The organism is Pseudomonas sp. Lb2C2, from assembly GCF_052112205.1.
Lineage (GTDB): Bacteria > Pseudomonadota > Gammaproteobacteria > Pseudomonadales > Pseudomonadaceae > Aquipseudomonas > Aquipseudomonas kilonensis.
This window is the reverse complement of record NZ_JAUTYW010000007.1, coordinates 1-57,671: the sequence shown is the minus strand read 5'-3', so window position 1 is coordinate 57,671 and position 57,671 is coordinate 1. Positions and strand designations below refer to the sequence as shown.

The following is a 57,671-nucleotide window of genomic DNA, read 5'->3' as shown; positions in this document are numbered from 1 at the left end:
CCCCGGCGCTGTTTCGCCGGCAACTGGAGGCCGGCGCCTGGGGCCTGACCCTCGCCAGCGCCGTGCAGACCCGTGCCGCTTACGCCCATGGCGTGCGCCGGGTGTTGATGGCCAACCAATTGGTGGGCACGCCGAACATGGCGCTGATTGCCGATTTGCTCGCCGACCCGGCGTTCGAATTCCACTGCCTGGTCGATCATCCGGACAACGTCGCTGACCTGGGCGCTTACTTCGCCTCTCGCGGCGTACGGCTCAATGTGATGATCGAGTACGGCGTGGTTGGCGGTCGTTGTGGCTGCCGGACCGAAGCCGAGGTGTTGACCCTGGCCGAGGCGATCCAGGCGCAACCGGCGCTGGCGTTGACCGGCATCGAAGGCTACGAAGGGGTGATCCACGGTGACCACGCCATCAGTGGCATTCGTGCGTTCGCGGCGTCCCTGGTGCGGTTGGCGGTGCAGTTGCAGGACAACGGCGCGTTCGCCATCGACAAACCGATCATCACCGCCTCGGGGTCGGCCTGGTATGACCTGATCGCCGAATCCTTCGAAGCCCAGAATGCCCACGGGCGTTTCCTCAGCGTGTTGCGCCCCGGCAGCTACGTGGCCCATGACCATGGCATCTACAGGGAAGCCCAGTGCTGCGTGCTGGAGCGTCGCAGCGATTTGCACGAAGGCCTGCGCCCGGCGCTGGAAGTCTGGGCCCATGTGCAATCGCTGCCGGAGCCGGGTTTCGCGGTGATCGCCCTGGGCAAGCGCGACGTGGCCTACGACGCCGGATTGCCGGTGCCGCTCAAGCGCTACCAGCCCGGATCGGACTCGCTGGCGGGTGACGATGTGGGTGGCTGCAAGGTGACGGCGGTGATGGACCAGCATGCGTTCATGACCGTGGCGGCGGGGGTTGAGTTGCGTGTGGGCGACATCATTTCGTTTGGTACTTCACACCCGTGCCTGACGTTCGACAAGTGGCGGGTGGGGTGCCTGGTGGATGAGCAGCTGCGGGTGGTCGAGAGCATGGAGACGTGTTTCTAGCCTTTAGACCGAGTCGCGGCTATCGCGGGCAAGCCTTGCTCCCACACTGATCGACTGTGAACACAAAATGGGTGTTTACCCAAGATCCCCTGTGGGAGCAAGGCTTGCCCGCGATAGCGACCTTCCAGACACCGCTGAATTATCAGGATCATCCATGAGCAACCCCAAACCCCGCATCGCCCTGATCGGCGAATGCATGATCGAACTGCAACAACGCGCCGACGGCAGCCTCCTGCAAAGCTTCGGCGGCGACACCCTGAACACGGCGGTGTACCTGGCCCGCGCCTTGGGCGACAGGGGCGCGGTGGATTACGTCACCGCCCTGGGCGACGACAGCTTCAGTGATGCCATGTGCGCAAGCTGGGCCGCGGAGAATATCGGGCTGCAACGGGTCCAGCGCTTGCCTGGACGTTTGCCGGGCTTGTATTGCATCCAGACCGATGCGGCGGGTGAGCGGCGCTTCCTCTACTGGCGCAACGAGGCGGCGGTGCGCGATTGTTTTACCACCCCGGCCGCCGGGCCGATCCTGGCCGCGTTGCTGGATTACGATGTGCTGTATTTCAGCGGCGTGACCCTGGCGGTGCTCGGCGAGCAGGGGCGTGGAAAACTCATCGAAACCCTGGTCGAAGCCCGTCGACGCGGGGCGCTGGTGGTGTTCGACAATAACTTCCGGTCCAGGCTCTGGGCCTCGATCGGAGCGGCGCGGGCGGCGTATCGCAGCGTCTTGCCCTATGTTGAGCTGGCGCTGCTGACCGTAGAGGATGAGCAGGCATTGTTCGGTCATGCCGACAGCGAAGCGGTGTTCGCCGCCTATGCGCAGCTCGGCACGCCCGAGGTGGTGCTCAAGCGCGGTGCCGAGGCCTGCCTGATTCGTTGCGATGGCCAGTCCTATGAGGTGCCGGCCCTGCGGGTCGAGCGCGTCGTGGACACCACGGCGGCGGGGGATTCCTTCAGCGCCGCGTACCTGGCGAGTCGTTTGCTGGGCGGCAGCCCGGTGGAAGCGGCCGAGGCAGGGCACCGGTTGGCGAGCCGGGTGATCCAGGTGCCGGGGGCGTTGATGCCCAAGGACTGACATCTCCTTGGAATCAGGTTATGCCTTTGTGGCGAGGGAGCTTGCTCCCGCTCGGCTGCGCAGCAGTCGCAAAAACGGGCCTGCTGCGCAGGCCAGCGGGAGCAAGCTCCCTCGCCACAAAGGCCGGCTCGCAGCCCTGAATCACTTCAATCCCGGTAGAACACCTGCACCAGGTGATAGCCGAACTTGCTCTTGATCGGCCCATGCACCACCCGCAGCGGCTTCTTGAATATCACCGCATCAATCACCCCGACCATCTGCCCCGGCCTTACTTCACCCAAATCGCCGCCGCGTTTGCCCGAAGGGCAGGTGGAGTATTTCTTGGCCAGCACGTCGAAAGCTTCGCCCTTGGCGATGCGTTGCTTGAGCTGTTCGGCTTCTTCGGCGGTTTTCACCAGGATATGGCGGGCTTGGGCTTTCATTGTTGCGGTGACCTGAACGGTGCGACGGGGCGGCGATTATGCCTCAAGTCAGCTGCCATGGTTGATCATCGTCCGAATCTTGTTGGCCAGCAGATCGAGGGAGAAGGGCTTGGCGACCATGTCCATGCCCTGGTCGAGGAACCCCTGGCGTTCGGCGGCTTTCTGCGCGTAACCGGTCATGAACAGCACTTTCAACCCCGGCCGGTGCTGGCGGGCGATTTCCGCCAGTTGCCGGCCATTCATGCCCGGCAGTCCGACATCGGTCACCAGCAGGTCAATGCGCTGGTCCGATTCCAGCACGGGAAGCGCGGTCACGGCGTCCCGGGCTTCCAGGGCGGTGTAGCCCAGGGCCTGCAACAGGTCGAGCACCAGCATACGCACGGCGGGTTCATCCTCCACCAGCAACACGGTTTCCCCGGCGATGGCCGGCGGTACGTCGACCGTCTCGGGCGTCTCGGGTGGTTGGGCCGACGAAACGTGCAAGCGCGGCAGGTACAACTGCACCCGCGTGCCTTGGCCCGGCACACTGTCGAGGTTGAGGTGCCCACCCGACTGCTGGGCAAAACCGTAGATCATCGACAAACCCAGGCCGGTGCCCTGGCCGATGGGCTTGGTGGTGAAGAACGGATCGAAGGCCTTGGCCAGTACGGCGGGGGTCATGCCGCTGCCGTTGTCGCTGACGGCGATCATCACGTAGTCCCCGGCCTTGACCGGCTCCAGGCTGTTGATGTCCGTACCGTCGAGATAGACATTGGCGGTTTCGACGATCAGTTCGCCGCCCTCGGGCATGGCATCGCGGGCGTTGATCACCAGGTTGAGCAGGGCGTTTTCCAACTGGCTGGCGTCGGTGTTGACGGGCCACAGTTCGCTGGCCAGTTGCAGCCGCAGTCCGATGTGATCGCCGGTGGTGCGGCTCAGCAGGTCTTCAAGCGAGTGCACCAGGTCATTGGCGTCCAGCGGTTTGCGGTCCAGGGACTGGCGTCGGGAAAAAGCCAGCAGCCGATGGGTCAGGGCCGCGGCGCGGTTGGCCGAGGACACCGCCGCTTCGGTGAAGCGCCCGATCTCTTCCGTGCGACCAGCGGCAATGTAGCGTTGCATCAGGTCGAGGCTGCCGAGGATGCCGGTGAGCATGTTGTTGAAGTCATGGGCAATGCCGCCGGTGAGCTGGCCCACGGCTTCCATTTTCTGCGCATGACGCAGGGCTTCTTCGGCGCGCTCGCGTTCGAACATCTCGCTTTGCAGCCGGTGATTGGCTTCGGCCAGTTGCTGGGTGCGGGCAATGACCCGTTCTTCCAGTGTTTCGTTGAGGTTGCGCAGGGCTTCCTCGGTTTTCCGGCTTTCGGTTTCGTCGATCACGAAGATGTAGAAACCGTTCACCGCACCGTCCGCCCCATGGCGAGGCAGGTAGTTGATCAGCGAATGGCGCGGGCGCCCGTCGCGATGGTCCATCTGCACGGTGAAGCTGCACGGCTTGCCGGCCAGGGCGTCGGCGATCTGTTGGGCGCGGGCGGCATAGGCCTCTTCGCCGAGCACTTCGCGGATGGTCTTGCCGTAGAGCTCCTGCGGGGTCAGGCCGTACCAGTCCAGGTAGGCGCTGTTGTTCAGCCGGAAACGCTCTTCGCGGTCCACGTAGCTGATGAGGATCGGCATGGCGTTGATGATCAGCTGCAGCTCGGTCTGGCTCTGGCGCAGGGCTTGCTCGGTGCGCTTGCGTTCGGTCAGGTCCAGGGCCGCGCCGAGAAAGCGCTTGGGTCGGCCGTGGCGATCCTTGTAGCAACGGCCGCGCACGTACACCCAGCGCAACTCATCGTCGGGCTGCAACAGCCGGTATTCCTCGGCGTATTCGGTGCCATGGGTGATGCAGTGCTTGATGCTGCGGGCAACCATCGCCCGGTCCTCGGGGTGCACGCCTTCGAGATAGGCGCTGATGGGCAACTGGCGCGACAGGCTGGGATCGACGCCATGCAAGAGGGCGAAATGGGCGTCGGCAATAAAGCGGTCTTCGCTGATGTCCCAGTCCCAGGTGCCCAGCCCATCGGCGGCGGCCAGGGCCAGTTGCAAGCGCTCCTCGCTTTCGTGCTGGGCCTTGAGGCTGGCCTCGGAGCGGCGTTCGAACTCCATGGCCAGGCGGCGTCGTTCGCTGGTTTCGATGGCGGTGACCAGCATGCCGGCGACGTCGCCGCTTTCGTCACGCACCGGGCTGTAGGTCAGGTCCAGCCAGACATCGCAGAGACGGCCGGCGAAGGGCACGCGCCATTGCTGGTCGCGGCAGGTGTGCGTCTGGCCTTGCAACACGCGGTGATAAAACCCCTCGGTCGCACTCTTGAGTTCAGGCCATGCTGTGTGGGTCGGTCGGCCGAACGCCCGGGGGTGCTTGTCACCGGCCAGTCGGCCGAAGGCATCGTTGTAGAGATGGGACAGTTGCGGTCCCCACAGCAAGGCCATCGCCATGGGCGAATGGAGCATGATGTCCACGGCGGTGCGCAGGCTCTGGGGCCAGTTTTGGGCAGCACCCAGCGGGGTCTGGGCCCAGTCCACCTGGCTGATCAGGCGTTGCGTATCGCTGCCGGTGGGTGTCGCGTTCATCACGGGATCCCTGGCTGTCGTGTCTGTGCCACGGCGTCGACTATCCTCAGAAGAGGGTACATGCGGGTGGGTCTGAAGGGTTTCATGTTCGGCTCAGCTTGTTTCATTGATGTCTCGCGGAAGTTTCAGTCCATGGAAATCGATCCGTTGTTGCGAATCCTGGCGAGCCAGAATGGTTCCGACCTTTACATGTCCACGGGGGCGCCACCGTGCGCGCGTTTCGAAGGCGTGATCAAGCCCTTGGGAAACGAGGCGTTCAAGGTCGGTGACATTGCCCGGCTCGCCGAGTCTCTGATGGACGCCGAACAGCGCCTTGAGTTCGATCGGGAGTTGGAAATGAACCTGGCGATCTCCCTGGCCGGCGTCGGGCGGTTCCGGGTCAATATCTTCAAGCAGCGCAATGACGTGTCCATGGTGATACGCAACGTCAAGCTGGACATCCCGCGCTTCGAAGACCTGAAACTGCCTCGGGTGCTGTTGGACACCATCATGCAGAAACAGGGGTTGATGCTGTTCGTCGGTGCCACCGGCTCGGGCAAGTCGACCTCCTTGGCGGCGCTGATCGATTACCGCAATCGCAACAGCAGCGGCCACATCATCACCATCGAAGACCCGGTGGAGTATATCCATCGGCACAAGAAATCCATCATCAATCAACGGGAAGTCGGTGTCGACACCCGCAGTTTTCATGCGGCGCTGAAAAACACCCTGCGCCAGGCGCCGGACGTGGTGCTGATCGGCGAAATCCGCGACCGGGAAACCATGGAGCATGCCTTGGCGTTTGCCGACACTGGGCACTTGGTGATTTCCACCTTGCATGCCCACAACGCCAACCAGGCCCTGGACCGGGTGATCAATTTCTTTCCGGAGGAGCGTCGGCCGCAGTTGCTCAATGACCTGGGCAACAACCTCAAGGCGTTCGTCTCCCAGCGCCTGGTGCGTACCCGCACCGGCCAGCGGCGAGCAGCGGTGGAGGTCATGCTGGGCTCGCCGACGGTGGCGGACCTGATCCGGCGCAACGAGCTCGGCGAGCTCAAGGGCATCATGGAGAAGTCAGAGGAGTCGGGGATGCAAACCTTTGATCACGCGCTGTTCAACCTGGTGGTCGAGGGCGCCATCGATGAGGAAGAAGCGCTGAAAAATGCCGACTCGGCGAACAACCTGCGGTTGCGTTTGAAGTTGCATAGCGAGTCGGGGGCGGCGGCGCCACCGGCCGATCCGGCGGCGGGTGAGTGGGGGCTTATGGATTGATTGGTTTATAGGGAAACCGCGTTATCGTTCATCGCGAGCAAGCTCGCTCCCACAGTGGATCTGCGGTGATTGGCAGACCCTGTGGGAGCGAGCTTGCTCGCGATGAGGCCCTGACGGTCAGCTCGCAAGCTCCGGCCGATCCCGAAACTGCTCCAAAGCCCCAGGGTTGGCCAGGGCATCGGTGTTCTTCACCGTCTCGCCATGCACCACATTGCGCACCGCCAGCTCCACCACCTTGCCGCTGATGGTTCGCGGAATATCATTGACCGCGAGGATCTTCGCCGGCACATGACGCGGTGTGGTGTTGGCCCGGATGACCTGGCGGATCCTTTGCTCCAGGGCTTCATCCAGCGTCACGCCATCGCGCAGGCGCACGAACAGCACCACCCGGACATCGCCCTGCCATTGCTGGCCGATGGCGACGCTGTCCAGCACCTGCTCGACTTTTTCCACCTGCCGATAGATTTCCGCCGTGCCGATGCGCACGCCGCCGGGGTTGAGCACGGCGTCGGAGCGTCCGTGGATCAGGAAACCGCCGTGGGGCAGCTCTTCGGCGTAGTCGCCTTGGGCCCACACGCCGGGAAACTGGGCGAAGTAGGAGGCGCGGAGTTTTTCCTGCCGAGGGTCGTTCCACAAACCAATGGGCATTACCGGGAAATGCCGGGTGCACACCAACTCACCTTTTTCACCAATGACCGGATTGCCGGCCTCGTTCCAGACCTGCACGGCCATGCCCAGGCTCTTGCCCTGCATCTCGCCCCGGCGCACCGGTGACAGCGGGTTGCCGTTGACGAAGCAGGACACAATGTCGGTGCCGCCGGACATCGAGGCCAGGCAGACATCGGCCTTGATGTCGCGGTACACGTAATCGTAGCTATGGGGCGCCAGTGCCGAACCGGTGGAGAGCAGGGTTTTCAGGCTGTCCAAACGGTGCGTCTGGCGGGGCTTGAGGCCCTCGCTTTCCAGGGCGGCGAGGAACTTGGGGCTGGTGCCGAAGACGCTGATGCGCTGCTGATCGATCAGGTCCAGCAAGCGCTCGGGGCCGGGGTGGAACGGCGAACCATCGTAGAGCACCACCGTGCTGCCCACAGCGAGGGCCGACACCAGCCAGTTCCACATCATCCAACCGCAGGTCGTGTAGTAGAACAGCCGATCCTCGGGCCCGAGGTCGACGTGCAGGCCATGTTCCTTGACGTGTTGCAGCAGCACGCCACCGGTGCCATGGACGATGCACTTCGGCACCCCGGTCGTGCCACTGGAATACAGGATGTACAGCGGGTGGTCGAAGGGCACGCTGACGAACGCCGGTTCGCCACCGCTTTGATAAAAGTCGTTCCACAGCGCGACAGCGGCCGAGGTCTTGAAGTCCTCGACGCGGGCGTCAGGCTGCGCATAAGGCAGCACGATCAGTTGCTGCAGCGACGGTAGCCGTTCGAGGATTTCATTGACCTTGGCCTGCTGGTCGATGACCTTGCCAGCGTAGCGATAACCGGCGCAGGTGATCAGCACCTTGGGTTCGATCTGGCCGAACCGGTCGATGACACCTTGGGTGCCGAAGTCCGGTGACGAGCACGACCAGATAGCGCCCAGGCTGGTGGTGGCGAGCATGCCGACCAGGGTCTGCCAGGTATTGGGCAGGCAAGCGGCGACTCGATCGCCCTGGGTGACGCCAGCGGCTTTCAGGCTTGTTTGCAGGCCAGCGACATGGGCGGCGAGTTCGGCCCAGGTCAGTTGTTCCTGGCCGCCGTTTTCGTCGAGCGCCACCACCGCGACGGCGTCATCGCGGCGGCGCAGCAGGTGCTCGGCGAAGTTCAGTGTGGCGCCAGGGAACCACTGGGCGCTGGGCATTTGCGAACCTTCCACCAATACCGCGTGGGGGGCTTGGTGAAAGCGAATCTCGAAGAAATCGACTATGGCCTGCCAGAAGGCTTCGCGCTGGTCGATGCTCCAGGCGTGCAGGGCCGGGTAGTCGTGCAGTTGCAGGTGATGTCGCGCGTTGACGAACTGGCGAAAGGCGTTCATGCGCGACTGGGCGATGCGTTCGGGGCTGGGTTGCCAGAGGATGTCGGACATGGGGTGCCTCTTGTTTTTTCGGGCTTATAAACATTGCAGCACAAGGCGCACTTTGTGGCGAGGGAGCAAGCGGTGAAACGGTGCTTCCTGTAGCCAGCTCGCTTCTGTGGCGAGGGAGCTTGCTCCCGCTGGACTGCGAAGCAGACCCAATAGGCGGCCGCTACGCAGCCGAGCGGGAGCAAGCTCCCTCGCCACAAAGAGCGCTTTCACCACACAAGGTTGCGAATTTACTGAGCCAACCACCCACCATCGATATTCCACGCCGCGCCGCGCACCTGGCTGCCGGCTTCGCTGCACAGGAACAGCACCAGTTCCCCCAGTTGCGGCGGGGTGACGAATTCCAGGGACGGCTGTTTCTCGGCCAACAGATCGTGCTGTGCCTGTTGCGGATCGACGCCGGTGGCAATGCGATCATCGATCTGTTTTTGCACCAGCGGCGTCAGCACCCAGCCCGGGCAGATGGCGTTGCAGGTCACGTTGCTGGTGGCGGTTTCCAGGCCGACCACCTTGGTCAGACCGATCACCCCATGCTTGGCCGCGACATACGCCGCCTTGCCCACCGAGCCGACCTGGCCGTGCACCGAGGCGACGTTGATAATCCGCCCCCAGCCCTTGGCACGCATACCCGGCAGGCTCAGGCGGGTGGCGTGGAACACCGAGGACAGGTTGATGGCAATGATCGAGTCCCAGCGCTCCACCGGGAAATCCTCCACGGCGGCCACGTGCTGGATTCCGGCGTTGTTCACCAGGATGTCCACGCCGCCGAATTCGCGCTCGGCGTAGGCGAGCATGTCGGCGATCTGCGCTGGGTCGCTGACATCGGCTGGATGATGACCGACCTTGCCGCCAAACTGTTTCACCTCGGCGATCACCGCCGAGGCATCGCCAAAGCCGTTGAGGATCAGGTTGGCCCCGGCCTTGGCCAGGCTCAGGGCAATGCCCAGGCCGATGCCGCTGGTAGAACCGGTGACCAGGGCGGTCTTGCCCGAAAGAGGGGTTGTCATGGGAACCTCACACAATGCCAGTGGCGTAGAACACACCGATCACGAAGAACACCGCGAGGGTCTTGATCAGCGTAATGCAGAAAATGTCTTTGTAGGCTTCGCGGTGGGTCAGCCCGGTCACCGCCAGCAGGGTAATCACCGCGCCGTTGTGGGGCAGGGTGTCCATGCCGCCGCTGGCCATGGCGGCCACCCGGTGCAACACCTCCAGAGGAATGTTGGCAGCGTGGGCGGCGCTGATAAAGGTTTCCGACATCGCCGCCAGGGCGATGCTCATGCCACCCGAGGCGGAACCGGTGATGCCCGCCAGCAGCGTGACGGTCACGGCTTCGTTGACCAGTGGGTTGGGAATGCTCTTGAGCCAATCGGCCAGTACCAGGAAGCCCGGCAAGGATGCGATGACCGCGCCGAAACCGTATTCCGACGCAGTGTTCATTGCCGCCAGCAACGCACCGCCCACGGCGCTCTTGCTGCCTTCGGCCAGTTTGCTGCGAATGGCCCGGAAACCGAATATCAGGACCATGATGATGCCCACCAGCAATGCCGCCTGCACCGCCCAGATCGCGGTGAGCTTGGCGATGTCGCTGGTCACTGGTGTGGCCATGCCCGGTAGCGCCAGGCTGTGGGTCTTGCCATACCACTGGGGAATCCACTGGGTGAACAACAGGTTCATGAGCCCAACCGCCAGCAGCGGCGAAACGGCGATCCAGGGGTTTGGCAGCTTGATGTCTTCGGCGGTTTCCGGCTCGTTGCGCAACTCGGTGCCGTAGCCTTCGCCCACGCGCTGGGCCTTGTTGCGCTGGCGTTGCAGGAACAGCATGCCGAGGCTGAACACGAAGATCGTACCGATCACGCCCAGCCACGGTGCGGCCCAGGCGGTGGTGTTGAAGAACGTGCTGGGGATGATGTTCTGGATCTGCGGCGTGCCGGGCAGGGCGTCCATGGTGAACGAGAACGCGCCGAGGGCGATGGTGGCCGGAATCAGGCGCTTGGGGATATTGCTCTGGCGGAACATCTCGGCGGCGAACGGGTACACCGCGAACACCACGACGAACAGCGACACACCGCCATAGGTCAGCAAGGCACAGACCAGCACGATCACCAGCATGGCCTGGCGCGTCCCCAGCAAGCGAATCGCCGCGGCGACGATGGAGCGGGAGAACCCCGACAGCTCGATCAGCTTGCCGAACACCGCGCCGAGCAGGAACACCGGGAAATACAGTTTGATGAAGCCGACCATTTTTTCCATGAACACCCCGGTAAAGGCAGGGGCGACGGCGGACGGGTCGGTGAGCAGGACGGCGCCGAGGGCGGCGATGGGGGCAAAGAGGATAACGCTGTAGCCACGGTAGGCGGCGACCATCAGCAGCGTGAGGGCTGCCAAGGCAATGATCACACTCATGGTGTGTCTCCTGGATTGTTATTGTTGTGGTAAAGCTGTGGGGAGGGCTTTAGCGAGTTTTGTGCCATGTGTGTAACTGGTTGAAATATAAGGAAATTGTTTGGGGTTGTAGGGCGGGGATGAGAGGTTTGTCTCTGTTTTGAGATTTGTGTGGGGTGTGCAGGCCTCATCGCGAGCAAGCTCGCTCCCACAGTTGACCGCGTACTTCAGAGGAACCCCACTCCCCTGTGGGAGCGAGCTTGCTCGCGATGAGCGCAAAGCGCTCCAGAAGTGAAAGTCTATATTTTGAGAATAAAGTCTCTCTATTGAGACTCGGCAATCCCCAACGCCACCATTTTCTTGTACAGCGTCGACCGTCCCAACCCCAACCGCTCGGCCGCTTCAACCACTTTGCCCCCGCATTGCACGAGGGTGGTTTCGATCAACTGCCGGTCGAAGCGTGCCCGGGCTTCGCTGAAAGTTTCTTGCGGCAGCGGTTCCAGGCTCGGGCTTGCCGTGTGGGTTACCGGTATGAACGTGCCGATGGCGGCGCGGATGTCCGCCGCTGTGAGCACCAGGTCATCACTGAGCAGCGCGGCCCGTTCCAGCACATTGCGCAGTTCGCGGATGTTGCCCGGCCAGGCGTGTTGCCGCAGCAGGTCGAGGGCGGCGTGGTTCAGTTCGTGCTGGCTGCGCAGTTCTTCAAGGATCGCTTCACTCAGGGCCGGCAAATCATCCAGGCGTTCGCGCAACGGCGGGACCTGGATCGGCAGCACGTTGAGGCGGTAATACAGGTCGGCGCGGAACTCTCCGCGCTTGATCGCTGCTTCCAGATCCATGGAGGTGGCGGCGATTATTCGCACGTCGCTTTGCAGCACCTCATTGGAGCCCACCGGTTCGTATTCCTTTTCCTGGAGCACGCGCAGCAGTTTGCTTTGCAGCGGCAGCGGCATGTCGCCAATCTCGTCGAGGAACAGCGTGCCGCCCTGGGCAATCTGCAGTTTGCCGGCGCGGCCCTTGCGGTCGGCCCCGGTAAACGCCCCGGGGGCGGTGCCGAAGAATTCGGCTTCCAGCAGCGACTCGGGAATTGCCGCGCTGTTGATGCTGACGAACGCCTTGTGCGCCCGCGGCGAAGCACTGTGGATGGCCTGGGCCAGCAGTTCCTTGCCGGTGCCGGTTTCGCCGAGCAGCAGCACCGGCGAATCGGCGCTGGCGCTGCGCCGGGCACGGCGCTTGACCTCAAGGCCGGCGTTGCTGGTGCCAATGAAATGGGCAAAGTTGTACTTGGTCTGGCGCGCCCGCAGCAGCGAGCGGGTGGAGGCCAGTTCTTCCTGCATGCTCAGGTAGCGCTTGAGCATCGGGGACAGGCTGCGCAATTCATCGAACAAGGCAAAGCCGATGGCACCGATTACCGCACCTGCGCTGTCGTGGATCGGCAGGCGCATCACCACCAGGGGCTCCTTGGGCGTGTCCTGCATGTCCAGCAGAATCGGGCGCCCGGTGCGCACCACTTCACGCAACAGGCTGCCGGGAATCACGCTTTCGCACGCCCGGCCAATCGCCTCCTGCGCCGAGTTCAGGCCGAAGCGGCGGGCGTAGCGTTCGTTCATCCAGACGATATTCGCATCACGGTCGACAATCACCGTGCCTTCGCTGGACTGCTCGATGATCTCGAACAACGAACGGATCGCCAGCGTGCGGACGCGCTTGTAATCCTTGAGGCTTTCGGTGGGGTTCATGGTCGGGTCCGGATTGTGTGTTGCCTGTCAGGTCCTCATCGCGAGCAAGCTCGCTCCCACAGTTGATCTTCAGTGCGACGCAGACCACTGTGGGAGCGAGCTTGCTCGCGATGAGGGCGACACGAAGCTACGTCATGCGCCGCATTATGCCCACCCCGGATGCGCTGCCGCCAACAACTCCTTGGTATAGGGATGCTGGGGCGAGTCGAACACGTCATGGCTGGCGCCTTGCTCGACCACTTTGCCGTCCTTGATCACGATCATGTCGTGGGCCAAGGCACGGACCACCGCCAGGTCGTGGCTGATGAACAGGTAGGTCAAGTCGTACTTCTCCTGGAGCTGGCGGAGCAGGGCGACGACTTGTTTCTGTACGGTGCGATCCAGTGCCGAGGTGGGTTCGTCCAGCAAAATCAACGCTGGCTTGAGCACCAAGGCCCGGGCGATGGCGATGCGCTGGCGCTGGCCGCCGGAGAATTCGTGGGGGTAGCGATGACGGGTCGAAGGGTCGAGGCCGACCTCCTTGAGGGCCTGGATCACCCGGGCTTCACATTGTTCGGCGCTGGAAGGCTGGTGGACCTCGAGACCTTCGCTGATGATCTGCTGTACCGACATGCGCGGGCTGAGGCTGCCGAACGGGTCCTGGAACACCACCTGCATCTGCTTGCGCCATGGCCGCAGTGCCTTGTGCGACAGCTGATCGAGGGCCTGGCCCTGGAAGCGGATGCTGCCTTCGGAGTCGATCAGGCGCAGGATCGCCTGGCCGAGCGTGGACTTGCCGGAACCGGATTCGCCGACGATGCCCAGGGTCTTGCCGCGCTGGATGCTCAGGCTGATGCCGTCCACGGCGCGCAAGTATTCCTTGCGCCGGAACAGCCCGCCGCCCAAGGGAAAACTCACGCGCAGGTCCTGCACTTGCAACACATTTTCGCGCTCGTCCCGGGCCAGGGCTTCGCCTTCCGGTTCGGCGTGCAGCAGCTCGCAGCTGTAGGGATGTTTCGGTGCGCTGAACAGGGTTTCGCAAGGTGCCTGTTCGACGATTTCCCCCGCCTTCATCACGCACACCCGTTGGGCGATGCTGCGCACCAGGTTGAGGTCGTGGCTGATCAGCAGCAAGGACATGCCGAGCCGTTGCTGCAAGGACTTGAGCAGCAGCAGGATCTTGCGCTGCACGGTCACGTCCAGCGCGGTGGTCGGTTCGTCGGCAATCAACAGCTCCGGCTCACAGGCCAGGGCCATGGCGATCATCACCCGTTGGCGCTGGCCGCCGGACAGTTGATGGGGATAGGCCTTGAGGCGTTCGGCAGGTTTCTGGATGCCCACCAGGGCCAGCAGTTCCAGGATGCGCTGGCGCGCGGCTTTGCCGCCCAGGCCCCGGTGCAGCATCAGGGTTTCACCAATCTGCTTCTCGACGCTGTGCAGCGGGTTCAGCGAGGTCATCGGCTCCTGGAAGATCATCGCGATCCGGTTACCGCGCAACTCCCGCAGGGCCGTGGGATCGGCACCCAGCAGTTCCTGGCCGCGGTAGCGAATGCTGCCGGTGGTGCGGGCTTCGGTCTCGGGCAGCAATTGCAGGATCGAGTGGGCCGTCACCGACTTGCCGGAGCCGGACTCGCCCACCAGGGCCAGGCATTCGCCGGGGCGGATGTCCAGGCACAGGTTGCGCACCACCGTCTGGTCGTTGAAGGCCACGCTCAGGTCGCGGATTTCGATCAGGTTGTCGCTCATCTCAAGGTTCTGCTTCATGGCCGTTTCATGATCGTGGGTCGAACGCGTCTCGCAACGCCTCGCCGATAAACACCAGTAGAGAAAGAATCAGCGCCAGGGTGAAAAACGCCGTCAATCCCAGCCACGGCGCTTGCAGGTTCTGCTTGCCCTGGGCGATCAATTCGCCCAGCGATGCACTGCCGGCCGGCATGCCGAAACCGAGGAAGTCCAGGGCTGTGAGGGTGGAGATCGCCCCGGTGAGGATGAAGGGCAGGTAGCTCAGTGTGGCGTTCATCGCGTTGGGCAGGATATGCCGCACGATCACCTTGCGGTCCGACAAGCCCAGGGCCCGGGCGGCTTTCACGTATTCCAGGTTGCGTCCGCGCAGGAACTCGGCGCGAACCACGTCCACCAGGGCCAGCCAGGAAAACAGCGCCATGATCCCCAGCAGCCACCAGAAGTTCGGCTCCACGAAGCCGGACAGGATGATCAGCAAGTAGAGCACCGGCAGCCCGGACCAGACTTCCAGCAAGCGTTGCCCGAGCAAATCCACCCAGCCACCGTAGTACCCCTGCAATGCCCCGGCGGCGATGCCGATCAGCGCGCTGATGGCGGTCAGGGCCAGGGCGAACAGGATCGACACCCGCGCGCCGAAGATCACCCGGGCCAGCACGTCCCGGGACTGGTCATCGGTGCCCAGCCAGTTCACTGTCGAGGGTGGGCTCGGGGCCGGCTGGTTGAGGTCGTAATTGGGTGTGTCGTCGCTGAACGGGATCGGTGGAAACCACAGCCAGCCGCCGTTCTTGTGGATCAGGTTCTGCACGTAGCTGCTGCGGTAGTCGGCCTGGAACGGCAGTTGCCCACCAAATTCCTGTTCGGTATGGCGCTTGAACACCGGGAAATACAGCGAACCCTGGTAGCTGACCACCAGCGGCTTGTCATTGGCGATCAGCTCGCCGCCCAGGCTCAGGATGAACAGGCCGATGAACAGCCACAGCGACCACCAGCCCCGACGGTTTTTCCTGAAACGTTCGAAGCGCCGGCGGCCCAAGGGGGAAAACTTGAACATCAGGCGTTCCTCGCGGCGAAGTCGATGCGCGGGTCCACCAGGGTGTAGCAGAGGTCGCCGACGAGTTTGATCAGCAGGCCGAACAGCGTAAAGATGAACAACGAGCCGAACACCACCGGATAATCCCGGGACACCGCGGCCTCGTAGCTCATGCGTCCGAGGCCGTCGAGGGAAAAGATCACCTCGATCAGCAAGGAGCCGGCGAAGAACACGCTGATGAACGCCTGGGGAATACCCGATACCACCAGCAGCATCGCGTTGCGGAACACGTGGCCGTACAGCACCCGGCGTTCGCTCATGCCCTTGGCCCGCGCGGTGACCACGTACTGGCGGGTGATCTCATTGAGAAACGAGTTCTTGGTCAGGATCGTCAGGGTTGCGAAGCCGCCGATCACCAGCGACGTGACCGGCAGCACCAGGTGCCAGAAGTAGTCGGCGATCTTGCCCAGCGTCGACAGTGACTCGAAGTTATCCGATACCAGCCCGCGCACCGGAAACCAGTTCAGCGAGGTGCCGCCGGCGAACACCACGATCAGGAACATCGCGAAGAGGAACGCCGGCATCGCATAACCAATGATGATCGCCGTGCTGCTCCACACATCAAATGCCGAGCCGTGACGCACCGCCTTGCGGATGCCCAGGGGGATCGACACCAGGTACGTGATCAGCGTCGCCCAGAGCCCGAGGGAAATGGTCACCGGCATCTTTTCCAGGATCAGATCAGTGACCGTCGCGCCGCGGAAGAAACTCTTGCCGAAGTCGAGACGGGCGTAACTGCTGAGCATCAGCCACAGGCGTTCGTGGGCCGGTTTATCGAAGCCGTATTGTTTCTCGATGTCCTTGATCAGTTGCGGATCCAGGCCGCGACTGGCGCGGGAGGTGCCGGTCATGGCATTGCCCGAACCGCCGACACTGGTGCCGCCGATGCCTTGCAGGTGGGCGATGGCCTGTTCCACCGGCCCGCCGGGCGCGGCCTGCACGATGACGAAGTTCACCAACAGAATAATCACCAGGGTCGGAATGATCAGCAGCAGGCGCCGTGCGATATAAGCCCACATCAATGCCGCCCTCCGGGTGTGCCACGCCTGATGAGTTCGGCGCGCATCTGCTCGTTGGTCAACGGAGTGGTGCTCACTTCCCACCAGCTTTCGATGGCTTCGTCATTACTGGCCTGTACTTTCGGGATGCCGAAGCGGTTCCACCACACGGTCGAGCTGCCTGGCGGGTAATAGTTGGGGATCCAGTAGTAATTCCATTGCAGCACCCGGTCCAGGGCGTGGGCATGGCGCAGCATGTCGGCTTGGGTGGTGGCCTTGACCAGCCCGTCGATCAGCGTGTCCACCGCCGGGTTCTTCAAGGCCATGTAGTTGTTGGCCCCCGGATCGTTGGCGGCCGCCGAGCCAAAGTAATTGTAGAGTTCCATGCCCGGTGATGTGCTGACGGGGTAGCCGGTGATGATCATGTCGTAGTCGCGGCTCATCAGGCGATTGACGTACTGGGACGCGTCGATGCGGCGGATGCTCATGTCGATGCCGATTTGCGCCAAGGTTCGTTTATAGGGCAGCAGCAGGCGGTCGATACCGTTCTGGCTGTTCAGGAACGTGAAGCTCAGCGGCTCGCCCTCGGCATTCACCAAGCGGTCGCCGTCGGGTTTCCAGCCGGCCTGTTCCAGCAGCGCCAGGGCTTGCAGTTGCTTGTCGCGGATCACGCCGCTGCCGTCGGTTTTCGGAGCCTGGAAGACTTGGGTGAAGACTTCGTCGGGAATCTGCCCGCGCAAGGGCTCGAGAATCGCCAGTTCGCCAGTGTCGGGCAGTTGCCGGGCGGCAAGGTCAGTGTTGGAAAAGTAACTCTGCTGACGCACATAGACGTTGCGCATCATCTGGCGGTTGCTCCATTCGAAGTCCCAGAGCATGGCTAGGGCCTGGCGCACCCGCCGGTCCTGGAACTGCGGTTTTTGCAGGTTGAAGACGAAACCCTGGGCGCTCTGGGGGGCTTGGGTGGCCAGGTGGGCCTTTTGCAGGCGACCATCCTGCAGGGCCGGGCCGTCATAGCCGATGGAATAGCCGGTGGCGGAGAATTCGCGGTTGTAGTCATAGGCGCCGCCGCGCAGCACCTGGCGGGCGACGTCAGTGTCGCCAAAATACTCGATGCTGAAATGATCGAAATTGTAGAGCCCACGACTGACCGGCAAGTCCTTGCCCCACCAATCGGCATTGCGCTTGAAGGTAATGCTGCGCCCGGAATCGACCTTGCTCACCCGGTAGGGGCCACTGCCCAGTGGCGCTTCGTAGCCGCCGCCGTTGGCGAAGTCGCGGGTCTTCCACCAATGTTCGGGAAAGACCGGCAAGGTGGCGATGTCCAGGGGCAGGGTGCGGCTTTCGTTGTTCTTGAAATTGAAGCGCACGGTGCGCTCGTCCTCGACCACGACGTCCTTGACCGCCGCGAACTGGGTGCGATAACGCAGGCTGCCCTGGGTCATCAACAGCTCGAAACTGTAGCGCACATCCTGGGCGGTAATGGGCTTGCCATCGGCGAAGCGCGCCTTGGGGTTCAGGTAGAAACGCAGGGACAGGCCATCGTCGGCGCGCTCCATCTTCTGCGCCACCAGGCCGTAGACGGTATAGGGCTCATCCAGCGAGCGCTGGGCCAGTGGCGAATACAGCAGGCCATCGATCTGGCTGACGCCGATGCCTTTGTCGATATACGGCAGCACATGGTCGAAGTGGCCGATCTCGATGGCCGAGCGGCGCATGGTCCCGCCTTTGGGGGCCTGTGGATTGGTGTAGGTGAAGTGGCCGAAGCCTTCGGCGTATTTGGCCGGTTCGCCGTAGACAGTCAGGGCATGTTGCGGTGCTGCATCGACGCCGACGGCGCCTGTCAGCAGGACCGCGGCAGTCAATAGCAGGGAAGGGAACGCCAGTCGCATTGTCAGCCTTAAAGCCGGGTGATCGATGACACGATTTGTACGCGAGCGGCGCCTGGATCGCCAGTCCTTGTGGAGAAGGGATTTATCTGTGGGAGCAAGACCTGTGGGAGCAAGGCTTGCCCGCGATGGCCGCGCCACGGTCCAACAGCTAAGCCGCGTTATCGTTCATCGCGGGCAAGCCTTGCTCCCACAGCGGGGATAAATCCCCTCGCCACAATGAATCACATCACCCTTGAGTGAAGGGTATCTGTACCGGAATCAGTCCTGACGGCTGGTGACTTCCAGCAGGTGGTAGCCGAACTGGGTCTTGACCGGGCCCTGGACCACATTGATCGGTGCGCTGAACACCACGGTGTCGAATTCCTTGACCATCTGGCCCGGGCCGAACGAACCCAGGTCGCCGCCCTGACGGCTGGACGGGCAGGAGGAGTTGGCCTTGGCAACTTCGGCGAAATCGGCGCCGGCTTCGATCTGGGCCTTGAGTTCGTTGCACTTGTCTTCGGTGGAAACCAGGATGTGGCGGGCAGTGGCTTTGGCCATGGGGGAAATTCCTTTCGCTGTATTTAAAAGTATTGAGCCTACCGGATTCATTAACGGGTTGTTGTCAAAATTGCGTCAAAACCTTGGGCCCGGCGATCAAAGGCCGGCTTTGCGCAGGCGTTCGGCGTGGCGCAGGTAAAGCTCTGTGGGGTCTGTACCCTTGCGTAACGTGGCACCTCCTGGATTGATGGACTCCATGTGGTCCATGGGATAGTCGGAACGAATGACCTTGCCCAGGTGCGAACTGAAGCGTCCGACCAGGCCGTCGTTCTGTTCGGCTTCAGTGATGAAGTATCCGGAAAAGGCGCGGCAGAAAGCCTGCAAAGGCTCCGATGCTTCCCCCGTTGCCTCTGGCAACGTACCGCTCCATGAGTAGTAGCGCACGCCATTGACCCGGTCCGGGCCGTTCCCACCCCAGTGCTTCGGCAGGCCTTGGGGGTATTTGTCGTTGAAAGCACCCACGCCCTCAGTAGTCAACGTCGCCAGCGCGGCGACGGCGGTGGGCGATAGCTGCGCCTGCCCGTCAAGCAGCGAGATGAAATCGGCGAACAGTGTGGCGACGCCTCTTGCCACATGCCCTGGCAACCGTCCGGGGGTAAGGGCCTTGCGCAGGAAGTCGGCCAGTTCGGATCCATGGTTGGGGCCGCTGACCGACGTGACCGAGGCCACTTTTTCGGGGGCCAGCGCGGCGGCATACCGGGCGGCCAGCGCACCCTGGCTGTGGCCGATCAGGTTGACCCGGCCGGCACCGGTGCCGGCCAGGACCCGATCGATCTGCACCAGCAGTTGTTCGCCCCTGGCCTCGTTGCAATGGGTGGCCGACAGGTACGGGATGAACACCCGGGCACCGCCTGCGCGCAGGGCTTGTTTGATGCCATGGAAAAGTTCGAAGCCGCCGATCCTGTCAAACCCGAACAACCCATGGACCAACAGGATGGGAAATTGAGTGGTTGCATTCCGTTGCATGTTCGTACCTTTTTCGAAGAGGTTCACGATGAGTTTGCGACCTCACTCTAATCCAGGCCTGTAATGGGCGGTGTAGGAAGAAACCGCTCTGAACCGGGGAAACCGGAATAGAAAAAGTGGGAAGAATGGGAAATAGCCCGGCGCTGGCTAAAGGTGTAGGAGGTCTCCTATAACCCGAGTCGTTTGCAGCTACAGCTTTGAACGCCAGGGACCACGGTCGTTGTCGTCTTGTCCGGCTGTGGGTTTGGCGCGAGCGGGTTTTAATGGCTCCATCGAGCACCGTTATGCAAACGGTGCCTTCATCCAAGGACTGGAGCCTGTACATGATCACTTACCCCTCCCTTCAACGATCCCGTTCAACCTCAGGAGCAAGGCTGCCGCCGCCGGTCCTGGCAGCGGCCAGGGACGGGGTGATCGACCCCGCTTGGCGCAAGGCCGTCGTTACCGTCAAGCCTTATCCAATGATGGCGTGCGGGGATGAGGTGCTGCTGCGTTGGCATGGACTCAACAACGAGGGAGAGCCCTACCGACATGAAGTGGCCGGGTTCGTCACGGAGCGGCAAGTAGGGCGAGACGTCGTGTTCGTCGTGCGCGAACCGCATATCGCCGAGTTGGACGGTGGCTCGCTGGAGCTCTCCTACCAGGTGACGGGCAAACAGTTGCCGGCCACCCTGGTTTCGCAACACCTGCAACTGGACATCGGCGATGTATCACCGCAACTGCTGCCTGCCATTGCCAACGATGCGGTCGGTGGCAGCCTTGATCCGAGTCGGGTGCCCGACGGAACCTGGGTGACGATTCGGCCCTACGCCAGGATGGCGGTCGGCGATCGGTTGATCCTGACGGCCAGCAAGGACTCCAACGCGCTTTGGCGCGATGTGCTGGAGATAGAAGCCCATGCGGTTGGTCGTGAGGTGTCGCTCTGGGTCGATCATTCGCTGATCGCTCCCCATGTAGGGCACAACCTGGCCTTGGCCTATGTCGTCAGGCGCGGACATTCGGTGCGCCGCGCCGAGCCCTTGTCGTTGCACATCGGTCCTCTGCTGCGTCCTGCGTTGAAGGCACCCAGGATCCGGGAGATGAACGACGGGTGGCTGGATGTCGACGATTTGCAAGAGGGGGTGACAATTGTCATCGATGATCCCGGGCTTGAGGCGGGCGAGCTGGTCTGGTTGCAGTGCAACGGGAACTCGTCTTATGTCCGTGAGCGTGAAGTCACCGAGGCCACGGCAGGCCAACCGCTCGCTTTTTTGATTCCTGCGGCGTATTGGCAGGATCAAGGCGAAAGAGCGGTGAGCGTGTTCTATCAGGTCGAGCGCCTGGATGACGTCAGCCAGCGGTCCGAGTGGGTGACGGTCCAGGTTCGTTCCAGTACGCCTGGCTGAGCGAAGCCCAGCACAACCTCTGTGGGAGCGAGCTTGCTCGCGATGACAGTGTTTCAGGCAGCATTAATGCTGGCTGAACTGACGCTATCGCGAGCAAGCTCGCTCCCACAAAGGGCCCCACGCCGCCCCCAGGTTCCAGGGGAAGGTGGGTTCGGGACCTCAGGCTGGCAATTGCAGCTTGCGATGGGCTTCGCGCAACAGCTGTTCGGTGGACTCCCAGCCCAGGCAACCGTCGGTGACCGATACGCCGTAGCGCATCGACGGGCCCAGCGGCTGGCAGCCTTCGAACAGATGGCTTTCGAGCATCATGCCGATCAGGGCGCGGTTCCCTTGCAGCCGTTGTTCCAGCACGTCGTTGAACACCTGCGGTTGGCGCAGCGGGTCTTTGCCGCTGTTGGCGTGGCTGCAGTCCACCATGATCCGGGCCGGTATCTTGAGGCGGGTCAGGTCGTGGTGTATCTGCGAGACGCTCTGCTGGTCGTAGTTCGGCCCGCGATGGCCGCCGCGCAGCACCAGGTGGGTGTCGGGGTTGCCCGGCGTCTGGATGATCGCCGGATGCCCCTGGCTGTCCACGCCGAAATGCCGATGGGGATGGGCGGCAGAGCGCATGGCATCGCAGGCAATGCCAACCCCGCCGTCGGTGCCGTTCTTGAACCCCACGGGCATGCCCAGGCCGCTGGCCATTTCCCGATGGATCTGCGATTCGGTGGTGCGTGCACCGATGGCGACCCAACTGAGCAGGTCATCGAAGTAGCTGGCGGCCATGGGTTGCAACAGTTCGGTGGCGACGGGCAAGCCCAGTTGCAACATTTCGCGCATCAGTTCCCGGGACAAGGTCAGGCCGGCGGCCATGTCGTCGCTGCCATCCAGGCCAGGATCGTAGGCCAGGCCTTTCCAGCCTACGGTCGTGCGGGGCTTTTCCACGTAGGCGCGCATGACCAGCAGCATGCTGTCGCGCACTTCATGGGCCACGCGAGCCAGGTTGGCGGCGTATTCGAGGGCGGATTTCGGGTCGTGGATCGAGCAGGGACCGACGATGACCAGCAGGCGGGAGTCCTCACCGTCGAGGATCGCGCGGATGGCCTGGCGATGGGCACTCACTTGGTGGCTCAAGGCGGTGCTGAGCGGCAATTGGTGCTTGAGTTGCAACGAGCTCGGCAGACGCAGGGTCAGGGCTTCGTTGGCAGGGTTGAGCGTGGACAGCGGCAAAGCGGAGACGGACGAATTCATGATTTGGCTTCCTGGACGGGCAGCGGGTTCATTCCCGCGCGCCGGTCCTAGTGGGGTGTTCGACAATTGGCCGGATTGGCCCGCAATTGAGGCTTGCCACCGGTAGGTGACCGATCGGAGGCGGCAGGCTGTCCCGAGCGGTGGCTGGTAAATCGCCAGGCGGAAAAACTGTCGTAACGGTAATAAGTGGCGTAGTTCATGGCTCAATCCTCAAGTTGTCTGGTGCTGCAAATGTGTGGGGCCTGAAAAAACAAAACCCCCGGTCGGGAGGCCGACCGGGGGTTTGGAAAACTCTGGAAGGCGACCCGTTTAAATTGGGCGCCGGTTGGGTATCAGGCGCGCCAGTGGCTAAACCAATACCCAAAATAAAAGCTGACCGGAGTTTGAACACTGTTCGCCCAGGCAGCCGCAACCGAGCGCGGGGCGCTGGCGGTTTGAAGCGGTGAGAGGGCGTTGAACATGGTCTGTCTCCGATGAATGGCCCTGAGCTTACTTGAGGACGGTGCGCCGGTTCAATCAGAAAATTCTATCGAGGGCATGCAATTGTTCGCCCCGGCTTGAGTCCGCTGGGCTTTATGACAAACTTCAGGTTTGCAGTGCCTCCCAAGGATGACCCATGACCGCTCCAGCCTTCGCCGCCGCCCAGTCGATCTCCATCGCGGGGGATGTTCGCGCCAACCTCGTGCGTCATCAGCATTTCATGCAGGCGGCCGCTGAACAGGGCGTGCAGTTGCTAGTGTTTCCTGAGCTGTCACTCACCGGTTACGAACGCGGCCTGGCGGCGGATCTGGCCATCCTGCCGGAGGATGCCGTATTGCAACCGCTGCGCGACTTGGCCCGCGAGCTCGGCCTGACAGCGGTGGTGGGCATGCCGATTCGCTTGTCGGCGGACGCCCCGGTGTTGATCGGTGCGTTGGTCCTTGGCGCTGACGGTTCCCTCGGGGTGTACAGCAAGCAGCATCTGCACCCTGGGGAAGAAGTCGCCTTCGCCCCGGGGCATGGCGGCTCGATACTGGCGATGGGGCAGGATTGCATCGCCCTGGCGGTATGCGCCGATTTTTCCCACGCCAGCCATGCTGCCGCGGCAGCCGGGCAGGGCGCTACGCTATATGCGGCGGGGGTGTTGATCACCGAGGGTGGTTACGTGCCCGATACGGCATTGCTGCAAGGCTATGCCCGGCAGCATGCCATGACCGTGCTGATGGCCAATCATGGCGGCGCCACCGGAGGCTGGGAATCGGCTGGCCGCAGTGCGATCTGGGGCCCGGACGGTGCGCTGCTCGTGGCCGCTCCAGGCACGGGCGAGCTGTTGGTGATCGCCCGCCGCGATGTCAACGGCTGGGCTGGGCAGGTCGTGCCGGTGGCAACGCCCGTATGAGGTTTTCATGAGCTTCGAGTGGCGTGCCGCAACGGCCGGGGACATGGACTTCGCCCGGCAACTGACCTGCGACAACATGCTTGCTTATTATCTCAAGCATGATTTGCTCTGGCAGGACGAAGCATTCGATCTGGCCTGGATCATTCGCCAGAACTGGATAATCAGTCGTGAAGGCCAGGTGTTGGGTTTTGTCAGCCTCAGCCGCGACGCCCGGGCGTTGTACATCCGGGAGCTGCAGATAGATAAAGCGTTTCGTGGGCAGGGCGCCGGTACCTGGGCGATCGGACAGGTTTGGGACCTGGTGGGGCTGGAGCGTCGGCCGGCGCTGCGTCTGACGGTGTTCAAGGATAATCCGGCCAGGGCCCTGTACGAACGCATGGGCCTGCGGGTCGTGGGCGAGGATGAGTGTTTCCTGAGGATGCAGCGAGACGCCGGTGCTTGAAGCCTCGGACGTTGTGTCAATAAAGATGTGTTGTAACTTTTATCTGTCCCTTTGCGCTAGGTCTGCTGGATGCTTTTTGCTAAGGTGTTGTGCAACCCAAATAAGACCAAATCGTGAGGTGTCTGCTTGATTAGGGTGTTAGTGGTCGATGACCATGATCTCGTCCGTACGGGCATTACACGAATGCTGGCTGACATCGACGGCCTGCAGGTAGTTGGCCAGGCTGAATCCGGGGAAGAATCCCTGATCAAGGCGCGTGAATTGAAGCCCGACGTGGTGTTGATGGACGTCAAGATGCCTGGCATCGGCGGCCTTGAAGCCACGCGCAAGCTGTTGCGCAGTCACCCGGACATCAAGGTGGTCGCGGTGACCGTGTGCGAAGAGGATCCGTTTCCCACCCGGCTGTTGCAGGCGGGCGCGGCGGGCTACCTCACCAAGGGTGCTGGCTTGAACGAGATGGTCCAGGCCATTCGTCTGGTTTTTGCCGGGCAACGCTACATCAGCCCGCAAATCGCCCAGCAATTGGCGATCAAGTCGTTCCAGCCAACCAACGATTCTCCCTTCGATGCGCTGTCGGAGCGGGAAATCCAGATTGCCCTGATGATTGTCGGTTGCCAGAAGGTGCAGATCATCTCCGACAAGCTGTGCCTGTCGCCCAAAACCGTCAACACCTACCGCTATCGTATCTTCGAGAAGCTTTCGATCAGCAGTGACGTCGAATTGACACTGTTGGCGGTGCGCCACGGCATGGTCGATGCCAGCGCCTGAAAATGACTGATCTGTTTGATCCAAGCGCGTTCCTGTCCACTTGCAGCGGTCGCCCCGGCGTGTACCGCATGTTCGACGGCGACGCACGCCTGCTTTATGTCGGCAAGGCCAAGAACCTCAAGAAGCGCCTGGCCAGTTACTTTCGCAAGACCGGCCTCGCGCCGAAGACTGCCGCCCTGGTGGGGCGCATCGCGCAAATCGAAACGACGATCACCGCCAATGAAACCGAGGCGCTGCTGCTTGAGCAGACGCTGATCAAGGAATGGCGCCCGCCGTACAACATCCTGCTGCGCGACGACAAATCCTACCCGTATGTGTTTCTGTCCGACGGGGCCTTTCCGCGCCTGAGCATTCATCGGGGTGCCAAAAAGGCCAAGGGTCGGTATTTCGGTCCTTATCCCAGCGCCGGGGCGATTCGTGAAAGCCTCAGCCTGCTGCAGAAGACCTTTTTCGTTCGCCAGTGTGAAGACAGCTACTACAAGAACCGTACCCGGCCCTGCCTGCAATACCAGATCAAGCGCTGCAAGGCGCCTTGCGTGGGGTTTGTCGAGCCGCAGGTCTACGCCGAGGACGTGCGTCACTCGGTGATGTTCCTGGAGGGCCGCAGCAATGCGCTGACCGATGAACTGTCGGCAGCCATGGAGGACGCGGCGGTCAACCTTGAGTTCGAGCGGGCCGCCGAGCTGCGCGACCAGATCAGCCTGCTGCGCCGCGTGCAGGACCAGCAAAGCATGGAAGGGGGCAGTGGCGATGTCGATGTGATCGCCGCGTTCATCAACCCGGGCGGCGCTTGCGTGCATTTGATCAGCGTACGTGGCGGTCGTGTGCTGGGCAGCAAGAACTTCTTTCCCCAAGTGGGTATCGAGGAGGACGTGGCCGAGGTCATGGCGGCGTTTCTGGGCCAGTACTACATCAGCAGCCCGGAACGCGACTTGCCTGCCGAGTTGATCGTCAACGTGGTCCACGAGGATTTCCCGGCTCTGATCGAAGCCATCGACAAGCTTCGCGGTCGTGAACTGACCATCAGCCACCGCGTTCGTGGCACCCGTGCCCGTTGGCAGCAACTGGCCGTGACCAACGCCGAACAGGCCCTCGGCGCGCGCCTGGCCAACCGTCAACACGTCGCTGCGCGATTCGATGCCCTGGCCGATGTCCTCAACCTGGACGAGCCGCCGCAGCGGCTGGAGTGCTACGACATCAGCCATTCCAGTGGCGAGGCAACCGTGGCGTCCTGCGTGGTGTTCGGTCCGGAAGGCCCGATCAAGTCTGATTACCGCCGTTACAACATCGAAGGCGTCACCCCCGGTGATGACTATGCTGCCATGCACCAGGCGCTGATGCGCCGGTTCGGCAAGCTCAAGGACGGGGAGGGCAAGTTGCCGGACATCTTGCTAGTGGACGGCGGCAAGGGCCAATTGTCCATGGCCCGCGATGTGCTCAATGAGCTGATGGTGCCCGACCTGATCCTGCTGGGCGTGGCCAAGGGCGCGACGCGCAAGGCCGGCTTCGAGACCTTGTACCTGAACGACGCTGCCCATGAGTTCACCCTCAAGGGCGATTCGCCAGCGTTGCACCTGATCCAGCAGATCCGTGACGAAGCCCACCGTTTCGCCATCACCGGACACCGTGCCCGCCGTGGCAAGACGCGCCGGACGTCTACACTGGAAGGTGTGGCAGGCGTCGGCCCGACGCGCCGTCGCGACTTGTTGAAACATTTTGGTGGATTGCAGGAACTGTCTCGTGCCAGCATCGAGGAGATAGCCAAAGCACCCGGTATCAGTAAAAAGCTCGCTGAGTCGATTTATGCAAACCTGCACAGCGAGTAGAATGCCCGTCAACCTTGTAGCCAGTTGTGCCGATGAATATCCCAAATCTGATTACCGTTCTACGCGTCCTGCTCATTCCGATCTTCATTTTGCTGTTCTATTTGCCGTACCACTGGAGCTACGTGGCCTCCGCCTCGGTCTTTGCCTTCGCCGCCGCGACGGACTGGCTGGATGGTTACCTGGCTCGACGCCTGGAGCAGAGCACGCCGTTCGGTGCCTTCCTCGACCCGGTGGCCGACAAGCTGATGGTCGCGGTGGCCTTGGTGCTGCTGGTACAGGAACACGGCAACCTCTGGCTCACCTTGCCGGCGGCGGTGATCATCGGCCGCGAAATCGTCGTCTCGGCGCTGCGTGAGTGGATGGCCGAGCTGGGCGCCCGCGCCCAGGTCGCCGTGTCGAACCTGGGCAAATGGAAAACCGCCGCGCAGATGCTGGCGCTGGTAATCCTGCTGGCCAACCCTTCGGACTTCAGCTTCTGGGTGCTGTTGGGTTACGGACTGCTGCTGGTTTCCGCGGGCCTGACGCTGTGGTCGATGGTCCAATACCTGCGCGCCGCCTGGCCACATCTGCGGACAGATGTGGAGCCGAAATAAAACTTTTTTGAATCAAGGGGTTGACGGCGTAATCTGAATCTATAGAATGCGCCACACCAAGACGCGGGAATAGCTCAGTTGGTAGAGCACGACCTTGCCAAGGTCGGGGTCGCGAGTTCGAGTCTCGTTTCCCGCTCCAAGATTCAGAAAAAAAGCCACTCAGATGAGTGGCTTTTTTTTGTCTGAAATTTATGTGCTGAGGTGTGAGTCGTTTCTCGTCTATCGTGCCCTCTCGAATCTCAACCTAGGTCAGGATCTAGGGAATCTGCTTTTAAAGTTTTAACTACGTCCTTCGGGTTTGCTTTGTAGCATTCAATCATATGGTTGCAATAATCACCGACGGTGTAAATTGTTAATTTTCCAGCAATTATCGATTTGTATTTTTCTCTGGTGCATACGTCCAGTATGTCACCTTCGATTACATCGTATTCATTTTTTCTGAATAAACCAGGAGGGCGAGTGGCTTTGAGGCCGCGTCCAAATACTGAGCTTTCATTAAAGGTATCTATAGGGGTGTTAAATATACTGGCAACTCGTTGCGTGGCAAGCTTGCGAATGGTTTTATCTTGATTTTTCATGTTTTAACTCATGTGTAGTCGACCCCATTGCCTGCGAATCTCTGTCGTGTGACGCATTGCGGCCGATATAGGCATGCAACCTACCAGAATTATCGTCGCGTTCGTGCGGACTCCAGCAAAGTATTAGTAGCACTCTGCCGAACAATCCTGCAATGTTTTCCATCGCTGCATTATGAGTGCATGTATTGGAGTTTAATGTAATGCTGTTCAGGTCGTCATCTGAGACAGTCGTGTCGATATACTGTATCGCCCAATTCTGAAAGTCAGGATGTGTTTTTGCTAATGGGATAAATGTATATCAGCAATGCCCAGCTGCTGGATAATGTAAGCATTCCCTCAAGATAACGTTGCCGCCCACGCAAACGCTGCAATGGGTTGCTTACCGACGAGGGTTACGGCATTGAAGCACTGCGTCGATATCGCGATCAGTATCGAACGCAACTCGCCATCCCGCTGCGCTCGATGAAGCGCAAACCCAAACCCGACCTGTCAAGACTGTTTGATCGGTCCAAGTACCGACAACGCCATATCATCGAACGCATGTTTGGCTGGCTGAAAGAGAACCGCAGGATCATGACGCGCTTCGACAGGCTCGCGAAAAGCTATGCCGCCATGGTTTAACTGGCTTGTTCCATGCGATGTTTGCGATATCTTTTTGCGTATAGAGCCTAAGGCTTGCCTGATGGCGATTGTGTTGAAGATGGATGCCCGAAAGCAGCGGTGATCCTATCCATGAAATTCAATACCAAGTCTACCGAGTACCCGGCAATCAGCGCGATCCCAATCTGAGGTAAGTTGCCCAAGGCGTCCGTCTTCGAAGGGGCGATCAACACCAGAGACGCGACGCCCAGGATCGGTCCGAGGGCCAATCGCGCTGACCCAAGCAGGCGCCGTGTCCAGGTGAACGTGAAGGTCTCCAGTTGTGAACTGACGGAGCGCAACACAAACACGCAGCTACCCAGCAAGCCGTACAACGCTGGCAGGAGCAGGCGATAGAGAATATCGTATTGGTTTTGGGCCTGTTGGCGAGGACGATATTCATCAACAGACTCGCCTAGTGACAATGTGGGGCGCTCGGAAGACTCCATAGGAGGGGCAATATCTTTGGGAGAAGACCTTGTTGTAATGGGCGGCTCATCAAAGAATGTAACCATCCAGAATGTCCTGGAGAAATTCAGCAAGTTGGCGGCGGAAGCGCGTTCCGACTGTATTGCGCGATTTTGCTCATAGGCTGCTACAAAGACAGAGTAGGCGGCGATTTGTTTTGCCTTGGCTTCAGTTGTAACGGGAACGTTGGTTGTAGGGTCCAGTGATTTTATAACCAGTGTCGCATTTTGACTTTCCACCCAGAGTTTCAACACGGTATCAATGGAGGTCTTGTTCTTCGCGACCAGATCATCAAGGCCTTGAATGCGCGAGGAGAGCTGTACCGCCTGAATTTGTGCGCAGAGTATTATCAATAAGGTGGCCATCGACCCCCACGCGACATATTTGCTGGCCCGATTGGTAAACAGACCGGTCAATGAACTTCCGGTAACCAGCCCCGTGTCTTGAAGGCTGGCGATGGTCACTGGCCGCACGGCGACGGCCAACTTCGACAGCGACGTCCAAAATGCCGCTTCTTGGTCAAGCGTCAATTCCCCCTTATCGAGCGCCTGCTCTGCGCCAATTACTGCTTTCACGTCAGCGTCGGCAATCGGAATTCCGGCTTGTGTAGCGAATGCCAACAGAAGCTTGGCTCGCTTGACCGAGTCTGCGAGATGATCGGTTTTAGGGAGCACAATAGGCATGTTTTGCGATTCCCTCTGAAATGAAAAAAAGATTATAGACTGTTACACGAGCGTAACACTGTTCGTTATTTTTATGCCGCGAACAAGAGTCGCTCATAGACTATAAGTCTTTATGACGTCGAATGGGTCGGTTGATGCTGACGTTAGCACTAGGCCATTTGGGTGTCTAGTTTCAGTTGTTGGTGGGGTGTCAACTAATTTAGTCTCCTTTGTGGCGTTTTCCAGAGTTCTGCAATAACGCTATTTCAATCGATTGCGTTATTTCTTTTTAGAAGCCAGCGCGATATAGCGGTGCCGCGGAAAATAAACTAGCGTGTAATGGCTGCACTGATGTTCGGAATGTCAGGGAGGATGGCGATGCGTCTGGTCATTGCACTGATGCTGCTGTGTCTGGCGGGCTGCGCCAAGGACCTCACTCCCGGCCTGGTGGGTTGCGCCGAAGATCGCTCTCCACGGGAGGACTGTGGTAAAGAGCCCACCGCCAACGAACACAATCTGACCGGGCCGAAGATCACCTACCTCGGCGTAGGCGGCTGGCTACTCAACTGGCACGGCGACGGCCTGTTGCTCGCACCGTCCTTCAGCAATCCGAACGTCCCCATCTTTGTTCGCGCGAATGCGCAGCGTATCGCCGATTACCTGCCGGACGTGAAGAACGTAAAAGTCCTCCTGATTGGCCATGCGCATTATGACCACTTGCTCGATGTTCCAGTGATCATGCAGCGCTACGCGCCCGACGCGATTGCTTACGGCAACAGAACGGCCGGCCCGGCTTGCTGCCGCGTAAGGCAAGGACTTTGTTCCTCCCGACCACCCAAAGGAGGTGTTTTTCAATCTCAAACAAGAAATCAGGAACTGAACTCGGTCCTCGATGCCCCTCTGCACTTGCTTCGCAATGGCTCGCTCGGACGTTGACGGAAACCGTTGCATAAACCAGCCTGGAAGGATGCCCCTACATGAGTACGCTTCGCGCGCCCGCACTCGGTCCCATCGTGGGACACACTACCTATCGTTCGTGCCGGCTGTGGATTGCCGCCTCGGATTGCCTCGATCGAAAAGAACTCGATGAAGAGGTCCGCTCCATTGGCGTGCTAGGTGTCGTAGGAAAAAACGGCAAGGTAAAGCCGGGCGATATCTTCTATTTTCGCCTGCCCCGCGAATACGACCGTACCGGCACGTTGAATCTGGGCGTAGACAAGTCCCTCTGGAAAGATGCGGCAGAGGAAAAAAAACTGCAGCCTTACACGCTCAATCCCGCCACCACCTACACCGTGCGCATGGCGTCGCTGAATCAGGATGACGCGTATCCCAATGACAGCAATGTAACCAGCGAGGAGATTGCGTCCAAGCTCCCAGACGCGTCCGTATGGGCCGACAAGTTGAATCTCGAAAATGGTTTGGGCGAAGCGTTTGCCGAGGCTACGTTCACCACACAGCCCGCGCCAGGACAAGCCGCATCCCCACTCAGTTTTCTGCTGGGCTCGTGCCGTTATCCAGGTTTGCTATGGAAGCGCAAGGAAGCCGACCGCATCTTTCGCCCCATGCTCAAGCAGCACGAGGCAAGGCCGGTCAACCTGTCACTCATGGCCGGGGATCAGATCTATGCGGACATGTTCAATCGCCTGGTGCCAATCGGCCTGGCGGATACCTACGCGGAGTTTCAGGAGCGCTACCACACTGCGTTCGGGTCCCGGAACATGCGTAAGCTGTTGAGCCGCGTGCCAACCTACATGATCCTGGATGACCATGAAATCGAGGATAACTGGTCGCAGGATCGCCTGCACCAGAGCAATGGTAAAAGGATGCTCTTCAACCTGGCCATTGGTGCCTACATGAGTTACCAGTGGAGTCACGGGCCGCGTTTCACCGACAGCTATGTAAATGATCCGGCGTACGGGGTGCCAGCCTCGCTCAAGCGCATGGGCACCCTGAACCTGTTTTACGACTTCGTTTGCGCCGGCTATCCGTTCTTTGTACTGGACACCCGCACCCAGCGCTTTCTCGCCGACCTGCCGGGGCTGGCCGACAATCACTTACTGGGTCGGCCCTCTCTTGATCCCAACGAACCGAGCCAGTTGGATCGGGTATGCGCGTGGCTGACGCACATGCAGCAAACCCGCGGCAACGTGCCGAAGTTCATCGTATCTTCCAGCGTCTTCCTGCCAAACGGGGTGGACACCTTGCTCAGCGATGAACACAAGGAGAAGGATGACTCCTGGCCGTGCTTTCCCAACACACGCCGGCGGATTCTGCAAACAATGGTGGACGGGAACGTGCAGAACGTGATCTTCCTCTCCGGCGACATCCATTGCTCCAGCGTGGCGCAACTGGAGTTCTCGGCCCCCGCTGCGGCGCTCAAGGCTTATTCCATCGTCTCCTCCGCATTTTATTGGCCGTTTGCTTTCGCCGATGGCGACCCCGCTGGCTACGTCCACAATTCACGCGCTGCGAATACCCAGGATGGCTTTGCCATCAGTCCGGCCCAGGGCATCATGCACTACAGGGCGTGGGGCTTCACCCAGGATGACAATTTCTGCCGAGTCGACGTGGACCCGGTGGCGGCGGAACTGGCCGTGCAGGCCTTCGACGAGGATGGGGATCCGATTGCACGAAGTCACGGAGACGGTCAGATACGCAAGATGCCGGAGAGACTGAAGCTGGCGCCTTGGTGACACGGCGTACGTTCCCGAGGCTTGGCCTGTCTGCTGTGCGGGGTGTTCTGCGTGCCGTCGGTGGGAGGTTTGGTCGAAGGCGTGACCATGGGGGCTCAGGTCGTGGCGCAAATCAAAGGCGTGTTGCTGACGACGGTCTATTGCTTTGTCATCAGTTGGATACCCCTCCAAAACAAGTCCAGGATTAAGTTTTCTCCTGCTCCGGCAAGAAAGCAAAACCCATATATTTCAATGAGTCGGACACCAGATACGAGTCTCGTTTCTCACTCCAATCTGCCGATTTTTTTCGTATGATTGTCAATCTGTCGTCACTCGCGCAGCGTTTTGCCGCAAATGGTCTAAATAGTCAGCCCATTGTTGAGCCGCTTCCCGGCGTTGCGCTAGCAATTGCGCGCGCGTATACACAGCCCCTAGCGTCCCTGGCATCCGGTGGGATAACGACAGTTCGAGCACGATTGGATCGATACCCAAGTGCTCGTGGGCAATGGTCCGGTAGGTGGCGCGAAAGCCGTGGGCTGCCAATGTCGGATTGACCTCAATCTCAAATATTTACACTGGGTTGGTTTCTTGGATTGTCTATCCAGACTAGGCATATTTATCGGTCATTTTTCTATGCCTAAACTGCGATCCCCCAACGGGCTATAGCGGGCGTAAGGGATTCTGCAGAACCCGAGGAGGGCCGTTTTTTGGAGGAGAGAGGCTTCGCCGGCTAACGTTATGGACAAACTCATACAGTATCGCGTTTTCCTCCAAGTCTCTGAAATGGGAAGTTTCATAAGGGCTGCTCACATGCTGGAGCTGCCACGTGCCTCAGTGTCGGCGGCCATTCAGGAGTTGGAGACAGACCTTGGTGCAAGGTTGTTGCATCGAACAACACGTCGAGTTCAGTTAACGGCTGATGGCGCTCAGTTGCTGGAGCGCGTTCGGCGGTTACTGACGGATGCCGATGACATCCAACAGCTGTTCCAGGCGCATCAGCGTCAGGTGTCAGGACGCTTGAATGTAGATGTGCCCAGTCGCATAGCCCGACGGTTAATTGCGCCGGCCTTGCCAAGTTTCAAGCGTAGTCATCCGCGACTGCAGCTCGCGCTGGGTTCCACGGACCGCTCTATCGATCTAGTACAAGAAGGTGTCGATTGCGTCGTACGTATTGGCAATCTGCTAGACAGTAGTTTGGTCGCGCGGACGATAGGGCATATTGCGCTGATCAACTGTGCCACTCTGGACTATGTTCAGAGGCATGGTACTCCCAAAGAACCTGAAGACCTGATGCATGGGCATTTCTCGGTAGGGTATGCCTCACCGAATAACGGTCGAGAGTTGCCGTGGGACTATGTGAGCGGCGGCAAAGCATACGAGATGCTTGTACCCAGTTCCGTCATAGTCAATAACGCCGAGACGTATATCGCCTGCTGTCTGTCGGGCATGGGGTTAATCCAGATCCCTCGGTTCGACGTTCAACACTTGCTCGACTCCGGACAACTGGTGGAGGTAATGCCCTATTTTCGGGCAGCTTCCTTGCCTGTCTCGCTGCTGTATTCGCATCGACGCCAACGCTCGAAACGGCTGCAAGCGTTCATCGAATGGTTCGAGGCGTTGATGCAACCGCATCTTGAAATTATAGAATCTGTTTCATAGACATTTGATGCTCAGCGCTTGCATGCCCAGTGTTCAGTCAATCCGACTGATCTACGCCTACCGAGCGCACTGTTTTCGCTCGTATGACCTCTTTGGTATTAGATTGTCGTGCTGGATTGTCTATCCAGGCAGATGGGGCTTATCTAGCAGCCTCTGTTTGCCTACACTCGCATGACCGAAGGAGATCCCATGACTGACAACTCCGTCAAAGGCAAGGTTTTCCTGATGCTCGGAGGTTCGGAGGCATTATTTTTCCGCCCCGTTAATTATTCGGAGGGAAAGCATCTGAGCTTCAATTCGTAAGATGTTAGAAAATAACGGCTATTCCTCGAAAAATTTTTAAGGTGTGGCGTCAATACGCTCCGAATATTCAAATAATGAGGTTGCCGTCTATGTCGCATGGATTTTCATTGGAGCACCTAACCGTCACCAGGAAGCTGGGGCTGGGATTCGGGTTGCTATTGGCTTTAGCGGTATTGCTCGCCTTGACAGGCTTTTATGGGCTGCGTGGCGACGGGCAGTCGTTGAAACGAATCAACCGGCTAGGCAGTCTCTTCGATCAAACAGTTTTTACACGTGATGCTAACTTTATCTATGGTTTGACGACGGATCCTGAGCAGCTCGTTCGGCACGACGCCAGCCTGAAAACCATGCAACAGATACTATCCAGTATATTGGATGACATCGATGCCGGAGGCTGGCCGCAGGCGGATCTGGATTCAGTCAAACTCTTGGACGGGAAACTTCGAGCCTATATCGATAGTTATCATCAGACGAGGGCGGGAAGCGACGCCAAGAAAACGGTGATCACGTTGAATGATTCGTTATCCTTCCTGCAAAATGAAATTAATGAGTTGTATGCCGCTGAGGAGGTTCGCGCCAAAGCAAGTGTGGACCTTATTGTCTCTGTTCTTGGGAGTGTCACATTGTTTGCGCTGGTACTGGGGGGACTGATTGCTTGGATCATTGGCCGTCAGATCGTTATTCCACTCCAGCAGACATTGGTGGCTTCAGAACGTATTGCCAATGGTGATCTTACTGTGGAATTGCACAGTGAGCGCGCCGACGAGTTGGGTCAACTTCTGCGCTCGATCAATAACATGACTCAGCGTTTGCGTGACGTTATCTCTCAAATCGGTGGCAGTTCGCATCGGCTCGCCGCATCCGCTAGCCAATTGGCAACTATTACGACACAGACTCAGACGGGCATCGACAGTCAAAAAAACGAAACCGAGTTGGTAGCGACGGCCATGAATGAAATGACGGCGACCGTGCTGGAAGTGGCTCGTAATTCCGAAGATGCTGCCAGCGCAGCCAAGAAAGCCGATCTTGAAGCCAGTAGTGCGCTGGATGTATCGCAGCAAGCGGTGGCTCAGATAGAGGCACTTGCCCGCGATGTGGGCGTGTCGGCAGAGTCAATGGCCCATCTGCATGAGGAAAGTGAGCGAATCGGTGGTGTGCTCGATGTCATTAAATCGGTTGCTGGGCAAACCAATTTGCTGGCGCTCAATGCAGCCATTGAAGCCGCTCGCGCCGGAGAGGCGGGTCGAGGTTTTGCGGTAGTCGCTGATGAAGTGCGCAGCCTGGCGCAGCGTACCCAACAATCATCGGAAGAAATCGAAAGCCTGATTGAAGGTTTGCAGCGTATCGCCGAAGAAAACTCGCGAATGATGCAAGCCAGTGTGCAGCAGACTCAATCGACCGTCATCGGAGTGCGCAACACCGGGGATGCCTTAGGAACCATCACACAACAGGTATCTGACATTCAGCAAATGAGCATGTTGATTGCCACGGCTGCGGAGGAGCAGACCGCAGTGGCGGAAGAAATCAACCGCAGCGTTTTGAACGTGCGAGAAACCGCCGACCAGTCTGCGGAAGCCAGTGCCGAGATTGCGGCCTCCAGTGTTGAGCTGGCTCAGCTCGGAGGGGAACTGCAAGGTCTGGTTAGACGATTCAAGGTGTAAGGTTTCGAGCAGCTGTGTCGGCGGCAACCGCGTCACGCAAACGTGATACGCGCCTGGAGTGCGAACGTATATCAGGGTTCGAGATGCGGCTCCATCAGATCCTCGAACCACTCGATGAATGCCCCGAGCCGACGCGTTCTCTGGCGCCGGTGCGGATACAGCAAAGATACCGGCATGGGCGCGGCACGAAACGCGGGCATGACCTCGACCAACTCCCCACTGTCCAACAGGTGCTTCACGTCGAAGCGGGGTATCTGGATCAGGCCGAGCCCGGCACGGCAACAGGCAATGTAGCTCTCGGCATTGTTGACGACGACCCGGCTAGGCACGTTACTGGTCTGCTCCTGCCCGTCGGCAGGAGGGTGTTCCCAGGGTAACTGCCGCCCCGTGGTGGGAGAGGCGTAGCCAACGGCCCAGTGCCCGGAGGCAAGGTCCCTCGGCTGCTCCGGCACGCCGTATTCATGCAGGTAGGCTTTGCTGGCGCAGTTGATCAAGGCGATAGCCCCTAGCGGCCGCACCGCCAGGCTGCTGTCCTGCAGGGTCCCCACACGTACCGCGCAGTCGACGCCTTCCTGCACCAGGTCGATGGCGCGATCGGCAGAGCCGAGTGCCAACTGCAGCCGAGGATAGCGGCGCAGCAGGCCCGGCAACGCCGGCGCGATGAGGCGTCGCGCAATGCGACTGGGCGCATCGATCCTGAGCTGGCCAGCCACTTGTCGCTGGCTGCTCTGGAACAATTGCTCGACATCCTCGGCGTCCGCCAGCAATGGACGCAAGCGCTCGAGCAATTGTGTGCCATCAGCGGTCAGATGGACCTGGCGCGTCGTGCGGTTCAGCAGGCGGGCGCCGATCTTTTCCTCCAGTTGCTGGATCGCGGCAGAAACGGTGGCGCGAGGCAATTCCAGCGCATGGGCGGCTTTGATGAAACTGCCCATTTCGGCTACGCGCACGAAGACGCGGTACTGATCGAGTTTGTCCATGTCTGCATTCAACCTTGGGAGCGGTGCCAATCCCGGACGCGGAATCGGCATCCGTGGGACGGTAGGATGATCACCCCGCGAACCCTCCCTGATCCAGAAAGATTTGCTCCGCCATCGTGGTCTGGCGCAACAGTAGCGGATTGCGGTGCGGAAAACGGCCGAAACGGCGGATGATGTCGCGATGGCCCTCGGCATGGGAGCGGGCGGTCGGCCCCAGCCGGGTGTTGAGTGCCACGGACACGTCCTGGTCGGCGATGTCTTCCGAATGCGCGAAGGGCAGGCAGAAGAACAAACGCAGTTCCGGATCAACGGCGTCCATATGCCGTTGCGAATGCGCGATGCGTGCGAAGTGCCGCGCCAGTGGGTCGGTCGCGTACATGTGGCCAGTGCCGCGGAAAGCATTTCGCGGGAACTGGTCGAGCAGGATCATCAGCGCCAGCGCAGCTTCCGGTTCACCGATCCAGTGGTCGACCTCGCGCCGGGCCGCCGCCAGGTGCAGGTCCAGAAAGCGTTCGCGAAAGTGCTGATCCAAGGCCGGGTCCTTGTCAAACCATCGCTCTGCGCCGACTTCCCGCCAGAATTGGACCACGTCGGTCGCGCGTTCGCCGGTATTCAGCGGCATCGCCGGGTGTCGAGAAGGGATTATCGCCATCGCATCAGCCCTTCGGTTGCACATTGCCCTGAATCAGGGATTTGCCGGCATAGATGCCGCCCGACACCTCCATGGCCAGGCGCTCGGCGTCCGTGCGGCGCACCTGGGCCGCGAGTGCTTCGGACGCCTCGGGCGTCGCGCCGAGCGCCATCGAGGCTTCGCGGCCAAAAGCCATGGCCGATTCGAAGGTGACGCGGACCTGGTAGTCCACATCGGCCTTGATCAGTTCGATGGCGTGTTCGCGGTCGTGAGCGCGCGCAAGCACCCGGGCATGGGGGAACGCCGCCTTGGCCTGTTCGACGATCCGCGTGGCGGCCCGCGCATCGTCCACGCACACCAGAATGGCCCGGGCATGGTGCGCGCCGGCGGCATGCAATACATCGGCGCGCGTGCCGTCGCCGTAGTACACCTTGAAGCCGAAGTCACTGGCGTCCCGGGCCACTTGGGGGTCATTGTCGATGATGGAAATGTCGGCCCCCAGCGCCAATACATGCTGGCTCGCGATCTGGCCGAAGCGACCGAAACCGACGATGAGCACGCTGCCGGCCAGTGCGTCGGGCGCCTGCGCGCCTTCCATGGAAACCCCTGTCCTCGGCCCCCATCGCCGGTGTGCGATCACCGCCATCGGGGTCAGCGCCATGGACAGCACGATAATGGCCGTCATGTTGGCGTTGACTGTCGGATCGATCACGCGGTTGGCCAGTGCGGCAGCGAAGAGCACAAAGGCGAACTCGCCGCCCTGGGCCATCAGCGCGGCGCGATCCAGGGCGTCGGCGTGCGAACTTTTCGCCAACCGTGCCACGCCGTAGATGCACGTGCTCTTGATCACCATCATCGCGAGCACGCCAGCCACGATGATGGGCCAGTTACGCCCCACCGCAGCCAGGTCCAGTGACATGCCCACGCCAAGGAAGAACAGGCCCAGCAGCAAGCCGCGGAAGGGTTCGATGTCGGCCTCGAGTTGATGGCGAAACGTCGATTCGGACAGCAGCACGCCAGCCAGAAAGGCCCCCATGGCCATGGACAGACCACCCAGTTGCATGAGCAGTGCCGCGCCCAGTACCACGAGCAGGGCGGCTGCGGTCATCACCTCGCGGGCTTTGGCGTTGGCCAGGATGCGAAATAACGGGTTGAGCAGCCAGATGCCTGCCCCAACCAGTGCCGCCAGCGCGCCGGCCGCGACGGCGATGCCAATCCAGCGTGATCCGGCCGCCGGCGCGGATGGATCTATGGGGGCGATGAACGCCACCAGCGCCAATAGCGGCACGATCAGCAGGTCCTCGAACAGCAGGATGGCCACTATCTTCTGGCCACGCGGGGCCGCGATGTCGCCGCGTTCGCCCAGCAGTTGCATGACGATCGCGGTGGAGGTGAGCACAAACCCCATGCCGCTGACGAAGGACACCGCCAGCGAGAAACCGAAAGCCACGCCCACTCCGGTCAGCAGCAGGCCGCAGACCAGTATCTGCAAACTGCCCAGGCCGAAGATGTCGCGCCGCATGCTCCACAGATGGGAGGGCCGCATCTCTAGGCCGATGATGAAAAGGAACATCACGACCCCGAGTTCGGCGGTGTGCAGGATGGTTTGCGGATCGCTGAAAAGCCCCAGCCCGAACGGACCGATCGCCAGACCCGCTGCCAGATAGCCCAGCACCGAGCCCAGGCCCAGGCGCTTGAACAGCGGCACGGCCACCACCGCCGCACCCAGCAAGGTTACGACCTTGGTCAGGTCACCCGCACTGCCTTCGATCGACATGTCTCGTTCCTCAAAGTCAGGTGCGTGCGAACTGCCAGGCCGCAATAGCGGCCGCGATGGCAGGCAGAGCAAAGACCAGCAGCAGGATTGGAAACTCCTCGCGCGCGCTGTAGCCTGCATGGCTGACGCCCACCCACATGTTCACACCCGCCACCAGTAGCCACACCGGCACGAATACCTTTGCTGCCAGCGCCATGCCTAAGGCGCTCGCGCCCCAGAGCCAGCCGAACAGGACGAAGACGCCCAAAAGAACCAACCCACCGCCTATTACCATCAGCACATGCATTTCGATTTTCCTCGTCCGTTGATGGGCTTCAATCCGGGCGCCTTCTCCCTCAACCCGTCAATCGATCGGCGAAATAATTCCGCCATTGATGAAACTGGTGGTGCCCGTCATCCAGCGAGCTTCCGGTGAGACGAGGAATAGGCCGAGTGCCTTACTTGGTGGTGTAGCCGCCATTGATGAGAATCGTCTGGCCGGTGATCCACCAACCGTCGCTTACCAGGTGGCGAATGAAGGGCACCACATCCTCAATGTCGGTCAGGCCGGTTTTGCTGGACGACGAGAGCGCGGCAGCCGTCTTGTGGTACGCCACGGCATCGGCGCCTTCGGCCGGGTAGAAGAACGGCGTGTCCATCGGGCCGGGGCCGACCGCAGTCACTGAGATGCCCCGCGCACCCAACTCCTTGGACGCTGCGCGGGTGTAGTGCTCGACCGGTGCCTTGGTGCCGGCATAGGCGGCGTAGAACGGCGTGAACGCGCCCAGCAGCGAGGTGACGACGGTGCAGATCTTGCCGTTGTCGTTCAGGTTCTTGCCGGCTTCCTTGAGGAAGAAGAAGGCGGTCTTGGAATTGACCGCCGTCATCTCGTCGTATTCGGCCTCAGTTATCTCGGCCATGGGTTTCTTGAGCACCTTGCCGACGGTGTTGATAGCGATGTCTGGCTTGCCTACAGCGCTGATGGCGTCGGCAAACAGCTTCTCGACGGCACCCGCTGTGGTGAGATCCGCCTGCAACGCGACGGCTTGCGCACCGCTGGCCTGAATGGCCGCGACGGTCGCATCGGCATCGGCCTTGGAAGAAACACTGTTGTAATGGATGGCGATGGCCTTGGCGCCTTGCGCGGCCAGGTCGCGAGCGATGAGGCCGCCAAGGTTCTTGGCTCCGCCTGCGATCAGTACGACCTTGCCCTTGATGGAATGGTCTGCCATGGGAAATCTCCTGCACGGGTGGAAGGAGTTTCAGCATAGGCGCCCATATGCGTTGGATAAATCAGGCTTGGCTGGATGGATTATCCATAGAATCCGCCTAATCGTACGGTCGCTCAAACATTGCCGTCGAGGGCCGCGCCATCTGGTGTCCGTTGTGGCCAGTGCATTCTCAATCTGATTGATATGGCGAAGTGGACCAGAGTTTTAACTTGAGCTCAGCGACGTGTGCAACCGTGGTGGTTTCCTCGCGTCCGGGTGGTGGACACCAATGGCTGGAAGATCCAACATCTGAGGCGGCCAGGTTTGCGTATATGGCGAGTTCACGGTCGCACCACGTGCTCATCTGGGCGGTGAAAAGGCTCAAACCTGTGCAAGCAGAAGTGCTCACTGCGCTGGGCTTTGAATTCGCCTAAACAATATTCGGGGAAAAATGTGGTACTCGCAGTTTGACAAGTGCTGCAAGACGTTGGCCTAAGGTTTCATTTATAGCTGCAGATATTCTGGTGGGTCTTGGAGGCGTTGCCCTGCGGTTGCGGCTTTGAGTTTACTGATGAGGTAGGGAGGCTTCTGAATGTTCTGGCTGGGGCCATTCGAGTACAAATCAAAAAAAGAGCTTTTGGATAGGCTCAAGGATTATCTACAAAAAGCACCAGCAGGCGTGATCACCAATAAGCTTGCAGTCAAAAAACTACACCTGTTGCTTGCGATGCATCCGGACGCGGACAGAAAAATTGGCGTCGGAATTGACTACTTCAAGATCGAGAGAAATGCATTGGGGGCGGGGAGGGGGATCTGGCTCGTCCGCATGGATGGCAGTGAAGATACCTTTTCCTACAAACGGTGTATCACAGGCGTCCTTCAATCTCCCCATGGCAAGGTATGCGAAGCATTGAGGTTTGCAGTGCGCCCGCAATTGGTCGCGTTTCGCGATGCGCTTGGTCTGCCTGTAACGTGTGTGGCGAGCGGAGTGATCATCACGCAGCGAAAAGATTTGCACATCGATCACAAGGAGCCGTTTTGGATGCTGCTAGAGCGATTTTGCCAAGATCGCAAGGTCGACCTAACTAAGCTTGAAACGTTTGGGAACGGAGAAAAACTGGCGTTGGTTGATCAAAATATCTCGTCTGCCTTTGCGCAGTACCATCGTCTTTATGCGGAACTTCAGCCTTTGCTGAAAGCTGCCAACGTCGCGAAAGGAGGGCGCCATGCCGGTAGGATTTATGGCGGGGGAGAAGAAATCGATTTACGGTGAAGGTTGGAGGATGGGGTTGCACTTCTTTCGGCCTGTCAAGGCGGGTGGTGCTGATACCTATACTGTTCAGAGCAGTCTTTCGCCTATTGCCAACTATGCGAACCTGCGCTACACCATTGGCGGGAAGACTTGCACGTTCCTGGCAACCTATGTTGGGACAGTCGGCTCAGGAGGCTCGACTATTCCAAAATGGAACAATACGGCAACACCTAGCGGTGGCGCAGTGTGTACGGCAAAAGTAACCTCGACCAATATCTCCACCTACGCCTGGTCTGTTGAATTTACCATGAAGTAAGGCCCAAGCCGGGCCTGGCGGTTTGGCTGCTTGCGCAAAGGCTGCCCATGCCGCTGGGCCTGCGCCGGTTTTGTTCGTCCATTCATCGTGAAGCACTACAGTTTTTTTGAGTGCTGCCGATAATAAATTTACTAGCCACGTTTTCAGGAATGGCTGATAACAGGGAAGACATTATCTTGGTCGGTTCAATTAATTCGAATGCGTTTTCTGGTTCGCAGGTTTCCAATGTGACGGCGAGCCAAAATGAATCGCTGACGAAAACTCAGGTGGCAACTGAAAGCGCTGGTATTGGTAGTCATAAGGATACCAGTCGCCTTTCTTCACTCTCTCTACAGTTGAGTGAGAGTGCCGCCCGTGCGGCGGCTAGAGATTCGAGTTTGAGCAGGAAAGAGCTTGGCGCGAAAGCGAATGAGCTTTTGAGCAAGATTTCCGGTGATGGTTATTTTATCAACAAAAAAGCCAATGATGCTGAAGTGCCTGACACTCAGGACCCTGTGTTATTGGCTCGTGCGGCCAATGCAACGCAGTTTGTCAATGGCAGTGGTAAAAATCCATTTGCGGGTATGTCGAGCGATCAGCTCTCATTGATTATCTATGATGACAGTGGAAGTTTTACGACTAATGAACGCCGCGCGGCGTGGAATGAGTCATTCGATCAGGAATCTGCTTGGCGCCAAAAAATTGTTGCCAACTCGATCGCTGAATATAATGAAACCGGGAAGCTGACGAAATTCTTTACTGCAGCCCTTGAACACTATAAGGATTTGCCCGCTATTGAGCAGGCACAGTACCCTAATAGTTATGAGGCAAAGTTGCAGGGTTGGATAGCACTCGATTTCAACTACAAGACCCATACGGTTGAGGGAAAGGGTAGTCCTCAGGACGTAATGGACAAGGTCTTGAATCTCGACAAGCAACTGTTTGATGACGCTGGGGCAGATACGGTTTGAGTGCGGCACTCACCCAAGATTGAGCATGTCCAAACAAAATGCCCCGCATCGTCGTAATGCTGGTCACTTAAGCGGAGCAGTTTTATGATCCGCCGGAAACCGGGTCGTTGAAATCTTCACCGTCCTTGGCCCTAAGGTCTTGGACGGTGACCCAGAAATATCCCTCCAATCCTCGATCTTAACTCCGCCCAACGTCTGCCCATTGCTAATGTCGGATTCGCCGCCATGACGATTAGCTGAGCGGCGGTCTACCTTGATACACTCAAAAAACAAGTCCAGAATTAAGTCTTTTCCTGCTCCTGCAAGAAAAGAAACCCCATAGATTTCAATGGGGCGGACGCCAGATGCGAGTCTCGTTTCCCGCTCAAATTATTTTTCTATAGGCTTCCATTGAAGTCTGTAGAAACCAAAGAAAGAGGCTTCGGCCTCTTTTTTAGTTCCAGTAAAGTCTATTCTGGTACATCAATATCCGCGAATTTTTAGTACATTTTTTAGTACATCAATTCGACGTTTGGTAAATCAGTTTTTAGAGCTGCTTGGAACTTTGAAAGCTGTACAAAGCTCCTTCATTCATATTAGTGGAGTTAGTACGATGGTCCTTACCATTACGGCGGTTCGACACGCCAAACCTCGCGCCAAAAACTACACCCTCCCTGACTCTGATGGCCTTGCGCTTTTCGTCAATACGAAAGGCACCAAGAGTTGGCACTTTCGTTTTTCTTGGGCGGGCAAACAGCCTCGTATTTCGCTAGGTACTTATCCTGAAATAGATCTACGCGATGCTCGCGCGCTGCGTGATATCGCCAGGGCGCTGGTCGCGAAGGGTATCGATCCCCGCGATCAGCGACGCCTTGAGCGCAATGCCAAATTGTTGGCCGAGAAAACACCTTCTTAGGACGATGTGATGCAGATATTCAGCCCTAGTGGGGTAGGGGCGGGACCGCCCGATCTGACGCCGTGGGCCGCTGGGAATTCAAGCAGTGCTGAACTGGGTTATGCCAACTCTCGGTCCACCATTGCTGGTCTTGAGCTCGCTCGCATAACTGAAAAAGCCAAGATTGCGGATTCCACGGCCATCCGGCCACCCTTAAGGCAGGCAGCAACGCAGGATTAATTCACTACCATCGACCTCTTTTATCGAAGCAGAGAGGTCGTCGTGGAGCGGTTATCCATGCGTAAGATTCGAGAAGTGCTACGTCTCAAATTCGAGGTCGGCCTATCTGCCCGCCAGGTCGCTAGAGGCGATTCACCGTCAATGCCCCGATGTGCAAGGGCTGTCTTGGATGTCGCGACAAGATGATTCGGCACGTGCGGTGGTGCTCTTCGGTGGTCAGATTCCTTTTGGGGCGCTCCACCCAGGGGGAGGCGTCACGCAGCTTGACTGGCGACTCGACTGTGTTCGACACGGTGGTAGACTTGGTTGATCGGATTGGTGTTGCTATCGTCGCGGGGAAAAGTTGAATTATGTAGTTGCAGCGCCTGAATGCTGTCCTTCGAGGGGGGCGTCGTCGATGTAGGTGTCTAAACGCAGGCATCGTTAATTTCCGTATGTGGCTGCTGTCGTATCGATGGTCAAAAAACGTCTCGTGTAAGGCTCAAGGACGGGACGGTGTTATGTCAGAACGCAGCAGCAAGTGATGGCTAAATCAATGTGACTCAGGGAGGGGCTTACAGATCTGTCCATATTCTTATCCGATTTTTCCTTGTCTATCGGCAAGACTCTGCTCGTCGAACTCTGGGAAGGTGTTCACCACTTCGAAAAAAAGAATGAATGTAGTTCCCGCCCCAAGCAAGCTGGTGCATTCAATGCGAGCGCTATGACGTTGCATGACACTGCTCACAAAGGCCATCCCCAGCCCGTAACCGTTTCCACGTTTATTGCCGGTGCCAAACTGGCGGAACTCATCGAATAGGTGAGGTAGGTCCTCTTCGGCAATACCTTGCCCCTCATCACGTATCGTCAGAACAATCGCCGAGGCCTGCATCATCAGTTCGATGTACACCGTCGTGTTTTGGCCGCTGTACTTTATGGCGTTTTCCAGCAGGTTGAAGACGGCACGGACCAGTAATTCACGGGAGCCGCTCACCACGCAGGCTTCGTCATCGATGAATCGTTGTTTGATCCGAATACCCTTGCGTTGAGCTGGCAGCCAGGCCTGATCGATAGCATCCAGTACGATGGCACCCATGAATACAGGTTCGAGTATCAGCGGCTTGGACTTGGCCTCATCCAATTCCATGAAACCATCGGTCAGGCTAAGTGTGCGTCGGACTTGTTGCTCTATATGGCGGCGAAGCTCGCCGACTGGCATTGGCTCTTTAGCCTTTTGTTGCATTTCCAGGAGCGCCAGAATGGCCGATTGCGGTGCTCGTAAATCATGGGACAGGAAGCGCAGCATGCTGTTGCGCTGCTCCTGGGCCAGATGTTCCACTGTGAACTCGATCAAGGCCAGCAACCATCCGGTGCGCTCACTTTTTTCGCTGTCCAGGGGCGCTAGTTGCATCTTGAAAATGCGTTTGGATGGCGTGTGAATGGTCTGCCCGGCAAGCCGTTCGATTGAGTTTACATTTTGAGCCCACGAAGGGATGCACTGGGGCGCGGTTGGGTCGGGCTGGCACTCAAGCTCACCTAGGATTTTGAAGATATCCCGGCCGATCAGGGAGGATGAGAGGCTGCCGTGGTTCCCTTCGAGGGTGGCGGCATTGAGATTGGCCAGCAGCACTTGCCCATTAAGGTCGGTAACGAAGATCGCCAAAGGCAGGCTGTCCAGGCTTTGCGCAATGAAGCGTTGCGAGCTGCGAAGGTGTGCGATCATCGACTCCAGGGCCTGAGCCTGCCCCGCCAGTTCATCGCCGCGAAAGATTGGTTGGGGTAGGGTGGGCTGGCCTTTAAGCTCGAGTTCCATGCGGCCCAGTTCTACGCCGAAATAAATGACCAGCGCATTGAGTCGCCTCCAGCTCCAGAACAAATAGGTTGCCAGACAGCCTGCCAGACTGGCGCCAGGAGCCGACCACCAACCCAGCGTCAGAAGTATCAGCGTTAGTATCAATCGGGCAAGGACCATTCCCAGGCACACGAGAAAGGTACGGCGCAGCCGAAAGGTCGAGAGCATGACCAGTACAGCCAGTACCGACAGGATCGAGAGGCTGATGTTGATCCATATCGGCGTGGCTCTGATCAGGTGTTGATGCAGAAAGCCATTCAGTAGATGTGCTTGAAGGACCATTCCCGGCATATTGCCGCCCGACGTCGATAGCGGTGTCGGGTGACGATCGCCAAGTCCGGAGGCAGTGACACCAACCAGAATGATACGGTTGCGTAGCACCTCATCCGGCACCTCGCCGTTCAGTACGCTGGAGAACGAAACAGAGGGCAGGGCCGAAGCCTTTTGGCTGAAGGGGATGAGCACTTCATTCCAACCGAACCATTGTCTACCCAGGTCCGTGGCGCAGCAGATCTCCGGCATTAATGGCTGCTGAGCCGGGGAGAAGGTCGCCGCATAAGCCTGCCAGGTCAGCAGATTGAGTTGCTCTTTGGCATTACCTTCCTTCAGATAAATTTGGCGAACCACGCCGTCGATACTCGTTGGGACATAAATATGACCGACCGCCTGAGCCCCTTCGAACACAGGTCTGATTGGAGGCAGGATCCGGGGGGGCTGACCTGGCGCAGGACTCGGCTCGCGCAACGCGGGAACGACCACATGAGCCACCTTGGCCATCGCGGCGCCCAAGCGTCGATCATCCTCGGGGTTGACGTCAGGTTCAGTGAAAATCACATCGTAGAGGACGACCTCTGGGGTCAATGGTGCCAACTTTTCCAATAGCCGGGCGTGCAGATCCCTGGGCCACGGCCAACGTCCGAAAGCGCTGATACTGGCGTCATCAATGGTAATTAACAGGATGCGTGGATCGAGAGGGGGAGTGGTCAGCGGAGCGAGCTTGTCGTAGATCAGCCGGTCCAACTGCCATTGAGGGAAGGTAGCCACATAGCCTACCGCCGGCAGCAGAAACGCTGCAACAATGATTCCTTCCCGATAGATTTTTCGAAACAACAACTGGGCACTGAGCACGGCGTGTACCTTGAAGCAATAATTGAACGTAGTGTTTCTATTGAATAATTCCCGAGCCTAGCGAGAGGGCGGGTTGCCCTCGTTCTTGCGCGGGTTCGCTTTCTACGCGCCAATACAGGGTTCCAGGCGGCAGGTCACTGACCGTGATGGCTGTATCGTCAATGTCGCGCAGGTCTATCAGCGGCAAATTGAAACTGACGTTGTCGGCAATTTGTAAGTGGTAGCGCAGAGTCGCAGTATAGGAAGGTGCCACCCAACTGAAGTGGACGCTATGAGCGTTATCCCGTGCTCTCGTTGCACCGTTGGCTATTCGATGCAGAAGCAGAAAGGATGCTGTTTCTCCGCGTAATCCCTGGGCATCGATAGCACCGATACGCACGTAGTAGAAAGCATCCTCAAGCCCTTTGAAGGTAAACTCTGGACGCGGGCTAAGTTGATCCTGTTCTATCGTCAAGAAGTCAGCGCTGTGTGAGACTTGGGCAAAATAAGCCGCTGCGTCTGGAATAGCCTGGGTGCGAATTCGCCAGTCGAGGCTCCCCGGCGCTGTTAACTCGTGCTCCGCGTTGACAGGCGCTTTGAGCAACGGCTTCACCTGCAGTTCACCTTCGCTGGAAAACACCAAGCCCTGGTTGTGTTCGATGGCGACTTCTTTGCGAGAAGGGTTCTGGCTCGACAGGGTCACGACTCGGCCATCAAGCACCTCTACCAGCGTGCTGTCAGACGTGTCGATGCGTACCCGAAAGTGTGTGCCGCGCACACCCAGTACGCCTTGTGGACTGGTCACCTCGAAGCTGTTGTATTGAGTCGGACGCTTGGGCACATAGGACTCTACTTCACCCTCTTGCAGAATGAGCTTAGGTGTCCCGCGCTGAAGTTCCTTGCTGAAAATTACGCTGCTGCTTGATGGCAGCACGCTGACAACGCCCCCTGCGAAACCAAATGTTACAAAGGACGCAGCTTCAGTTCGCACGTGCTGGTCTGGATAGAGCTTCATGCCTACGGCGAGCGGCTGTTCGTTCTGCCCTTTTGTTGTCAGCCAGGCCTGGCCTTGCAGATATAAAACCTTTACTGGAAAGGCTTGCTCCTGAAGAGGAATACGCAGTTCAGATCCCACTTGCAGATTTCGCGGAGTGCCAATGGCGTTGAGTTTCTGAATTTGAGTCCAACTGCTGCTGCTATTCAGGTGTTGCCTGGCGATGTCCCACAGTGTTTCGCCTTGTCTAACCACATGAGTTTGCGTGCTGATAGGGTCAGCCTGTCCCGAGAGAGGGAGGAGTGTGCTGGGCAATCCGAGAAAAAAACTGAGGTAGCGAAATGCGAAGCTATGCATGGAGGTTCCTTGCGGCGGCTGAACGAAAAGCCTCAAGACAGAAAAAAACAATCTGGATTTTTATTTTTCAATTGTGATTCTGGTCAGCGATGGGGATTCCTGAGGGAGTGGAGGCTTCGCTACGGCCAGGCATCAGTGTGTTGCTTCTCTGGCTACTACTGGTCGGGATTCGCGCAAGGATGGCGGCAAGCTTGTCTGAAGACACCGGCTTGTTCAGTACGCCCAGACAGCGAAATTCGGGTCTGCTGGCTTCATGGGCGAAGTGCGCGCACAAGTCACCTGGTTGTGGATCCCCAACCAGTAAAAAGTAACGTGCCAATTTTCGGATCGATAAATCAACGATTAACATATTCAGTTCGGCTGCATTCAGTTCTGTACTGAATAGGATGATGTCGTAAGGTTTTCGTGAGGCATTCAGGACGATCAAGGCTTCCAGGCAGCTTAGTGCTGGGAATGTGTTGAAATATCCGACTTGACCCAGTTTGCTCAACGTCTCCATGAGCTGGAATGGCCGGTTTTCAACAACTAAAATTCGAAGATTGTTTTTTTTCGTGTCGACCACTTCTGGTTTACCTCGATAAACTGAATTGGCATTCATTAATCTATTCATTCGGAACAGAGGAAGCCTCTTTCGTTACATTTCATAGGTGCTTGGGCGACATCATATTTTATAAATTAGCTATGCCTCATCTGAAAAATGAGGTCTTGATAAGATAGTGTAATCATGATGCTGTGCCATCTTGCGTTTAAGTGACAGTTGTTCATAATGTGCCGGTGCATTTGTGTCTTCACCCATGCCATAAAGTCGATGCATCCCGTTATTTGGAGCCCCCCATGCGCATTGCCATCCTTGATGATGAACCGACGGAACTGGCGCTTTTGCAGGATGCGCTTGATACCTACACCTTGCATGATGGTACGTTGCCGATATGCACGGCTTTTTCGAGCAGCCCGGAATTGTTGCGTCGGCTGAAGCGAGACACCTTCGACCTAATCATTCTCGATTGGCAGATGCCTGAAATCAGTGGTTTGCAGATGCTGTTGTGGATCAAAGAGCATCTCCAGCCGGCCCCGCCCGTGGTTATGCTGACTTCGCGCACTGCCGAGCGTGATGTGGTTCAGGCTTTGAATGCAGGTGCTGATGAATACGTCAGCAAGCCATTTCGTCAGGCCGAACTGCGCGCGCGTTTGACTAACGTGCTACGTCACTGCCAAGGGCAGAAGAGTCAGGACGAGGATGTGCTGATTTTTGGCACTATCCGCTTTGACATTCAGGAGTCACGCGTCAGTGTCGATGCTGTCCCAGTATCATTGACCCTTCGTGAGTTCAACCTTGCACTCTTGCTGTTCAAGAATCAGGGACGGCCATTGTCTCGAAGTTATTTATACGAGCATTTATGGGCGCGTGACGAAATGCTGTCTTCACGCACCTTGGACACCCATATATATCGGATTCGCAATAAGTTGAATCTTACGTCCGAGTTCGGTTGGGTATTGAGTACCGTCTATGGTTACGGCTACCGGCTTGAAGCATTAGGGGTACAAGAAATCATCGGGTCGTCAGGGGGGGCGTTGCTTAATTGCCGATTACTTGAACCTTGATTTGGCGATTGGGGTGTCGGCAGCGACTCGGTTTTGATGGGGTGTCGGGCGCCGGGCAATTGACCGCCGTTTCGGCGTTACCGGTGTTCTTGAGCGTGATGAGGTTTTGGCTGATCCCTGACTGTTTGAGAAATTCGGCAACTATCTCTGCATGGTTCAGTGTCGATTCTTCTTGGTCTTGTGGTGATCCAATGGGACTGGCGTTACCGGTCACCACCAGTTGAGGTGGCTTGCTATATTCGTTGCGCAGAGACTCGACAAATTGTTCCAGGTGTTGACGACCCAGTGGGCTTAACTCATTGGGTTTCGACTTGTTCAAGTCAAACAAGGTGTCAGCGGAGAAGCTCAACTCTCTGGTGACTACCTGTTTTGGAGCGGCCTGGATAGATGGATGAGTGCATCGCATCGTCCAGTTTTTCTGTGGCATCGGTTGCTGTTGAGCGTCAAGGTTTACCGGTGCCTGGCAGGTTATATGTTTGCCGTCTTCTTGATAGCTGAATGCATGAATTGAGCCTGCTGGTGTGTTAATGACCTTGGCGGCTTGCCCGGTGACAGGGGCGCGGTGGTCAGGTGTCAGCTTTTCAGGTTGAGTGGAAAAGTCAGTCGATAAGCTTGAGCAGGCGCTGAGTGTGAAAATTACTGCTGTTCCAAAAAGGCGCTGAACGATCATCGTTTTTTTCCTGTTCTTTAGATTTCCCTTGCAGGAAACGTCTCTGTTGATATTGGTAGAACAAAAATCAGGTCTTTAATCTCAGCGTTCTCGAAGGGCTTCTTGGCCTTTATTTAAAGGCTTCATTAGATAAGACAGGACAGTCTTTTCGCCGGTGTGAATGTCAACTGTTGCAATCATGCCTGGGACAATCGGAAGTCGCTTGCCCGATTTGTTTGGTAAAGAGTCGGAGTTTGTGAGTATATAAACTCTATAGTAATAAACGTCGCGATGAACTTCATCCTGAAGCGTGTCGGGGGAAATGAGAACGACTTTTCCCGGCAACCCGCCGTAAATAGAGTAATCATAGGCTGATATTTTTACAGTGGCCGCTTGGCCTGGGTGGATATAGGCAATATCTCGTGGGGCTATTCGGGTTTCAACTTGCAGGCGTTCATCCAGCGGTACGATACGCATCAATTGACCATTTGGCGGGATCACGCCGCCAACGGTATTGATTTCTATGTCTTTAATGACGCCACGCACCGGAGAGGTGAAGGTCAAGCGTGTCAATGAGTCGTTGCGTCCCCGGGTCACGGATTGCTGAGCTTCAATTTCAGCGTTGGCCTTGGCCAACTCTTCCCTTGCCTTGACCAGGTATTGGGTCTGGATGTCGTTGTATTTATTCTGCAACTCATTGAGCTGGCGCTTCAGACGTAACACCTCCACTGCGCTGGCTGCGCCGCGTGTCACCAAAGGGGTGGTCAATTGCAGCTCGCTGCGGATCAATCGCATGGCTTCGTTAAGGCCTGCTAGCGATTTTTCCTGGCTTTCGCGGCGCGATTGAAAGAGGGCTGTTTCGGCTTCGACCAAGTCTGGTTCCTCAAGAACATCTTCAGGAAACCGCAGCGGCGTATCATTGACCTCTGCCATCAGTCGAGCGGAGGTCGCCTGAGCGGCGCGACTACGTGATGCGCTCTCCTCGACGGCCGATTCGATACGGGTGGGATCCAGTTGGGCCAATACCTGACCCTTTTCAACGATGTTGCCTTCTTGAACATCCAGGCTGGCCAACACTCCGCCTTCCAATGATTTGATCACTTGCTCTTTGGAGGAAGCAATGACCTTTCCGGTACCGGTGGACACTTCATCGAGTTTGAAATACCACGCCCAGGCAGAGAAGGCGAGTAGTGCAAAGGTCAGGCTCCATATCAGTCGCGAGGCGCTCGGTAGTTCTTTCTCGGAGAGCCCGAAGCCATCAACTTGCTGAGTATCAGGCACTCGCTGGAAGGATTCGAGGGGCTCAATGATCGGCGGGTTTGCAACTTTGATGTGGGGCATGATTGTGGTTTCACTTGCATAGTAATGAGGGGGCCGATTTATTTTTTCTGGGCGAACTGAGCGAGTACCTGCTCTTTGGTGCCATCCATGACGATGCGTCCGCCTTCGACGACCAGAATGCGATCGACCCATTTCAGAACTGCAAGCCGGTGCGTTGCTACTAATAACGTGCGACCTTCCAGCCATGGCGTAAGGTTATCTAGTACGTGTTGTTCGCTGAGCTCGTCCAAAGACGCCGTTGGTTCGTCCAGCAAGATTGCTCGGGGATCGCGAATGATGGTGCGGGCTAACAAAAGTGTTTGCTTCTGACCGCCGGAAAGCCCCAAGCCGCCTTCCATGATTTGATAGTCCAAACCGCCTTCTTGGGACTGGACCCAGGAAAGTGCGCCGCTCCAAGACAGCGCTTGCAAGATCTCATCATCGGTTGCCATCGGTCTGCCGAGGGTCAGGTTGTCGCGTAGCGTGCCGAAAAACAGATGCGAGTTCTGGGTCAGCAAGCCAACGTCCCGTCGTACATCCGCCGGATCTATCAGGCCCATCTCCAGTCCGTCGAGCTTGATCGAGCCGCGTGAGGGACTATGCATACCTGCCAACAGTTGGAGCAGGGTGGATTTGCCGGCGCCATTGCGGCCGAGAATCGCGATGTGCTCGCCGGGTTGAATGTTTAGCTGGTCGATATCGAGCGCCGGAGCCCTGGCTTTATCGCTGTATTGGAACTGCACGCTGCTCAGTGCAAATTGGCCGTGGATCAATGGGCGGTGCAGGCGTTTGGAATGTTCGGGCTGATCCACTGGGCGCTTCATCAATTCGTTCAGGCCAGCGCGCGCCACTTTGGCTTGCTGCCATCGAGCGAACACACTTGAGATTTGCGCCAATGGCGCCATCATTCTCGACGCAAGAATCGAGGAGCCGACCAGTGCACCGGTGGTCATGTCCCCATTCATGACCAGGTAGCATCCGCCCAGCAATACAGCGGCATAGACCAAGCTTTGTAGCTCTTGGGTCCAGGTCATCAACAGGTTGGTGATATGGCGTTGCTTGATGGAAATATCCGCCGATACCGCATGTAATTGGTTCCACTGGTTTTGGAAACGTGGTTCAGCGCGCAGTAGTTTTATATCTTCAATCCCCTGTACGGCCTCCACCAGCATTGCGTTGCGCAGCGCGGATTCACGCATGCCCTCGTTGGACAGGCGGGCCAATGGCCTCTGTGCCAGAAAGCCCGGCAGAATGAGCAAGGGGAGGGCGCCGAGCGCGATGTACACCAGTGGGCCGCCCGTCATATACAGAATGACTAGAAACAACAGTACGAACGGCAAGTCGGTGATGGCGCTGATGGTGGCCGAGGTGATCAGCTCGCGTATCTGTTCCAGTTCTCTTATCTGAGCGATAAAGGTGCCGGTGGATTTGGAGCGCACGTCGTTGCGTAAGCGCAGGGCATGACCGAAAACCAGATCGGTTATTTTCAGGTCTGCACGCTTACCGATCAGGTCGGCAATGTTCGAACGTGACATACGTAAGACGAACTCGAAACCGATAGCCAGCACTACCCCCAGGAACAGTACCCATAATGTAGGGCTGGATTGGACGGGGATAACGCGGTCATACACCTGCATGGAAAAGATGACGCCGGCCAGAGCCAGGAGGTTGGCGGCCATGGCTGCCAATGCCACGTCGCCGTAGCGTTTCCAATCGCGTAGGGCAATGTTCCAAAACCAGTTGGGCTTATAGGGCTTGATGTAGTCGTCAACCCGGGCGTCGGCTACGGACGATTCCGGGCGTAGTATCGCGACCCGCACAACTCGCTCGCGCAGTTGGGTGGCGGTCAAACTGATAAACAAGCCTTGATCGCCGCTTTTGAGTACGCTTGCGTTGCCGGCGGTATCGGCCTTGTCGATGATCGCGACTTGCCCGTCATCAAGTTCCACAGCCAGCGGCAAGCGCCAGGGATCGAGTGCTGAGTCGGAAAATTTCTCGAAGCGCAGCATGAGTCCCATTTGTGCGGCCATGCGCTGAAGGACTGTATCGCGATGACTGCCACGCTCCCAGGCCAGAGATACGCGGATGGTTTCTTCAGAAACACCCATTCTGTAGTGTTTGGCAATGTTGAGCATTGCTTCCAACCAGGGTTGGTATTGTGCGGCGATACTCATTGCTGAATCTCTATCTGTTGAATGGATGTATTGTTTAAGCCGTAGGCCTCTCGGCTGTATCCAGCGGCATTGATGTAGGTCATCAATGCCCGCCAGAAGTCATGTCTTGTAATCTCCAGGTCGGCAGCGGCCTGATAAACCTCCTGCTCGGCATTGAGCAGGTCGAGTACCGAGCGTGTGCCTACGCTGAATTGATCCCTATATAGAGCCCGGGTCTCCATCATGGTCGCCATGCGTTGTCCCAGAATCCCCAGGCGCATGCGCGTGCCGATGGCTTGTTCACGGGTGCGTAGCAGAAGGTCTTCTGCCGACAATCGAGCGTCATTGATATTTGATTCGGCGCGGCTGATGGCTGCGGTGGCACTACGGATCTGGGCCGAGACGGCTCCGCCCTGATAGAGCAACATGGAGCCGGTCAGCATCAAAGTGTTGTAGCTACCATGTTCTTCGCCATTGCTTGGGTTGGTTCCCGTGATCGCTTGATTGGCGGAGGCTTCTAGCGCAATCGTGGGATAGCGTTGGGCTTTGGCGTTTTCCAACTGCCCATAGGCGGAATGGCGATCAGCCTCTGCGGCCAAAATATCAGGGAGGATGGTGTAATCCGGAGCGTTCTCCAGACGGGCAGAATGCTCCAGTTCTGCGGGTGGATCAGCAACCGCAGCGGGCAGCGGGTTACCCACCAATGTCGAGAGTCGTGCACGCCATTGCCCCAGTAGTGTCATCACCTGCTGAGTATTGGCTTGGGCGCTTTGTAGGCGGGTGCTGGCTTGGACGTAGTCCGATTGTGATATCAGGCCTGAATTGGCGCGTAGCTGGACCATTTCCAGCACCTCCTGGACCGCTTTGACCTGACCCCTGGAGATTTTCAGCAGGCTCTGCTGGCGATGAACTTCCAGCATCGCCTCGGCGGTTTGCTCGGCAATCGTATCAATCTGTTTGAGCAGGAGTGCCTGTTGTTTCAGCATTTGACCCTTGGCCTGGGTGACGGAGCCGCTGACCTTGCCGAAGTCATGCAGCATCTGCGACACCGAAAGACTGGCCACTTGACCGTTGCCGTAGGCGCTCACTCGTCCGGAATTCATCCCAGCACTGATTTTCGGGTAGTAGCCGGCACTGGTGATATCGACTTGACCTTCCTGTTCGGTAACGGCCAACGCAGCTGAAATAATCGATGGGTGACGATTGACTGCAATGGCCACGGCATCACGCAGATCCAGCGTGTTTTTGTGCAGAGCATTGCCTACAGCAAGTCCGGTTGGATTAGTGTTACCGCCCAGTTCATTGGCCAGATCACGCGAGCTCGAGCCCTGTGAAGGCGTCTGCTTTTCTTCCGAAAGCCAAGGCAGATTCAGTTCTCGGGCTGTGGCAGGAAAGGTGAGTATTGGCGTTATCAAAATGCCAAACAGCAAGCCGCATGATCTGAACATTTGTTCCAGTGTTCCTGAATATAGAAGTTTGGCCCAGAGAATATGCGAATGAATAGAGCTGATGCGCCGTAATTTCGCATGAGTTGTTTTGGAAAGAGTGCTGGCTAGCGGCGCGTACTGTTATGAGTAGGTTTGTGTCTCGATCATCCAATCGCGCCTACAAGGCTTTTTATGCGCTGACTTATGCAGAATATCATTGGAGGAAATCGGTATTTAAATTTGTTGTCAATTGTTTAGATTTCTGGCGATGCCTTGGTCTTGTATCGCATGGTTTGCCAGGTTCGTGTTCTTACTTATTGTATTTGTTGATTATTTTATTTTTTTTATGATTGTCTGTAAAAAAACAATGAGCGCTACGCGTGGGTTTTTCTGAGTGTCGCTTGGTTTCTGGCGTGACCACGGGAATCAAATTTTCTATGCGGCGTATGGAAGATTTCGTCCAGATGAGGAGGGCGCTTGGAGGGGTAAGCTTTCGGGATGTGAACAATTTTGACGTGGGAAGAGATATGAGCGTAGAGCTTGGTATTTTTATGTTGAGTTCCAAAAAAATTGTTGTTCGCCTGGGTCAGGCATCTTGAGGTTCTAACTATGGAAAACTTGATTTCAGTTGTTAGCAAAGCCACGCATAAGGAAGTATCGGTCTCAGGTCTTGACCTGGCTTTGCAGTCCCCTTCGGTTGTTCTTTTATCGGTCAAACGTTCTGATATAAAAAACATCGAACGCCAAGGGGATCTGCTGATTGTCGTCCTGATGTCGGGCGCGGTTATCAAGATCCATGGTTTTTTTCCTGACCAAGGCCCTCAGCAAAACGACTTGGTGCTGCAGGACGATCATCAATTTTGGTTGGTGGCGATTTCTGAAGACGGCCAGATGGTCAGCCAATTCCTGCCTATCGATTCAATAGAGCCGCTGTTGGTCAATGAGCATTTTGACCTATCCGTGCTGGCCTGGTTGTTGGGTGGTGCTGCGGTGGCGGGGGTTGCCGCGGGTGCTGGCGGAGGTGGCGGTGGCGAAGGTGACCGTCCTGCTAGTAGTGTACCGCGAGATACCAGCAGGCCGGGCGCCCCGAGCGTAACCGTGGCGGCCAATGCCGACGGCAGCGTCACGGTATCGGGTTCGGCTGAACCGGGCAGTACGGTCAATCTCACTTACCCAGATGGCAGCACCGGTACGGTGGTGGCGGGCACTGACGGTTCCTACAGCGTCACTTCGCCGGTGAACCAACCGACCGGTGATGTCACTGCGAACTCGTCGGACGCAGCAGGTAATGTCAGCCCTGACACCGTGGTGGCTTACGCCGATGCCACGGCGCCGGTTGCGCCGACGGTTACGGTTGTGGCCAATGCCGACGGCAGCGTCACCGTATCGGGTTCGGCTGAACCGGGCAGTACGGTCAATCTCACTTACCCAGATGGCAGCACCGGTACGGTGGTGGCCGCGGTCGATGGTTCCTACAGCCTCACTTCGCCAGTGGATCAACCCACCGGCGATGTCACGGCTAATGCCAGCGATGCCGCGGGCAATAGCAGTGCGGACACCGTGGTGGCTTACGCGGATGCCACGGCGCCGGTTGCGCCGACGGTTACGGTTGTGGCCAATGCCGACGGCAGCGTCACCGTATCGGGTTCGGCTGAACCGGGCAGTACGGTCAATCTCACTTACCCAGATGGCAGCACCGGTACGGTGGTGGCCGCGGTCGATGGTTCCTACAGCCTCACTTCGCCAGTGGATCAACCCACCGGCGATGTCACGGCTAATGCCAGCGATGCCGCGGGCAATAGCAGTGCGGACACCGTGGTGGCTTACAGCGATGCCACGGCGCCGGTAGCGCCGAGCGTAACCGTGGCGGCTAATGCCGACGGCAGCCTGGTGGTCAGCGGCAGTGCCGAGCCGAACAGCACGGTTACTGTGACTTACCCGGATGGCAGCACCGCGACGGTGGTGGCGGGCACTGACGGTTCCTACAGCGTCACTTCGC

Annotated in this window: 45 protein-coding genes, 1 tRNA gene and 6 pseudogenes (1 of these 52 running past the window's edge); 23 read left to right on the top strand and 29 right to left on the bottom strand. The window is 58.5% G+C overall.

The genetic code is table 11. From position 1 onward, the window contains the following. Together Q7F16_RS21345 and Q7F16_RS21340 are read left to right on the top strand one after the other, a co-directional pair. A protein-coding gene (locus Q7F16_RS21345; protein WP_409556814.1) for an amino acid deaminase crosses the window boundary here: on the top strand, nucleotides 1–1,028 show its 3' portion. 190 nt of this gene lie to the left of the window's left edge; only the last 1,028 of its 1,218 coding nucleotides appear in the window; its start codon lies off the left edge, out of view; it ends in the stop codon at nucleotides 1,026–1,028. A gap of 154 nt (nucleotides 1,029–1,182) precedes the next feature. Further along, nucleotides 1,183–2,100 (top strand): sugar kinase, encoded by a 918-nt coding sequence (locus Q7F16_RS21340; RefSeq protein WP_409556815.1) that lies wholly within the window; start codon nucleotides 1,183–1,185, stop codon nucleotides 2,098–2,100. A gap of 146 nt (nucleotides 2,101–2,246) precedes the next feature. Here the strand turns inward: Q7F16_RS21340 and Q7F16_RS21335 are convergent, their stop codons facing one another. Both Q7F16_RS21335 and Q7F16_RS21330 read right to left on the bottom strand, forming a co-directional pair. Beyond that, the gene (locus Q7F16_RS21335) at nucleotides 2,247–2,522 is read right to left on the bottom strand and encodes a peptidylprolyl isomerase (protein WP_003182808.1); all 276 of its coding nucleotides are present in this window, start codon (nucleotides 2,520–2,522) and stop codon (nucleotides 2,247–2,249) included. Between the two features lie 48 nt (nucleotides 2,523–2,570). Beyond that, nucleotides 2,571–5,108 (bottom strand): PAS domain-containing protein, encoded by a 2,538-nt coding sequence (locus Q7F16_RS21330; protein WP_409556816.1) that lies wholly within the window; start codon nucleotides 5,106–5,108, stop codon nucleotides 2,571–2,573. 132 nt (nucleotides 5,109–5,240) lie between these two features. Here Q7F16_RS21330 and Q7F16_RS21325 point away from each other — a divergent pair, with 132 nt between their 5' ends. Next, the gene (locus tag Q7F16_RS21325) at nucleotides 5,241–6,359 is read left to right on the top strand and encodes a PilT/PilU family type 4a pilus ATPase (RefSeq protein WP_095963109.1); all 1,119 of its coding nucleotides are present in this window, start codon (nucleotides 5,241–5,243) and stop codon (nucleotides 6,357–6,359) included. Between the two features lie 117 nt (nucleotides 6,360–6,476). Here Q7F16_RS21325 and Q7F16_RS21320 read toward each other — a convergent pair whose 3' ends face one another. From Q7F16_RS21320 to Q7F16_RS21275, 10 genes are all read right to left on the bottom strand, one after another. Continuing rightward, a complete protein-coding gene (locus Q7F16_RS21320) occupies nucleotides 6,477–8,432 on the bottom strand; it encodes an acetoacetate--CoA ligase (RefSeq protein WP_409556817.1) in 1,956 nt (651 codons plus the stop codon). Nucleotides 8,433–8,659: 227 nt separating this feature from the next. Next, on the bottom strand, nucleotides 8,660–9,436 hold the full coding sequence (locus Q7F16_RS21315; protein WP_046062040.1) for a 3-hydroxybutyrate dehydrogenase: 777 nt from the start codon (nucleotides 9,434–9,436) through the stop codon (nucleotides 8,660–8,662). A gap of 7 nt (nucleotides 9,437–9,443) precedes the next feature. Next, on the bottom strand, nucleotides 9,444–10,835 hold the full coding sequence (locus tag Q7F16_RS21310; RefSeq protein WP_014338695.1) for a GntP family permease: 1,392 nt from the start codon (nucleotides 10,833–10,835) through the stop codon (nucleotides 9,444–9,446). Nucleotides 10,836–11,137: 302 nt separating this feature from the next. Further along, on the bottom strand, nucleotides 11,138–12,553 hold the full coding sequence (locus Q7F16_RS21305; RefSeq protein ID WP_046062039.1) for a sigma-54 interaction domain-containing protein: 1,416 nt from the start codon (nucleotides 12,551–12,553) through the stop codon (nucleotides 11,138–11,140). Between the two features lie 144 nt (nucleotides 12,554–12,697). Beyond that, entirely contained in the window at nucleotides 12,698–14,278 is a 1,581-nt protein-coding gene (locus tag Q7F16_RS21300) for an ABC transporter ATP-binding protein (RefSeq protein ID WP_046062135.1), read from the bottom strand. Between the two features lie 25 nt (nucleotides 14,279–14,303). After that, entirely contained in the window at nucleotides 14,304–15,326 is a 1,023-nt protein-coding gene (locus tag Q7F16_RS21295) for an ABC transporter permease (protein WP_409556818.1), read from the bottom strand. Next, nucleotides 15,326–16,384, bottom strand: coding sequence for a microcin C ABC transporter permease YejB (locus Q7F16_RS21290; RefSeq protein WP_014338699.1), 1,059 nt, complete (start codon nucleotides 16,382–16,384; stop codon nucleotides 15,326–15,328). The genes Q7F16_RS21295 and Q7F16_RS21290 overlap by 1 nt, the downstream gene beginning before the upstream one ends. Then, nucleotides 16,384–18,252, bottom strand: coding sequence for an extracellular solute-binding protein (locus tag Q7F16_RS21285; protein WP_409556819.1), 1,869 nt, complete (start codon nucleotides 18,250–18,252; stop codon nucleotides 16,384–16,386). Before Q7F16_RS21285 ends, Q7F16_RS21290 begins: the two co-directional genes overlap by 1 nt. A 258-nt stretch (nucleotides 18,253–18,510) precedes the next feature. Further along, complete coding sequence (locus Q7F16_RS21280) at nucleotides 18,511–18,792, bottom strand: peptidylprolyl isomerase (protein ID WP_003200262.1); 282 nt, start codon at nucleotides 18,790–18,792, stop codon at nucleotides 18,511–18,513. 96 nt (nucleotides 18,793–18,888) lie between these two features. Next, entirely contained in the window at nucleotides 18,889–19,758 is an 870-nt protein-coding gene (locus Q7F16_RS21275) for an esterase/lipase family protein (RefSeq protein WP_409556820.1), read from the bottom strand. Between the two features lie 323 nt (nucleotides 19,759–20,081). Here Q7F16_RS21275 and Q7F16_RS21270 point away from each other — a divergent pair, with 323 nt between their 5' ends. Then, complete coding sequence (locus Q7F16_RS21270) at nucleotides 20,082–21,143, top strand: hypothetical protein (protein WP_235867924.1); 1,062 nt, start codon at nucleotides 20,082–20,084, stop codon at nucleotides 21,141–21,143. Between the two features lie 159 nt (nucleotides 21,144–21,302). Here the strand turns inward: Q7F16_RS21270 and Q7F16_RS21265 are convergent, their stop codons facing one another. Next, entirely contained in the window at nucleotides 21,303–22,373 is a 1,071-nt protein-coding gene (locus tag Q7F16_RS21265) for a 3-deoxy-7-phosphoheptulonate synthase (protein ID WP_095973807.1), read from the bottom strand. 616 nt (nucleotides 22,374–22,989) lie between these two features. Between Q7F16_RS21265 and Q7F16_RS21260 the strand changes: the two genes are divergently transcribed. The 6 genes from Q7F16_RS21260 to Q7F16_RS21235 all read left to right on the top strand — a co-directional run bounded on the left by Q7F16_RS21260 (nucleotide 22,990) and on the right by Q7F16_RS21235 (nucleotide 27,519). Beyond that, on the top strand, nucleotides 22,990–23,751 hold the full coding sequence (locus Q7F16_RS21260; RefSeq protein WP_409556821.1) for a carbon-nitrogen hydrolase family protein: 762 nt from the start codon (nucleotides 22,990–22,992) through the stop codon (nucleotides 23,749–23,751). 7 nt (nucleotides 23,752–23,758) lie between these two features. Then, a complete protein-coding gene (locus tag Q7F16_RS21255) occupies nucleotides 23,759–24,193 on the top strand; it encodes a GNAT family N-acetyltransferase (RefSeq protein ID WP_409556822.1) in 435 nt (144 codons plus the stop codon). A gap of 126 nt (nucleotides 24,194–24,319) precedes the next feature. After that, complete coding sequence (gacA, locus tag Q7F16_RS21250; RefSeq protein ID WP_003200277.1) at nucleotides 24,320–24,961, top strand: response regulator transcription factor GacA; 642 nt, start codon at nucleotides 24,320–24,322, stop codon at nucleotides 24,959–24,961. 2 nt (nucleotides 24,962–24,963) lie between these two features. Then, nucleotides 24,964–26,787 (top strand): excinuclease ABC subunit UvrC, encoded by a 1,824-nt coding sequence (gene uvrC, locus Q7F16_RS21245; protein WP_014338707.1) that lies wholly within the window; start codon nucleotides 24,964–24,966, stop codon nucleotides 26,785–26,787. Between the two features lie 32 nt (nucleotides 26,788–26,819). After that, nucleotides 26,820–27,380, top strand: a complete 561-nt coding sequence (gene pgsA, locus Q7F16_RS21240; RefSeq protein WP_014338708.1) for a CDP-diacylglycerol--glycerol-3-phosphate 3-phosphatidyltransferase — start codon at nucleotides 26,820–26,822, stop codon at nucleotides 27,378–27,380. A 63-nt stretch (nucleotides 27,381–27,443) separates the two neighbouring features. Then, nucleotides 27,444–27,519, top strand: a tRNA-Gly gene (locus Q7F16_RS21235). Nucleotides 27,520–27,619: 100 nt separating this feature from the next. On the opposite strand, the gene Q7F16_RS21230 is transcribed toward Q7F16_RS21235, so the two are convergent. Beyond that, complete coding sequence (locus tag Q7F16_RS21230) at nucleotides 27,620–27,958, bottom strand: hypothetical protein (RefSeq protein ID WP_409556824.1); 339 nt, start codon at nucleotides 27,956–27,958, stop codon at nucleotides 27,620–27,622. Between the two features lie 345 nt (nucleotides 27,959–28,303). Between Q7F16_RS21230 and Q7F16_RS21225 the strand changes: the two are divergent. Then, nucleotides 28,304–28,579 (top strand): annotated as a pseudogene (locus Q7F16_RS21225) (transposase); the annotation flags it as partial. A gap of 47 nt (nucleotides 28,580–28,626) precedes the next feature. Here Q7F16_RS21225 and Q7F16_RS21220 read toward each other — a convergent pair. Beyond that, nucleotides 28,627–29,748 carry a hypothetical protein gene (locus tag Q7F16_RS21220; RefSeq protein ID WP_409556825.1) on the bottom strand — a complete coding sequence of 374 codons (1,122 nt, stop codon included), beginning with the start codon at nucleotides 29,746–29,748 and terminating at the stop codon, nucleotides 28,627–28,629. A gap of 357 nt (nucleotides 29,749–30,105) precedes the next feature. Here Q7F16_RS21220 and Q7F16_RS21215 point away from each other — a divergent pair, with 357 nt between their 5' ends. The 3 genes and pseudogenes from Q7F16_RS21215 to Q7F16_RS21205 all read left to right on the top strand — a co-directional run. Next, complete coding sequence (locus Q7F16_RS21215; RefSeq protein WP_409556826.1) at nucleotides 30,106–30,663, top strand: hypothetical protein; 558 nt, start codon at nucleotides 30,106–30,108, stop codon at nucleotides 30,661–30,663. Between the two features lie 41 nt (nucleotides 30,664–30,704). Next, on the top strand, nucleotides 30,705–32,420 hold the full coding sequence (locus tag Q7F16_RS21210) for an alkaline phosphatase D family protein (protein ID WP_077506321.1): 1,716 nt from the start codon (nucleotides 30,705–30,707) through the stop codon (nucleotides 32,418–32,420). A 33-nt stretch (nucleotides 32,421–32,453) separates the two neighbouring features. Beyond that, nucleotides 32,454–32,714 (top strand): annotated as a pseudogene (locus Q7F16_RS21205) (hypothetical protein); the annotation flags it as partial. Between the two features lie 3 nt (nucleotides 32,715–32,717). Here the strand turns inward: Q7F16_RS21205 and Q7F16_RS21200 are convergent. Beyond that, nucleotides 32,718–32,942, bottom strand: a pseudogene (locus Q7F16_RS21200) (integrase); the annotation flags it as partial. 195 nt (nucleotides 32,943–33,137) lie between these two features. On the opposite strand from Q7F16_RS21200, the gene Q7F16_RS21195 reads away from it, so the two are divergent. Both Q7F16_RS21195 and Q7F16_RS21190 read left to right on the top strand, forming a co-directional pair. Further along, complete coding sequence (locus tag Q7F16_RS21195) at nucleotides 33,138–34,058, top strand: LysR family transcriptional regulator (protein ID WP_409556827.1); 921 nt, start codon at nucleotides 33,138–33,140, stop codon at nucleotides 34,056–34,058. 392 nt (nucleotides 34,059–34,450) lie between these two features. After that, nucleotides 34,451–36,022 (top strand): methyl-accepting chemotaxis protein, encoded by a 1,572-nt coding sequence (locus tag Q7F16_RS21190; RefSeq protein ID WP_409556828.1) that lies wholly within the window; start codon nucleotides 34,451–34,453, stop codon nucleotides 36,020–36,022. Nucleotides 36,023–36,093: 71 nt separating this feature from the next. Here the strand turns inward: Q7F16_RS21190 and Q7F16_RS21185 are convergent, their stop codons facing one another. The 5 genes from Q7F16_RS21185 to Q7F16_RS21165 form a co-directional block, all read right to left on the bottom strand. Then, the gene (locus Q7F16_RS21185) at nucleotides 36,094–37,002 is read right to left on the bottom strand and encodes a LysR substrate-binding domain-containing protein (protein WP_409556829.1); all 909 of its coding nucleotides are present in this window, start codon (nucleotides 37,000–37,002) and stop codon (nucleotides 36,094–36,096) included. Nucleotides 37,003–37,072: 70 nt separating this feature from the next. Beyond that, nucleotides 37,073–37,624 (bottom strand): DUF924 family protein, encoded by a 552-nt coding sequence (locus tag Q7F16_RS21180; protein ID WP_409556830.1) that lies wholly within the window; start codon nucleotides 37,622–37,624, stop codon nucleotides 37,073–37,075. A gap of 34 nt (nucleotides 37,625–37,658) precedes the next feature. Continuing rightward, nucleotides 37,659–39,410, bottom strand: coding sequence for a monovalent cation:proton antiporter-2 (CPA2) family protein (locus Q7F16_RS21175; protein ID WP_409556831.1), 1,752 nt, complete (start codon nucleotides 39,408–39,410; stop codon nucleotides 37,659–37,661). Nucleotides 39,411–39,426: 16 nt separating this feature from the next. Beyond that, a complete protein-coding gene (locus tag Q7F16_RS21170) occupies nucleotides 39,427–39,696 on the bottom strand; it encodes a hypothetical protein (RefSeq protein WP_220556720.1) in 270 nt (89 codons plus the stop codon). A 151-nt stretch (nucleotides 39,697–39,847) separates the two neighbouring features. After that, complete coding sequence (locus Q7F16_RS21165) at nucleotides 39,848–40,621, bottom strand: SDR family oxidoreductase (protein WP_409556832.1); 774 nt, start codon at nucleotides 40,619–40,621, stop codon at nucleotides 39,848–39,850. A 230-nt stretch (nucleotides 40,622–40,851) separates the two neighbouring features. Here Q7F16_RS21165 and Q7F16_RS21160 point away from each other — a divergent pair. The 4 genes and pseudogenes from Q7F16_RS21160 to Q7F16_RS21145 form a co-directional block, all read left to right on the top strand. Further along, a pseudogene (locus tag Q7F16_RS21160) lies at nucleotides 40,852–41,034 on the top strand (UvrD-helicase domain-containing protein); the annotation flags it as partial. Nucleotides 41,035–41,192: 158 nt separating this feature from the next. Then, nucleotides 41,193–41,873, top strand: coding sequence for a DCL family protein (locus Q7F16_RS21155; protein ID WP_409556833.1), 681 nt, complete (start codon nucleotides 41,193–41,195; stop codon nucleotides 41,871–41,873). Beyond that, on the top strand, nucleotides 41,827–42,168 hold the full coding sequence (locus tag Q7F16_RS21150; protein ID WP_409556834.1) for a hypothetical protein: 342 nt from the start codon (nucleotides 41,827–41,829) through the stop codon (nucleotides 42,166–42,168). The genes Q7F16_RS21155 and Q7F16_RS21150 overlap by 47 nt, the downstream gene beginning before the upstream one ends. Nucleotides 42,169–42,317: 149 nt before the next feature. Next, complete coding sequence (locus Q7F16_RS21145) at nucleotides 42,318–43,118, top strand: hypothetical protein (RefSeq protein ID WP_409556835.1); 801 nt, start codon at nucleotides 42,318–42,320, stop codon at nucleotides 43,116–43,118. Nucleotides 43,119–43,181: 63 nt separating this feature from the next. Here the strand turns inward: Q7F16_RS21145 and Q7F16_RS21140 are convergent. After that, nucleotides 43,182–43,363, bottom strand: a pseudogene (locus tag Q7F16_RS21140) (IS4 family transposase); the annotation flags it as partial. Between the two features lie 347 nt (nucleotides 43,364–43,710). Here Q7F16_RS21140 and Q7F16_RS21135 point away from each other — a divergent pair. Then, nucleotides 43,711–43,998 (top strand): annotated as a pseudogene (locus Q7F16_RS21135) (Arm DNA-binding domain-containing protein); the annotation flags it as partial. Between the two features lie 808 nt (nucleotides 43,999–44,806). On the opposite strand, the gene Q7F16_RS21130 reads toward Q7F16_RS21135, so the two are convergent. From Q7F16_RS21130 to Q7F16_RS21120, 3 genes are all read right to left on the bottom strand, one after another. After that, nucleotides 44,807–47,191, bottom strand: coding sequence for a CHASE2 domain-containing protein (locus Q7F16_RS21130; protein ID WP_409556836.1), 2,385 nt, complete (start codon nucleotides 47,189–47,191; stop codon nucleotides 44,807–44,809). Between the two features lie 37 nt (nucleotides 47,192–47,228). Then, a complete protein-coding gene (locus tag Q7F16_RS21125; RefSeq protein WP_409556837.1) occupies nucleotides 47,229–48,521 on the bottom strand; it encodes a FecR domain-containing protein in 1,293 nt (430 codons plus the stop codon). A gap of 67 nt (nucleotides 48,522–48,588) precedes the next feature. Continuing rightward, nucleotides 48,589–49,119 (bottom strand): hypothetical protein, encoded by a 531-nt coding sequence (locus tag Q7F16_RS21120; RefSeq protein ID WP_409556838.1) that lies wholly within the window; start codon nucleotides 49,117–49,119, stop codon nucleotides 48,589–48,591. A gap of 236 nt (nucleotides 49,120–49,355) precedes the next feature. Here Q7F16_RS21120 and Q7F16_RS21115 point away from each other — a divergent pair, with 236 nt between their 5' ends. After that, on the top strand, nucleotides 49,356–50,123 hold the full coding sequence (locus Q7F16_RS21115) for a response regulator transcription factor (protein ID WP_409556839.1): 768 nt from the start codon (nucleotides 49,356–49,358) through the stop codon (nucleotides 50,121–50,123). On the opposite strand, the gene Q7F16_RS21110 is transcribed toward Q7F16_RS21115, so the two are convergent. The 4 genes from Q7F16_RS21110 to Q7F16_RS21095 all read right to left on the bottom strand — a co-directional run bounded on the left by Q7F16_RS21110 (nucleotide 50,098) and on the right by Q7F16_RS21095 (nucleotide 55,693). Continuing rightward, on the bottom strand, nucleotides 50,098–50,793 hold the full coding sequence (locus tag Q7F16_RS21110) for a hypothetical protein (RefSeq protein ID WP_409556840.1): 696 nt from the start codon (nucleotides 50,791–50,793) through the stop codon (nucleotides 50,098–50,100). The two genes, Q7F16_RS21115 and Q7F16_RS21110, sit on opposite strands and share 26 nt — an antisense overlap. 81 nt (nucleotides 50,794–50,874) lie before the next feature. Further along, nucleotides 50,875–52,113 (bottom strand): HlyD family type I secretion periplasmic adaptor subunit, encoded by a 1,239-nt coding sequence (locus tag Q7F16_RS21105; protein ID WP_409556841.1) that lies wholly within the window; start codon nucleotides 52,111–52,113, stop codon nucleotides 50,875–50,877. 38 nt (nucleotides 52,114–52,151) lie between these two features. Continuing rightward, nucleotides 52,152–54,266, bottom strand: coding sequence for a type I secretion system permease/ATPase (locus tag Q7F16_RS21100; RefSeq protein ID WP_409556842.1), 2,115 nt, complete (start codon nucleotides 54,264–54,266; stop codon nucleotides 52,152–52,154). Further along, entirely contained in the window at nucleotides 54,263–55,693 is a 1,431-nt protein-coding gene (locus tag Q7F16_RS21095; protein WP_409556843.1) for a TolC family outer membrane protein, read from the bottom strand. The genes Q7F16_RS21100 and Q7F16_RS21095 overlap by 4 nt, the downstream gene beginning before the upstream one ends. Before the next feature lie 588 nt (nucleotides 55,694–56,281). Between Q7F16_RS21095 and Q7F16_RS21090 the strand changes: the two genes are divergently transcribed. Then, nucleotides 56,282–57,671 (top strand): Ig-like domain-containing protein (locus Q7F16_RS21090; protein WP_413211834.1); only part of this gene is annotated, 1,390 nt, incomplete at its 3' end.

Coding starts and splice junctions, on each gene's coding strand:
- Q7F16_RS21215 (WP_409556826.1), top strand. CDS start 30,106: ATGCGTCTGGTCATTGCACTGATGCTGCTGTGTCTGGCGGGCTGCGCC.
- Q7F16_RS21305 (WP_046062039.1), bottom strand. CDS start 12,553: ATGAACCCCACCGAAAGCCTCAAGGATTACAAGCGCGTCCGCACGCTG.
- Q7F16_RS21330 (WP_409556816.1), bottom strand. CDS start 5,108: ATGAACGCGACACCCACCGGCAGCGATACGCAACGCCTGATCAGCCAG.
- Q7F16_RS21290 (WP_014338699.1), bottom strand. CDS start 16,384: ATGTGGGCTTATATCGCACGGCGCCTGCTGCTGATCATTCCGACCCTG.
- Q7F16_RS21325 (WP_095963109.1), top strand. CDS start 5,241: ATGGAAATCGATCCGTTGTTGCGAATCCTGGCGAGCCAGAATGGTTCC.
- Q7F16_RS21265 (WP_095973807.1), bottom strand. CDS start 22,373: ATGAATTCGTCCGTCTCCGCTTTGCCGCTGTCCACGCTCAACCCTGCC.
- Q7F16_RS21165 (WP_409556832.1), bottom strand. CDS start 40,621: ATGGCAGACCATTCCATCAAGGGCAAGGTCGTACTGATCGCAGGCGGA.
- Q7F16_RS21120 (WP_409556838.1), bottom strand. CDS start 49,119: ATGAATGCCAATTCAGTTTATCGAGGTAAACCAGAAGTGGTCGACACG.
- Q7F16_RS21335 (WP_003182808.1), bottom strand. CDS start 2,522: ATGAAAGCCCAAGCCCGCCATATCCTGGTGAAAACCGCCGAAGAAGCC.
- pgsA (WP_014338708.1), top strand. CDS start 26,820: ATGAATATCCCAAATCTGATTACCGTTCTACGCGTCCTGCTCATTCCG.
- Q7F16_RS21155 (WP_409556833.1), top strand. CDS start 41,193: ATGTTCTGGCTGGGGCCATTCGAGTACAAATCAAAAAAAGAGCTTTTG.
- Q7F16_RS21310 (WP_014338695.1), bottom strand. CDS start 10,835: ATGAGTGTGATCATTGCCTTGGCAGCCCTCACGCTGCTGATGGTCGCC.
- Q7F16_RS21270 (WP_235867924.1), top strand. CDS start 20,082: ATGATCACTTACCCCTCCCTTCAACGATCCCGTTCAACCTCAGGAGCA.
- Q7F16_RS21300 (WP_046062135.1), bottom strand. CDS start 14,278: ATGAGCGACAACCTGATCGAAATCCGCGACCTGAGCGTGGCCTTCAAC.
- Q7F16_RS21180 (WP_409556830.1), bottom strand. CDS start 37,624: ATGCCGCTGAATACCGGCGAACGCGCGACCGACGTGGTCCAATTCTGG.
- Q7F16_RS21100 (WP_409556842.1), bottom strand. CDS start 54,266: ATGAGTATCGCCGCACAATACCAACCCTGGTTGGAAGCAATGCTCAAC.
- Q7F16_RS21320 (WP_409556817.1), bottom strand. CDS start 8,432: ATGTCCGACATCCTCTGGCAACCCAGCCCCGAACGCATCGCCCAGTCG.
- Q7F16_RS21170 (WP_220556720.1), bottom strand. CDS start 39,696: ATGCATGTGCTGATGGTAATAGGCGGTGGGTTGGTTCTTTTGGGCGTC.
- Q7F16_RS21145 (WP_409556835.1), top strand. CDS start 42,318: ATGGCTGATAACAGGGAAGACATTATCTTGGTCGGTTCAATTAATTCG.
- Q7F16_RS21115 (WP_409556839.1), top strand. CDS start 49,356: ATGCGCATTGCCATCCTTGATGATGAACCGACGGAACTGGCGCTTTTG.
- Q7F16_RS21280 (WP_003200262.1), bottom strand. CDS start 18,792: ATGGCCAAAGCCACTGCCCGCCACATCCTGGTTTCCACCGAAGACAAG.
- Q7F16_RS21255 (WP_409556822.1), top strand. CDS start 23,759: ATGAGCTTCGAGTGGCGTGCCGCAACGGCCGGGGACATGGACTTCGCC.
- Q7F16_RS21340 (WP_409556815.1), top strand. CDS start 1,183: ATGAGCAACCCCAAACCCCGCATCGCCCTGATCGGCGAATGCATGATC.
- Q7F16_RS21315 (WP_046062040.1), bottom strand. CDS start 9,436: ATGACAACCCCTCTTTCGGGCAAGACCGCCCTGGTCACCGGTTCTACC.
- Q7F16_RS21125 (WP_409556837.1), bottom strand. CDS start 48,521: ATGCATAGCTTCGCATTTCGCTACCTCAGTTTTTTTCTCGGATTGCCC.
- Q7F16_RS21295 (WP_409556818.1), bottom strand. CDS start 15,326: ATGTTCAAGTTTTCCCCCTTGGGCCGCCGGCGCTTCGAACGTTTCAGG.
- uvrC (WP_014338707.1), top strand. CDS start 24,964: ATGACTGATCTGTTTGATCCAAGCGCGTTCCTGTCCACTTGCAGCGGT.
- Q7F16_RS21230 (WP_409556824.1), bottom strand. CDS start 27,958: ATGAAAAATCAAGATAAAACCATTCGCAAGCTTGCCACGCAACGAGTT.
- Q7F16_RS21095 (WP_409556843.1), bottom strand. CDS start 55,693: ATGTTCAGATCATGCGGCTTGCTGTTTGGCATTTTGATAACGCCAATA.
- Q7F16_RS21275 (WP_409556820.1), bottom strand. CDS start 19,758: ATGCAACGGAATGCAACCACTCAATTTCCCATCCTGTTGGTCCATGGG.
- Q7F16_RS21190 (WP_409556828.1), top strand. CDS start 34,451: ATGTCGCATGGATTTTCATTGGAGCACCTAACCGTCACCAGGAAGCTG.
- Q7F16_RS21210 (WP_077506321.1), top strand. CDS start 30,705: ATGAGTACGCTTCGCGCGCCCGCACTCGGTCCCATCGTGGGACACACT.
- Q7F16_RS21195 (WP_409556827.1), top strand. CDS start 33,138: ATGGACAAACTCATACAGTATCGCGTTTTCCTCCAAGTCTCTGAAATG.
- Q7F16_RS21260 (WP_409556821.1), top strand. CDS start 22,990: ATGACCGCTCCAGCCTTCGCCGCCGCCCAGTCGATCTCCATCGCGGGG.
- Q7F16_RS21185 (WP_409556829.1), bottom strand. CDS start 37,002: ATGGACAAACTCGATCAGTACCGCGTCTTCGTGCGCGTAGCCGAAATG.
- Q7F16_RS21175 (WP_409556831.1), bottom strand. CDS start 39,410: ATGTCGATCGAAGGCAGTGCGGGTGACCTGACCAAGGTCGTAACCTTG.
- Q7F16_RS21285 (WP_409556819.1), bottom strand. CDS start 18,252: ATGCGACTGGCGTTCCCTTCCCTGCTATTGACTGCCGCGGTCCTGCTG.
- Q7F16_RS21150 (WP_409556834.1), top strand. CDS start 41,827: ATGCCGGTAGGATTTATGGCGGGGGAGAAGAAATCGATTTACGGTGAA.
- Q7F16_RS21110 (WP_409556840.1), bottom strand. CDS start 50,793: ATGATCGTTCAGCGCCTTTTTGGAACAGCAGTAATTTTCACACTCAGC.
- Q7F16_RS21220 (WP_409556825.1), bottom strand. CDS start 29,748: ATGCCTATTGTGCTCCCTAAAACCGATCATCTCGCAGACTCGGTCAAG.
- Q7F16_RS21105 (WP_409556841.1), bottom strand. CDS start 52,113: ATGCCCCACATCAAAGTTGCAAACCCGCCGATCATTGAGCCCCTCGAA.